At 42.0% G+C, this 57,671-nt stretch carries 59 protein-coding genes (1 of these 59 only partly in view); 19 read left to right on the top strand and 40 right to left on the bottom strand.

The genetic code is table 11. The features are described 5' to 3' along the window. Together aceE and FTV27_RS11460 are read right to left on the bottom strand one after the other, a co-directional pair. Positions 1 to 2,200, bottom strand: the 5' portion of a protein-coding gene (gene aceE, locus FTV27_RS11465) for a pyruvate dehydrogenase (acetyl-transferring), homodimeric type (protein WP_180078575.1). Its footprint begins 503 nt before the window's first position; the window shows 2,200 of its 2,703 coding nt (coding positions 1-2,200); it begins with the start codon at positions 2,198 to 2,200; the stop codon falls past the left edge of the window. Positions 2,201 to 2,481: 281 nt separating this feature from the next. Then, positions 2,482 to 3,177 (bottom strand): M23 family metallopeptidase, encoded by a 696-nt coding sequence (locus FTV27_RS11460; RefSeq protein WP_078193213.1) that lies wholly within the window; start codon positions 3,175 to 3,177, stop codon positions 2,482 to 2,484. Between the two features lie 106 nt (positions 3,178 to 3,283). Between FTV27_RS11460 and FTV27_RS11455 the strand changes: the two genes are divergently transcribed. Beyond that, the gene (locus FTV27_RS11455) at positions 3,284 to 3,724 is read left to right on the top strand and encodes a DciA family protein (RefSeq protein ID WP_078193214.1); all 441 of its coding nucleotides are present in this window, start codon (positions 3,284 to 3,286) and stop codon (positions 3,722 to 3,724) included. A 97-nt stretch (positions 3,725 to 3,821) separates the two neighbouring features. Here FTV27_RS11455 and lpxC read toward each other — a convergent pair whose 3' ends face one another. From lpxC to gshB, 8 genes are all read right to left on the bottom strand, one after another. Continuing rightward, positions 3,822 to 4,724, bottom strand: coding sequence for a UDP-3-O-acyl-N-acetylglucosamine deacetylase (gene lpxC / locus FTV27_RS11450; protein ID WP_180078573.1), 903 nt, complete (start codon positions 4,722 to 4,724; stop codon positions 3,822 to 3,824). Positions 4,725 to 4,849: 125 nt separating this feature from the next. After that, positions 4,850 to 6,037: a cell division protein FtsZ gene (ftsZ, locus tag FTV27_RS11445; RefSeq protein ID WP_180078571.1), complete on the bottom strand. Its 1,188-nt coding sequence runs from the start codon at positions 6,035 to 6,037 to the stop codon at positions 4,850 to 4,852. Positions 6,038 to 6,196: 159 nt separating this feature from the next. Continuing rightward, a complete protein-coding gene (gene ftsA, locus FTV27_RS11440; protein WP_180078569.1) occupies positions 6,197 to 7,459 on the bottom strand; it encodes a cell division protein FtsA in 1,263 nt (420 codons plus the stop codon). A gap of 68 nt (positions 7,460 to 7,527) precedes the next feature. Next, positions 7,528 to 8,382 carry a cell division protein FtsQ/DivIB gene (locus FTV27_RS11435; protein WP_180078567.1) on the bottom strand — a complete coding sequence of 285 codons (855 nt, stop codon included), beginning with the start codon at positions 8,380 to 8,382 and terminating at the stop codon, positions 7,528 to 7,530. 3 nt (positions 8,383 to 8,385) lie between these two features. Then, positions 8,386 to 9,315: a D-alanine--D-alanine ligase gene (locus FTV27_RS11430; protein ID WP_180078565.1), complete on the bottom strand. Its 930-nt coding sequence runs from the start codon at positions 9,313 to 9,315 to the stop codon at positions 8,386 to 8,388. 59 nt (positions 9,316 to 9,374) lie between these two features. After that, on the bottom strand, positions 9,375 to 10,823 hold the full coding sequence (gene murC, locus FTV27_RS11425; protein WP_078190576.1) for a UDP-N-acetylmuramate--L-alanine ligase: 1,449 nt from the start codon (positions 10,821 to 10,823) through the stop codon (positions 9,375 to 9,377). A gap of 14 nt (positions 10,824 to 10,837) precedes the next feature. Further along, positions 10,838 to 11,935 (bottom strand): undecaprenyldiphospho-muramoylpentapeptide beta-N-acetylglucosaminyltransferase, encoded by a 1,098-nt coding sequence (gene murG, locus FTV27_RS11420; protein WP_180078563.1) that lies wholly within the window; start codon positions 11,933 to 11,935, stop codon positions 10,838 to 10,840. A 302-nt stretch (positions 11,936 to 12,237) separates the two neighbouring features. Continuing rightward, on the bottom strand, positions 12,238 to 13,182 hold the full coding sequence (gshB, locus tag FTV27_RS11415; protein WP_180078561.1) for a glutathione synthase: 945 nt from the start codon (positions 13,180 to 13,182) through the stop codon (positions 12,238 to 12,240). A gap of 325 nt (positions 13,183 to 13,507) precedes the next feature. Between gshB and FTV27_RS11410 the strand changes: the two genes are divergently transcribed. The 3 genes from FTV27_RS11410 (at position 13,508) to FTV27_RS11405 (ending at position 14,720) form a co-directional block, all read left to right on the top strand. Continuing rightward, positions 13,508 to 14,113, top strand: coding sequence for a GGDEF domain-containing protein (locus tag FTV27_RS11410; RefSeq protein ID WP_306669974.1), 606 nt, complete (start codon positions 13,508 to 13,510; stop codon positions 14,111 to 14,113). Then, the gene (locus FTV27_RS17320; protein WP_373687153.1) at positions 13,996 to 14,397 is read left to right on the top strand and encodes a GGDEF domain-containing protein; all 402 of its coding nucleotides are present in this window, start codon (positions 13,996 to 13,998) and stop codon (positions 14,395 to 14,397) included. Before FTV27_RS11410 ends, FTV27_RS17320 begins: the two co-directional genes overlap by 118 nt. Before the next feature lie 125 nt (positions 14,398 to 14,522). Then, positions 14,523 to 14,720, top strand: a complete 198-nt coding sequence (locus FTV27_RS11405; RefSeq protein ID WP_180024624.1) for a DUF3565 domain-containing protein — start codon at positions 14,523 to 14,525, stop codon at positions 14,718 to 14,720. Between the two features lie 45 nt (positions 14,721 to 14,765). Here the strand turns inward: FTV27_RS11405 and FTV27_RS11400 are convergent, their stop codons facing one another. The 3 genes from FTV27_RS11400 to FTV27_RS11390 form a co-directional block, all read right to left on the bottom strand. Continuing rightward, positions 14,766 to 15,056 (bottom strand): type II toxin-antitoxin system YafQ family toxin, encoded by a 291-nt coding sequence (locus FTV27_RS11400; protein WP_168370260.1) that lies wholly within the window; start codon positions 15,054 to 15,056, stop codon positions 14,766 to 14,768. Then, positions 15,043 to 15,303 carry a type II toxin-antitoxin system RelB/DinJ family antitoxin gene (locus FTV27_RS11395; protein ID WP_168370261.1) on the bottom strand — a complete coding sequence of 87 codons (261 nt, stop codon included), beginning with the start codon at positions 15,301 to 15,303 and terminating at the stop codon, positions 15,043 to 15,045. The genes FTV27_RS11400 and FTV27_RS11395 overlap by 14 nt, the downstream gene beginning before the upstream one ends. A gap of 142 nt (positions 15,304 to 15,445) precedes the next feature. Next, on the bottom strand, positions 15,446 to 16,054 hold the full coding sequence (locus FTV27_RS11390; RefSeq protein WP_078194113.1) for an FMN-dependent NADH-azoreductase: 609 nt from the start codon (positions 16,052 to 16,054) through the stop codon (positions 15,446 to 15,448). 98 nt (positions 16,055 to 16,152) lie between these two features. Between FTV27_RS11390 and FTV27_RS11385 the strand changes: the two genes are divergently transcribed. Further along, positions 16,153 to 17,064 carry a LysR family transcriptional regulator gene (locus FTV27_RS11385; protein WP_078194112.1) on the top strand — a complete coding sequence of 304 codons (912 nt, stop codon included), beginning with the start codon at positions 16,153 to 16,155 and terminating at the stop codon, positions 17,062 to 17,064. Between the two features lie 316 nt (positions 17,065 to 17,380). Here the strand turns inward: FTV27_RS11385 and pyrE are convergent, their stop codons facing one another. Continuing rightward, positions 17,381 to 18,031, bottom strand: a complete 651-nt coding sequence (pyrE, locus tag FTV27_RS11380; protein WP_180078559.1) for an orotate phosphoribosyltransferase — start codon at positions 18,029 to 18,031, stop codon at positions 17,381 to 17,383. A 40-nt stretch (positions 18,032 to 18,071) separates the two neighbouring features. Between pyrE and FTV27_RS11375 the strand changes: the two genes are divergently transcribed. Then, positions 18,072 to 18,890: an exodeoxyribonuclease III gene (locus FTV27_RS11375; protein WP_078193225.1), complete on the top strand. Its 819-nt coding sequence runs from the start codon at positions 18,072 to 18,074 to the stop codon at positions 18,888 to 18,890. 629 nt (positions 18,891 to 19,519) lie between these two features. Then, complete coding sequence (locus FTV27_RS11370; RefSeq protein WP_180078557.1) at positions 19,520 to 19,867, top strand: Spx/MgsR family RNA polymerase-binding regulatory protein; 348 nt, start codon at positions 19,520 to 19,522, stop codon at positions 19,865 to 19,867. Between the two features lie 102 nt (positions 19,868 to 19,969). Here FTV27_RS11370 and FTV27_RS11365 read toward each other — a convergent pair whose 3' ends face one another. Then, complete coding sequence (locus tag FTV27_RS11365; protein ID WP_078193227.1) at positions 19,970 to 20,407, bottom strand: DUF2147 domain-containing protein; 438 nt, start codon at positions 20,405 to 20,407, stop codon at positions 19,970 to 19,972. Between the two features lie 155 nt (positions 20,408 to 20,562). Here FTV27_RS11365 and FTV27_RS11360 point away from each other — a divergent pair, with 155 nt between their 5' ends. Continuing rightward, positions 20,563 to 21,474: an alpha/beta hydrolase gene (locus FTV27_RS11360; protein ID WP_180078555.1), complete on the top strand. Its 912-nt coding sequence runs from the start codon at positions 20,563 to 20,565 to the stop codon at positions 21,472 to 21,474. Between the two features lie 86 nt (positions 21,475 to 21,560). Here the strand turns inward: FTV27_RS11360 and FTV27_RS11355 are convergent, their stop codons facing one another. Beyond that, the gene (locus tag FTV27_RS11355; protein ID WP_180078552.1) at positions 21,561 to 22,130 is read right to left on the bottom strand and encodes an FMN-dependent NADH-azoreductase; all 570 of its coding nucleotides are present in this window, start codon (positions 22,128 to 22,130) and stop codon (positions 21,561 to 21,563) included. 281 nt (positions 22,131 to 22,411) lie between these two features. On the opposite strand from FTV27_RS11355, the gene FTV27_RS11350 reads away from it, so the two are divergent. After that, complete coding sequence (locus FTV27_RS11350; protein ID WP_257230016.1) at positions 22,412 to 23,578, top strand: GGDEF domain-containing protein; 1,167 nt, start codon at positions 22,412 to 22,414, stop codon at positions 23,576 to 23,578. 34 nt (positions 23,579 to 23,612) lie between these two features. On the opposite strand, the gene FTV27_RS11345 is transcribed toward FTV27_RS11350, so the two are convergent. From FTV27_RS11345 to FTV27_RS11325, 5 genes are all read right to left on the bottom strand, one after another. Further along, complete coding sequence (locus FTV27_RS11345) at positions 23,613 to 24,281, bottom strand: glutathione S-transferase family protein (protein WP_180078548.1); 669 nt, start codon at positions 24,279 to 24,281, stop codon at positions 23,613 to 23,615. Positions 24,282 to 24,283: 2 nt separating this feature from the next. Further along, on the bottom strand, positions 24,284 to 26,080 hold the full coding sequence (gene dsbD / locus FTV27_RS11340; RefSeq protein WP_180078546.1) for a protein-disulfide reductase DsbD: 1,797 nt from the start codon (positions 26,078 to 26,080) through the stop codon (positions 24,284 to 24,286). 54 nt (positions 26,081 to 26,134) lie between these two features. Beyond that, positions 26,135 to 26,905: a transporter gene (locus FTV27_RS11335; protein ID WP_180078544.1), complete on the bottom strand. Its 771-nt coding sequence runs from the start codon at positions 26,903 to 26,905 to the stop codon at positions 26,135 to 26,137. A 14-nt stretch (positions 26,906 to 26,919) separates the two neighbouring features. After that, positions 26,920 to 27,462 (bottom strand): ankyrin repeat domain-containing protein, encoded by a 543-nt coding sequence (locus FTV27_RS11330; RefSeq protein ID WP_111885128.1) that lies wholly within the window; start codon positions 27,460 to 27,462, stop codon positions 26,920 to 26,922. A gap of 128 nt (positions 27,463 to 27,590) precedes the next feature. After that, positions 27,591 to 27,956 carry an HPF/RaiA family ribosome-associated protein gene (locus tag FTV27_RS11325; RefSeq protein ID WP_111885127.1) on the bottom strand — a complete coding sequence of 122 codons (366 nt, stop codon included), beginning with the start codon at positions 27,954 to 27,956 and terminating at the stop codon, positions 27,591 to 27,593. A gap of 482 nt (positions 27,957 to 28,438) precedes the next feature. Between FTV27_RS11325 and FTV27_RS11320 the strand changes: the two genes are divergently transcribed. Continuing rightward, positions 28,439 to 29,200 (top strand): outer membrane protein OmpK, encoded by a 762-nt coding sequence (locus FTV27_RS11320; RefSeq protein WP_168379688.1) that lies wholly within the window; start codon positions 28,439 to 28,441, stop codon positions 29,198 to 29,200. A 100-nt stretch (positions 29,201 to 29,300) separates the two neighbouring features. Continuing rightward, complete coding sequence (locus FTV27_RS11315) at positions 29,301 to 29,801, top strand: GNAT family N-acetyltransferase (RefSeq protein ID WP_111885126.1); 501 nt, start codon at positions 29,301 to 29,303, stop codon at positions 29,799 to 29,801. Positions 29,802 to 29,813: 12 nt separating this feature from the next. Here FTV27_RS11315 and FTV27_RS11310 read toward each other — a convergent pair whose 3' ends face one another. The 8 genes from FTV27_RS11310 to FTV27_RS11275 form a co-directional block, all read right to left on the bottom strand. Continuing rightward, the gene (locus FTV27_RS11310; protein WP_180078542.1) at positions 29,814 to 30,296 is read right to left on the bottom strand and encodes a DUF1877 family protein; all 483 of its coding nucleotides are present in this window, start codon (positions 30,294 to 30,296) and stop codon (positions 29,814 to 29,816) included. A 355-nt stretch (positions 30,297 to 30,651) separates the two neighbouring features. Continuing rightward, on the bottom strand, positions 30,652 to 31,350 hold the full coding sequence (urtE, locus tag FTV27_RS11305) for an urea ABC transporter ATP-binding subunit UrtE (RefSeq protein WP_180078540.1): 699 nt from the start codon (positions 31,348 to 31,350) through the stop codon (positions 30,652 to 30,654). A gap of 10 nt (positions 31,351 to 31,360) precedes the next feature. After that, the gene (urtD, locus tag FTV27_RS11300; RefSeq protein WP_068532837.1) at positions 31,361 to 32,182 is read right to left on the bottom strand and encodes an urea ABC transporter ATP-binding protein UrtD; all 822 of its coding nucleotides are present in this window, start codon (positions 32,180 to 32,182) and stop codon (positions 31,361 to 31,363) included. Further along, entirely contained in the window at positions 32,179 to 33,252 is a 1,074-nt protein-coding gene (urtC, locus tag FTV27_RS11295; RefSeq protein WP_180054174.1) for an urea ABC transporter permease subunit UrtC, read from the bottom strand. The genes urtD and urtC overlap by 4 nt, the downstream gene beginning before the upstream one ends. A 4-nt stretch (positions 33,253 to 33,256) precedes the next feature. After that, a complete protein-coding gene (gene urtB, locus FTV27_RS11290) occupies positions 33,257 to 34,891 on the bottom strand; it encodes an urea ABC transporter permease subunit UrtB (RefSeq protein ID WP_180078539.1) in 1,635 nt (544 codons plus the stop codon). Between the two features lie 95 nt (positions 34,892 to 34,986). Beyond that, positions 34,987 to 36,273, bottom strand: a complete 1,287-nt coding sequence (urtA, locus tag FTV27_RS11285) for an urea ABC transporter substrate-binding protein (RefSeq protein WP_180078537.1) — start codon at positions 36,271 to 36,273, stop codon at positions 34,987 to 34,989. Between the two features lie 373 nt (positions 36,274 to 36,646). Next, entirely contained in the window at positions 36,647 to 38,527 is a 1,881-nt protein-coding gene (gene parE, locus FTV27_RS11280) for a DNA topoisomerase IV subunit B (protein ID WP_180024646.1), read from the bottom strand. A gap of 186 nt (positions 38,528 to 38,713) precedes the next feature. Beyond that, complete coding sequence (locus FTV27_RS11275) at positions 38,714 to 39,313, bottom strand: YqiA/YcfP family alpha/beta fold hydrolase (RefSeq protein ID WP_180024686.1); 600 nt, start codon at positions 39,311 to 39,313, stop codon at positions 38,714 to 38,716. Positions 39,314 to 39,556: 243 nt separating this feature from the next. Between FTV27_RS11275 and FTV27_RS11270 the strand changes: the two genes are divergently transcribed. Continuing rightward, positions 39,557 to 40,888 carry an alpha/beta hydrolase gene (locus FTV27_RS11270; RefSeq protein ID WP_180024647.1) on the top strand — a complete coding sequence of 444 codons (1,332 nt, stop codon included), beginning with the start codon at positions 39,557 to 39,559 and terminating at the stop codon, positions 40,886 to 40,888. A 69-nt stretch (positions 40,889 to 40,957) separates the two neighbouring features. On the opposite strand, the gene FTV27_RS11265 is transcribed toward FTV27_RS11270, so the two are convergent. Together FTV27_RS11265 and gshA are read right to left on the bottom strand one after the other, a co-directional pair. Next, entirely contained in the window at positions 40,958 to 41,485 is a 528-nt protein-coding gene (locus FTV27_RS11265; RefSeq protein ID WP_180073350.1) for a disulfide bond formation protein B, read from the bottom strand. A 21-nt stretch (positions 41,486 to 41,506) separates the two neighbouring features. Next, the gene (gene gshA, locus FTV27_RS11260) at positions 41,507 to 43,084 is read right to left on the bottom strand and encodes a glutamate--cysteine ligase (RefSeq protein WP_180024649.1); all 1,578 of its coding nucleotides are present in this window, start codon (positions 43,082 to 43,084) and stop codon (positions 41,507 to 41,509) included. Positions 43,085 to 43,294: 210 nt separating this feature from the next. Between gshA and FTV27_RS11255 the strand changes: the two genes are divergently transcribed. The 4 genes from FTV27_RS11255 to FTV27_RS11240 all read left to right on the top strand — a co-directional run bounded on the left by FTV27_RS11255 (position 43,295) and on the right by FTV27_RS11240 (position 46,488). After that, positions 43,295 to 43,834: a DUF924 family protein gene (locus FTV27_RS11255; RefSeq protein WP_180078535.1), complete on the top strand. Its 540-nt coding sequence runs from the start codon at positions 43,295 to 43,297 to the stop codon at positions 43,832 to 43,834. Positions 43,835 to 43,893: 59 nt separating this feature from the next. Beyond that, positions 43,894 to 44,451 carry a hypothetical protein gene (locus tag FTV27_RS11250; protein WP_078193246.1) on the top strand — a complete coding sequence of 186 codons (558 nt, stop codon included), beginning with the start codon at positions 43,894 to 43,896 and terminating at the stop codon, positions 44,449 to 44,451. Positions 44,452 to 44,477: 26 nt separating this feature from the next. After that, a complete protein-coding gene (locus FTV27_RS11245) occupies positions 44,478 to 45,788 on the top strand; it encodes a DUF445 domain-containing protein (protein ID WP_180078533.1) in 1,311 nt (436 codons plus the stop codon). A 106-nt stretch (positions 45,789 to 45,894) separates the two neighbouring features. After that, on the top strand, positions 45,895 to 46,488 hold the full coding sequence (locus tag FTV27_RS11240; RefSeq protein WP_111885114.1) for a hypothetical protein: 594 nt from the start codon (positions 45,895 to 45,897) through the stop codon (positions 46,486 to 46,488). 59 nt (positions 46,489 to 46,547) lie between these two features. Here the strand turns inward: FTV27_RS11240 and FTV27_RS11235 are convergent, their stop codons facing one another. Continuing rightward, entirely contained in the window at positions 46,548 to 46,835 is a 288-nt protein-coding gene (locus tag FTV27_RS11235; RefSeq protein WP_372491143.1) for a DUF2798 domain-containing protein, read from the bottom strand. A gap of 177 nt (positions 46,836 to 47,012) precedes the next feature. Here FTV27_RS11235 and argS point away from each other — a divergent pair, with 177 nt between their 5' ends. Then, complete coding sequence (gene argS, locus FTV27_RS11230; protein ID WP_180078531.1) at positions 47,013 to 48,803, top strand: arginine--tRNA ligase; 1,791 nt, start codon at positions 47,013 to 47,015, stop codon at positions 48,801 to 48,803. Positions 48,804 to 49,048: 245 nt separating this feature from the next. Further along, positions 49,049 to 49,648 (top strand): SPOR domain-containing protein, encoded by a 600-nt coding sequence (locus tag FTV27_RS11225; RefSeq protein WP_180078529.1) that lies wholly within the window; start codon positions 49,049 to 49,051, stop codon positions 49,646 to 49,648. A 145-nt stretch (positions 49,649 to 49,793) separates the two neighbouring features. Here FTV27_RS11225 and asd read toward each other — a convergent pair whose 3' ends face one another. From asd to FTV27_RS11200, 5 genes are all read right to left on the bottom strand, one after another. Further along, on the bottom strand, positions 49,794 to 50,645 hold the full coding sequence (asd, locus tag FTV27_RS11220) for an archaetidylserine decarboxylase (protein WP_078193251.1): 852 nt from the start codon (positions 50,643 to 50,645) through the stop codon (positions 49,794 to 49,796). Continuing rightward, positions 50,642 to 51,490, bottom strand: a complete 849-nt coding sequence (locus FTV27_RS11215) for a sulfurtransferase (protein WP_111885136.1) — start codon at positions 51,488 to 51,490, stop codon at positions 50,642 to 50,644. Before FTV27_RS11215 ends, asd begins: the two co-directional genes overlap by 4 nt. Positions 51,491 to 51,643: 153 nt before the next feature. Further along, the gene (gene pncB / locus FTV27_RS11210; RefSeq protein WP_180011649.1) at positions 51,644 to 52,852 is read right to left on the bottom strand and encodes a nicotinate phosphoribosyltransferase; all 1,209 of its coding nucleotides are present in this window, start codon (positions 52,850 to 52,852) and stop codon (positions 51,644 to 51,646) included. 146 nt (positions 52,853 to 52,998) lie between these two features. Further along, on the bottom strand, positions 52,999 to 53,499 hold the full coding sequence (locus FTV27_RS11205) for an ankyrin repeat domain-containing protein (RefSeq protein WP_078190612.1): 501 nt from the start codon (positions 53,497 to 53,499) through the stop codon (positions 52,999 to 53,001). A 184-nt stretch (positions 53,500 to 53,683) separates the two neighbouring features. Continuing rightward, positions 53,684 to 55,201, bottom strand: coding sequence for a catalase (locus FTV27_RS11200; protein ID WP_180078527.1), 1,518 nt, complete (start codon positions 55,199 to 55,201; stop codon positions 53,684 to 53,686). A gap of 229 nt (positions 55,202 to 55,430) precedes the next feature. Between FTV27_RS11200 and dtd the strand changes: the two genes are divergently transcribed. Continuing rightward, the gene (gene dtd, locus FTV27_RS11195) at positions 55,431 to 55,871 is read left to right on the top strand and encodes a D-aminoacyl-tRNA deacylase (RefSeq protein ID WP_180024654.1); all 441 of its coding nucleotides are present in this window, start codon (positions 55,431 to 55,433) and stop codon (positions 55,869 to 55,871) included. 64 nt (positions 55,872 to 55,935) lie between these two features. On the opposite strand, the gene FTV27_RS11190 is transcribed toward dtd, so the two are convergent. The 3 genes from FTV27_RS11190 to aciT form a co-directional block, all read right to left on the bottom strand. Beyond that, on the bottom strand, positions 55,936 to 56,445 hold the full coding sequence (locus FTV27_RS11190) for a hypothetical protein (protein ID WP_180024655.1): 510 nt from the start codon (positions 56,443 to 56,445) through the stop codon (positions 55,936 to 55,938). A gap of 67 nt (positions 56,446 to 56,512) precedes the next feature. Further along, positions 56,513 to 56,992 (bottom strand): SCP2 sterol-binding domain-containing protein, encoded by a 480-nt coding sequence (locus tag FTV27_RS11185; protein WP_078190615.1) that lies wholly within the window; start codon positions 56,990 to 56,992, stop codon positions 56,513 to 56,515. A gap of 156 nt (positions 56,993 to 57,148) precedes the next feature. Continuing rightward, positions 57,149 to 57,481, bottom strand: a complete 333-nt coding sequence (gene aciT / locus FTV27_RS11180; RefSeq protein WP_078190616.1) for an AciT family ciprofloxacin tolerance protein — start codon at positions 57,479 to 57,481, stop codon at positions 57,149 to 57,151. Positions 57,482 to 57,671: the final 190 nt, after the last annotated feature.

Here is a 57,671-nt window from a genome sequence, read left to right as displayed (position 1 = left end):
TAATCACTTCACGCAGAATCACACCTGAACCCATCAACTGAACCGTTGCTTTCTCATCTTCTTCGAAGAGATACATACCACGTTTAATGCCTTCTTCAGCACCTTCAGGAATAGCTGGGTGCTCGTAGTTTTCATTCATTACTGTTAAGTAATAGAACACGCGCTCTTGGTTCACGTACATACGTTTTAAACCATCATGTACGATCACTGCCAGCTCATAACCAAAACATGGGTCATAAGAGATACAGTTTGGAATCGTATTTGCCAAGATATGTGAATGACCATCTTGGTGCTGTAAACCTTCACCGTTCAGTGTTGTACGACCCGCAGTTGCACCGAGCAAGAAACCTTGCGCCTGTGCATCACCTGCAGCCCATGCAATATCGCCAATACGCTGGAAACCGAACATCGAGTAGTACATATACATCGGAATCATTGGCAAGTTATTGGTTGAATAACTGGTTCCTAACGCAGCCCAAGCACTCATCGCACCCGCTTCGTTAATCCCTTCTTGTAACATGTGACCATCTTTAGCTTCACGGTAATGCATCAACTGTTCTTGGTCTTCAGGGGTATATTTTTGACCATGCGCAGCATAGATCCCTAACTGACGGAACATACCTTCCAAACCGAAAGTACGCGCTTCATCCGGTACGATTGGCACAACACGATCTTTAATCGCTTTTTCTTTAAGCAGTGCAGAGATCAAACGCACCATCACCATAGTGGTCGATTGCTCTTTACCATTTGAACCTTTCAATACTGTATCAAACACAGACAATTCAGGAATCGCCAGCTGCTCGCTTTCTTTACGACGTGCAGGTAAATAACCACCCAATGCCTCACGACGTGCTTTCATGTATTTAATTTCAGGTGAATTTTCACTTGGACGGTAGAATGGCACTTCTTCAAGCTGTTCATCGGTAAATGGCAAGTTGAAACGGTTACGCACGTATTTCAACGACTCAAGCTGCATTTTCTTGATTTGATGCGTCTTATTGACTGCTTCAATCTCTTCCGACAAACCATAACCTTTGACTGTTTTTGCCAAGATAACTGTTGGCTGACCCGTTTCCTTCATCGCTTCGGCATAAGCCGCATACACTTTGAATGGGTCATGACCACCACGGTTCAGGTTATCAATATCTTCATCGCTTAAGTTGCGCACCAACTCTTCAGCTTCAGGATACTTACCAAAGAAATGTGCACGCGTATACGCACCACCTTTCACTTGATAACGCTGGAAGTCACCATCGACCGCTTCTTCCATCACCGCTTTTAAGGCACCTGAATCATCTTTTGCTAGTAGCGGATCCCAATGACGACCCCATACCACCTTAATCACGCGCCAGCCTGCACCACGGAACAATGATTCAAGTTCTTGAATAATTTTACCATTACCACGAACTGGGCCATCTAGACGCTGTAAGTTACAGTTCACGACCCAAATCAGATTGTCGAGCTTTTCACGACCTGCAAGTGAAATGGCACCTGTACTTTCAGGTTCATCCATTTCACCATCACCGAGGTAAGCCCAAACTTTACGGTTTTCTTCTTTGATCAGGCCACGGTTCATCAAGTACTTTTGAATGTGTGCTTGATAGATCGACATGATTGGGCCTAGACCCATCGATACGGTTGGGAACTGCCAATAATCTGGCATCAAGTATGGATGTGGGTATGAAGGTAAACCTTTACCGCCAACTTCACGACGGAAATTATTTAAATGTTCTTCAGTCAAACGACCTTCTAAGAACGAACGTGCATAGATACCTGGCGCACAGTGACCTTGATAATAGATCATGTCACCGCCAAAGCTGTCGCTATTGGCACGGAAGAAGTGGTTAAAGCCCACGTCATATAAAGTTGCAGATGATGCAAAACTTGCCAAATGACCACCTAAGTCATCACCTGTTTTATTGGCACGCAGTACCATCGCTAAGGCATTCCAGCGGATCAACGCACGAATACGGCGCTCCATATCCGAATCACCTGGCATAGCTGGCTGTTCTTCAACTGAAATGGTATTTAAGTAAGGAGTATTTAGTCGCTGAATGGGAACGTGCTTAGCAATCGCTTGTTGATAGAGTTTTTCAAGCAAAAATGCAGCGCGGTCAGTTCCCATGTGCTGTAAAACTGAATCAAATGCGTCCTGCCATTCTTGGGTTTCTTGCGCATCTGTATCGCCATAAAACGCCATACTTCACCTATCCTATGTGCTAAATATATGGCTCTATTAGTACCATATTTTGGCTAGGCTCAGTTATCGCCACAAATGAATACGAAATAGCTCTGTTATTTATTTACTAAATACTCATTGATTAACAATTACACAAATTTACATTTTTGGGTCAATTTTCGCCATTTTTCATACAGACAATATTTTTTAAAATGATAATTTTATAGTTATTAGCGATAAATAAAAAAGCCATTGTCTGTAGAGGTTCAGACAATGGCTTCGTATACCGATGTTGTATGTGCTTATGGCAACATCGCTAAATACGTTGATGGATTTTTACGTTGACCATCTTTCACTACTTCGTAATGTAAATGTGGGCCAGTACAACGACCAGTACAACCAACGTTAGCAATATGCTCACCCGCAGCAACACGGTCGCCTACACGTGCAATTAAGCGTGATGCATGTGCATAACGTGTCAGGTAACCATTACCATGGTTAATTTCAACATATTGACCATAACCTGTGCCCCAACCTGATTTTGTTACAATGCCTGGACCCGTTGCATAAATAGGTGTGCCACTAGCCGCAGAAAGATCTAAACCTGAATGATTTTCTGCACGGCCACCCATGGTACGACCACCATAGTTTGAACTTACACGCTTCATGTCTGGAAGTGGGTGGGCAATTAACCATGAATATGGATTATTTGAACTTGCTGAATAGTTTTTAGAGGAATTGCTTGAACCGTATTTTTTTGCGATTGTCGCATTGTTGAGTTCAATTGATTTTTCACGAATTTTAACATTCAACTTTGTTTCTGCTGGAATATCAATATCATTGCTTTCAGAGTAAGCACCTTGAGACAAAGTGCGAGTTAATTGTTCAATACGATCTGATGATGAATCTGCTTGATTTAATTCAACTAAATCTGCAAAAGCGACTGAAGCGGCCGAAGCAGCCAATGAAAACGCCAATAAAATACGTCGTAAATGCATAAAAAACCTCTATAAACTGTTCTCTTTTGTTCCTTGTGTGATTTCGTCCTTGATATCAGCCAAAAGGAGCGCATAAGATTAAGACATAAACATGTAGGAAATATGTATGTCAGAACCTGTCAACGTCTTTCAACCAACAAGAAAACACATAAAAACAGGAAACTTTTCGTTTCTCTCAACGCAAGTTGCTGCATGGCAGAAGCTTACGAAAATTGTCCAACCGCTATTGCCCCAACCGGATCAATGGCAAGTCGTTTGTTATATAAATGGTGTACTTATATTAACTGGAGAAAATCAGGCACTGATAAGTCAGTTAGCCTATTTACAAAAGCAATATATTGCACAGTTATCACAAATATACGAATTCAAGGATTTACACAAGATTCAAGTTCGTCTGAGAACTCCGTCTCCAACGCCCCATTCCCCTGAAAAAATTTCAAGAACCCTCAGTACAGAAACTCAGGATTTACTCCGTAGTGCTGCTGACTTTGTGAGCGACCCTAAGCTTAGCCAAGCAATGCTGCGTTTGGCAAGCAATAAAAAGTAACTACCGAGTTGTAACAGATAAATTTGAATATTCAGAATGTGACAGACTTAACACTTGCAAATGATACAATATAACATCACTATTATAAGACAATGACTTATGTCACATTCACATAACTAATTGGGCAATCTTTAATGTCATCAAATGTTACAATTTCATAGCTGTCTGGATCACTTTTGACATTGCGTAATAACTGATTATTTAATGCATGACCCGACTTATAGGCATCATATTTCGCAATAATTTGATGACCGAGCAAATATAAATCACCCACGGCATCTAATATTTTGTGACGAACAAACTCATCTGAGAAGCGTAAACCTTCTTCATTGACCACACCATTATCATCTACGCCAATGGCATTTTCGAGACTTGCCCCTAAAGCCAAATTATTGGCTTTGAGGTAATCCAAATCTTTCATAAAGCCAAAAGTCCGCGCTTCACTGACTTCATAAACAAAAGTTTCGGTTGAAAAGTCGATAGTTGCCGACTGAAATTCTTTCTTAAATGCAGGATGGTCAAAATCAATCGTAAAATTTAATTGGAAACCGTCATGGGGTTGGAAGGCAGCACGTTTATCATCGATCAGTGCTTCGACAGGTTTACGTATTTTTATGAATTTTTTAGGTGCATTTTGTTCTTGTAGTTCACCTTGCATAAGCAAATAAATGAACGGGCCGGCACTCCCATCCATAATGGGCACTTCAGACGCCGACACTTCCACGATCAGGTTATCAATCCCTAAACCAGCAATCGCACTCATAATGTGCTCAATTGTGCCCACCTTGGCATTTTCTTGCACCAAGTTAGAACACATGAATGCTTCTTGAATCAGCATAGCATCAGCTGGAATATCAATCGGTGGATTTAAGTCGATACGACGAAACATAATCCCCCCATCGGCATGATGTGGCACAAAGTTTATCATCACTTTTTGCCCACTATGCAGTCCGATGCCACTCGCTTTCACGATGCGTTTCAGGGTACGTTGTTTCAACATGTGTCTTCTATCATCAGTTCACAAAACCGCTATACGTTAGCATATTTAGCCATTGATAAAAAACAAAAAGGTAGCTGATCAGCTACCTTTTGTAATCAACAGACATTTAAGTCATTGAATTTATGTTATTTACGCTGCTGATTTTTCAAATAGTCTTGAATACTCATTGGCGTAGGGCGTGAATTGGATGCTGACGCCGCTGCTGCAGCTGGAGCTGCTTCATTGTGCTGACGTTGAATCGCTGGCACATCATCTTCATCTACAGGTACTTGTGCAGAAGCGACTGTACGCGTTGCTTGTGCGACAGGGCGTTTCACTGGCTCAGCAGAATCGGCAGAATTACGAGTTAAACCCGTTGCGATCACCGTTACGCTAATTTCATCACGTGCATCTGGATCAAATACCGTACCGTAGAACACTTGACCTTCATCAAGATCGACAATTTGGTTCACCACATCAGTGATTTCTTCAATTTCACCGAAGGTTACGTCATCGCCACCTGTAACGTTAATCAAAATGCCTTTTGCATTCATGATGGTCACGTTATCTAACAACGGGCTACGGATCGCTTGTTCAGCAGCTTGACGTGCACGGTTTTCACCACGACCAGAACCTGCACCCATCATGGCATAACCACGTGTACTCATCGCAGTTTTCAAATCGGCGAAGTCAAGGTTGATATGACCCGGACGCACGACAAGATCAAAGATACTACGTACAGCATTTAACAGTACGTCGTCTGCTTTTTTGTAAGCATCTTTCATTGAAATATCGCGGAATACTTTAAGTAAACGTTGGTTCGGAATAATAATCAGAGAATCAACATGTTGCTCAAGTGCTTCAATACCTTTCTCAGCAGACTGCTGACGACGTTTACCTTCAAAGTTAAACGGAGTCGTCACCACACCTACAGTTAAGATACCCATTTCTTTGGCAATTTCAGCAACAACCGGCGCAGCACCTGTACCTGTGCCACCGCCCATACCTGCAGTCACGAACACCATGTCCGTACCTTCAAGGTGTTGGCGAATCAACTCACGGCTTTCTTCAGCAGCAGTTTGACCCACTTGTGGATTTGCACCTGCACCCAAACCACGCGTACTTTGCTCGCCGAGTTGGATTTTAAATTGTGCATTCATGCGGTCGAGTGCCTGTTTGTCTGTATTGGCACAAACAAATTTTACACCTTCGATATCTGATTCCAACATGTGTTGCACAGCGTTACCGCCAGCACCACCTACACCGAATACTGTGAAACGGGCTTGACCGTTGCTGTCGCTTTGATCATCTTCTAAAAATTCAAATGAGGCCATGCCTAAAAAATTCCTAATCCATAATTGGCAGACACTTCAGCCCGTATACTGCCTTGATCTTAATAAAAATTGTTTTTTAGAATGCTGTCCAAGTTCCAGCTTGTCAAGTACAAGCAATAATCCGTACAACTTCCCAACAATATTCCCAAATATTTCAACTTAAAAGATCGACTTCAAGGTGTCATTGAAGCCCGACCATGCACGTTTTACCCGATTTAATACTGAAAGTTTTTCCGTATCTTCTGGTTCAACGATCGTATCTTGTGTTTCACTTTGACTGAAAATTAACAGACCTGCGGCAGTCGCGTATTGTGAACGACGTAAAGCGGCTTGCTGTTGATCATCAGCATACACTTGCATAGGTGGATTACCTAAATGTGCAGAAACACCTAACATCCGACGCGCAAATGTCACCATCCCTTCAATTTGGCAGGCATCACCTGTGAGTACAACACCATGGTATAAACCATGAATCGCACCATGATCGACCAACACATTACGCACTTGATTAAAGATTTCTTCATAGCGCGCAATAATGATTTCGGTCAGTTCAATACGGCTAATGGTTTGTGGACCATCAATACCTTGGAACTGAATCATACTTTCAGGTTTAACCACTTTCAGATCAACACAACCATACAACAGCTTAATACGTTCAGCTTCTTCTGTTGTGGTTTGCAATACAGCAGCAATATCACGCGTTACATGCTCACCGCCACGTTGCAAGGTGTGTGTCATCGCCAAGCGACCATCTAAATACACCGCAATGTTGGTCGTACCAGCACCAATATCAACCAAGCACACACCATATTCTTTTTCATCTTTAAGCAAACTGGCTTCAGCTGTTGCTAATGATGAAATGACCATGCGTTCAACACCAATATTGGCACCTTTTAATGCGCGATCCAAATTCTGCATGGTGCTGATGGGCAACATCATCAAATGATAATGTCCTGTCATACTCCGTGCTGACATGCGAATCGGGTTTAACACCCATTCAGGTTCATCATCTAGTTCAAAACCTAAAGGTACAGCACTCACCAAATAATGGTCAGACGTTAAATGACTGGCTTTGGCCAGTTCTAAAGCACGCACCACTTCATTGGTGGTAATCGCATGGTCATTATTTTCAATTGGAGTACGACCAGAGGCATAAAAACTTTTTAGTTCAGCACTTGGAATGGAAATCCACGCAGAATGTACACGACATTCCGCCATATCTTCCGCTTCCTGCACTGCATTTTTAATTGCGGTAACAACTTTATCGAGACTGACAATTTTCCCTTTATTCATGCCGCGGTTACGAGCGGTCGCCATCCCTACCACTTGGATATTGTCTGGCGCGTGTACCTTACCAATCAAAACTGAAACTTTGTGTGTCCCAATGTCAATCGCAACAACCGAGGGAACAGCTTCATTCATTATTTACTACTACCATTCACATGTTTGTTTAATTTATGGCTTAAAGCCTCTACTTATAAAGCCGATCATTATGGCTTTACAGGCGCTGCATTCGCAATGCCTATGTCATCACTGGTTACAACAAACTGACCATTTACCGACTTTGCTGGCACAGAGTTTTTCCATTGAATCGCTAAACCATTTCGGTAGCGCAAATCGATGGCAGAAATTCGTGGCCATACAGGTTTTAAGTCACTGTGTGCGAGATAACTTAAACGCTGCAACTTACTCATGGTCTGATCTTGATCGACAATCACGCGTAAGCCTGAATCAAACTGCATAAACCAAGTCATTCGTTCGGTTAAATATAATTCTTTTAAACGAATGCCAACAGGTATAAATAGTTGATTAATTTCATTATAGCGACGCATCATCATTTTGGACTGACTCGTCGGCCCATGCAATAACGGTAAATTCTGATGATTGGTCGGAATTAATTCAGCAAATACATCACCACTGTCGCTTAACAGTCGCCCAGTTCCCCAACGTGCAATCGCTTGACGCGGCATCACCCGTACACGAATTGCATTTGGCCAAGCACGCGATACCACCACGCGATCGACCCAAGAGATTTCTAAAGTACGGTCACGAATGACACGTAAATCAGAGGTAAAATAGTTTTCAGTCATCATCGGTGAAACGTATGACATGACTTGTTGTTTTTCTTGGGCGCTCCGCACACCCACCACATCAAGTTCAGCCACACGTGCATCCGTCATGACTTTATATAGCCCCCAAATTCCGGCAATCAAAACCACACATGCAATAAACAACAACAGCCATCCACCCACATTGGTAAGCTTTTCCTTACGTGTCGGTGGTTTGTCATGTATCGATGTCGTTGCTGCACGTTTACGGCGCATAGACGCAGGAAGTTGAGCCATAATTTAGTGTGCCGCACCTGTTAAGGTTTGTTCCAAAATTGCAACACAAAGATCTTCAAAACTATAACCTACAGCATTAGCAGCTTTTGGCACTAGAGAATGACTGGTCATCCCCGGAACAGTATTTACCTCAAGTAACCAAAAGTTTCCTTCTGCATCCTGCATCGCGTCAATACGCCCCCAACCACTCGCACCTACCGCTTGGAAAGCGCGTAAAGATAAAGCTTGTAGACGCTTTTCTTCATCTTCAGTTAAGCCACATGGAATACCATATTGCACATCGTTACGGTTATATTTCGCTTCGTAATCGTAAAAAGCCACATCTGCAGGCGGTTCTAAACGAATCACCGGTAAAGCCTGACCATTTAAAATCACAATGGTAAATTCACGTCCGGTAATCCATTTTTCAGCCATCACGACTGCATCATGCTGGGTCGCTTTTGCAATTGCGGTTGCAAAGTCTTCAATTTTTTCAACTTTGCTCATACCAATGCTTGAACCTTCATGCACGGGCTTGATGATAAATGGCAAACCAATTGAATCTACAATTTCTTGTAAATCTGAATCTTTACTGACAATACGATATGGTGCTGTCGGTAGTTCTGAACCTTGCCAAACTTGTTTAGTTTTGACTTTATCCATACCAATCGCCGAGCCTTGAACGCCCGTTCCAGTGTACGGAATGTTTAACCATTCCAAAGTACCCTGAATTTGACCATCTTCACCACCACGGCCATGAAGTACGATAAATGCACGGTCATAAGCCACCAACTCAGTCACACTGCGATGCTGCGGATCGAATGCTTCGGCATTTACACCCGAATGCACCAATGCTTCAAGTACAGCTTTACCACTATCGAGAGAAACCTCACGTTCGGCAGATTTCCCACCTAATAACACGGCAACTTTGCCGAATTTTGAAGCATTTGACACGTTTATATCCTTAAACTTTTATCTACGGTCTAAACAAACTTTGGATCACCAAGCGGTGATCATTTTACATAGAGATTGTTTTGAGCAAGTTCGATTGAGATTGCTCCAACATTACCTGCGCCCTGTGTTAATAACAAGTCATTTGCTTGTAACACTTTTTTCATTACTGCTTGTAAGTTGCCTTCTACTGGATCGATGAGAATCGGTTCAACTTCACCACGTAGACGAATGCTTCGAGCCAATGCACGACTATCTGCACCCACAATTGGTTTTTCACCCGCAGGATAAACTTCTAATAACAACAGTTGATCGACTTGTGACAAGACATCGACGAAGTCATCAAAACAGTCACGCGTACGGCTAAAACGGTGCGGTTGGAACATCATCACTAAACGACGATCTGGATGACTTGCACGTGCCGCTTTAATGGTCGCTTCGACTTCTTTTGGATGGTGACCATAGTCATCGACCAATTTCACCAAGCCATCTTCAACTTCAAATTCGCCTTGTACTTGGAAACGACGACCTACACCACTGAAGCTTTCTAAGGCACGCGCAATCGCAGCATCAGAAACACCTTCATCCGTTGCAATACCAATCGCTGCCAAGGCATTTAAGATATTATGAAGACCCGGCAAATTAATGGTTAAACGTAATGGCTCACGGTCTTTACGCAAAACGGTAAAGTGTGATTGCATGCCTTCTTGAGCCACATCAACAGCACGAATATCGTTGTCTTCATTGAAACCATAAGTCACGACAGGACGACCAATACGCGGCATAATTTCACGGATGTTGGCATCATCACCACACATCACAGCTAAACCGTAAAATGGAAGGCGCTGTAAGAATTGCACAAAGGTATCTTTCAATACATCGAAACTACCGCCATAGGTATCCATATGGTCAGCGTCGATATTGGTGACAATCGTTGCCATCGGCTGTAAATGCAGGAATGACGCATCTGATTCGTCCGCTTCAGCCACGATATAACGGCTTGCACCCAATGCAGCATTCACACCAGTACGATTTAACAAACCACCAATGACATAAGTTGGGTCTAGATTTTCTTCTGCCAACATGCATGTCACAAGGCTGGTTGTCGTGGTTTTACCATGCGTCCCCGCAACGGCAATACCATGACGGTAACGCATTAATTCACCCAACATTTCTGCACGACGCACGACAGGTGTACGGGTTTCAATCGCCGCTTTCACTTCCGGGTTTTCAGAATCAATGGCTGTTGATACCACGATTACATTGGCACCTTGAATATTTTCAGCAGCATGACCGATGAAAACTTGAATGCCGTTTTCTTCAAGCTGAGCCGTGGTTTTCGACGCTTTAATATCTGAACCTGAAACTTTATAGCCTTGGTTTTTCAATACTTCGGCAATACCGCACATGCCCGCACCACCAATTCCAATAAAATGGATGTGTTTAATACGGCGCATTTCTGGCACTTTAATGAGCTTTTTCGCTTGATCGGCAGGCGTTGATGGAGACATAGATTACTCGAATTTTACAAATCTTGAATTAAACCAACCACGTGCTGTGTCGCATCGGGTTGTGCCTGTTGTCGAGCCTTAACCGCCATTTCCATAAGTCGTTGGCGATTCATCAGCGGCTTCAACAACGCTGTTAAACTTTCTGCGGTCATGTCCGCTTGTGGGCAAATTTTTGCAGCATTGATTGTGGCCAAGAACCCTGCATTTGCAGTTTGATGGTCATCCACTGCACTTGGCAGAGGAACAAACACGGCTGCCACACCCGCTGTCGCAATTTCAGTGACGGTTAGCGCACCAGCACGGCAGATAATCAAATCCGCTGCAGAATAGGCTGCTGCCATATCTTCAATAAACGGCTGAACTTCAACTTGTATATGTTCAGGTGCGTTTGCATAACGAGCCAATGTGCTTTCAGCATTATTTTGACCACACTGATGATATACACTCAGGGGCTGTTCTAATTGCTGCAAAGCAGCCGGCACACATTCATTTAAGGCACGTGCCCCCAGTGAGCCCCCTACAATTAAAACCCGTAATGGCAACCCAGCTTTTTCACGCTCTTGGTAACGCCATGACGGATTTAAAATTTCTGTAATTTCCTTACGTACAGGATTACCTGTGGTTACGATTTTATCTTGTGCAGGAAAGGTATTTGGAAATGCCTGACAGACAATTTTAGCCACACGTGACAACTGCGTATTGGTAAAACCTGCTACAGCATTTTGTTCATGGATAATGACTGGTATGCCCAATGCACGAGCTGCCAAGCCACCTGGCCCAGCCACGTAACCCCCAAAGCCTGCAACTGCATCAACTTTGAGTTGTTTCATATAACGCATGGCACTCAAAGTAGCTTTGAGAATTTTAAACGGTGCCATCAGCTTACGCACGACTCCATTGCCGCGCACGCCTTGGATATCAATTTGATAAATTGGAATATTATGATTTTTAAGCAGGCGATTTTCCATGCCTGTTGGCGTTGCGAGCCAAGAAACTTCACAGCCTTGTTGTTGCAACTCTTTGGCAACAGCGAGCGCTGGAAAGACGTGACCACCGGTTCCGGCAGCCATCATCATGACATGTTTCGGCTTTACTTGCGTTACTTCGGTCACTGTCTAATTCTTCAATTCTAAAAAGAGGCTAATGATATTCGATTTTAAGCAAACAATTGTAATCACAAACGCATGACCGTGAAAGGTAATTTACTTTTTTTCAACAGGCGTATGATTGTTTTTTTCTACTATTTTAAAAGTTTAAACTAGTTTTATTATTAATCTATGAGAATTGAAAAAAAATCAGACAATTTTTCACTTTAATTGCATTCACTTACAGTTTTTTGCTTTTTAAGCTCCCCTCCCCTGAGGGCAGGACAAAAAAAGAGCCCGTGGAGGACTCTTTTAAATCTAGTGCAAAATTAAGCTTTTAAACCTGCCTCAAGGACATCGAATAAATCATCGGCAATCGAGGTGCCAAATTGCGCATCAATTTCACGTACGCAGGTTGGACTGGTGACATTAATTTCAGTCACGTAATTACCAATCACATCCAGACCAACAAACACTAACCCTTTTTCACGAAGGAATGGCCCAACTTTGGCTGCAATGGCTTTATCATTTTCGGTCAATGGACGCGCCTCGCCCAAACCACCTGCCGCCAAGTTGCCACGCACTTCGCCATTTTGCGGAATACGCGCCAAACAATACGGTACGGGTTCGCCATTGATCATCAAGATGCGCTTGTCGCCATCCACAATTTCTGGGATGTAACGCTGCGCCATAATCGGCTGTGTGCCGTTATTGGTCAGGATTTCAATGGTTGAACCAATATTAACGCCATCTTGGTATAAACGGAAAATGCCCATACCGCCCATGCCATCTAATGGTTTCACGATCACATCGCCATGTTCTTGTAAAAATTCACGAATCAGACTTTGCTGTGAAGTCACCAAGGTCGGTACTTGGAGTTCAGGGAATTGCGTCGCGAACAATTTTTCATTGCAGTCACGTAGGCTTTGTGGCTTGTTAATAATCCATGCGCCTTCGCGTTCAGCCTGTTCCAAAATATAGGTGGTGTAGACAAAGTTCATATCAAACGGCGGATCTTTACGCATCAAAACCACGTCATAAGCTGCAATTGATTCTTTTTGTTTTTCGCCGAGTTCGTAATAGTGGTTGTAGTCTTCAAAAACTTTTAGCGGTGAAATCAAACCAAAGGCTTTGCCGTGATCGATATATAAATCTTGCTGTAATGCATAGCCTAGCTCATGTCCACGACGTGCTGCTGCCCATAGCATCGCCATTGAGGTATCTTTTTTTAGGTTTACATTTTCGATGGGATCCATCACAACAAGTACACGCATTATTCAGTGCTCTGTTCATTATCAATTTATGAACGAGTATAGCCGAGATTTTTCTTTTGTTTATTCTGATTTTGCATGTGTATGTATGGATTCGTGTGATGCAGGCGATAATTCAAAACATTTCTATCATCGGCTTTATCTCAATAATGGAAATAAGCCATGAAAGCATTATGGCGTTAGGCCTGTGTAAATCGACGCCAAGCAATTGAGACAGATATTCATCACATCTACATCTCGCCCATCACTATTTTTGGTGAAAAAACACGTGCTTTTTATTTTTTTAGCTATTGTGTTAATTATTGTAAATAAAAAATAGAATTCATTGATGATCAACATTGAGCAGATGGCTATCATTCTTGATGCTTTACCAGACCCTGCATTTGTCATATCACGTAGTGGAAAATACGTTGCAGTTTTTGGCGGGCGCGATAATCTTTATTACCACGATGGTTCCGGTCTTGTTGGTACCTATATTTCAGATGTGATCAAGCCAGATAAAGCCAACTTTTTTATGCAATTGATCGACCAAGCTCTAGTGTCAGGAAATCTACTCATCGAAGAGTACGAATTGAGCAATATGGATGTAAAAGGTCTGCCCGATTATGGTCCTGAAGAGTCCATTTGGTTTGAGGTGCGCATCCAAGCTCTCAGTTTTTCGGTAGATGAAGAAGACGTTGTACTTTGGGTCGCAAGTAATATTTCAGCGCGTCACAACCTGGAAATCAAGCTGAAAGAACTCAGCCATACAGATCAGTTAACCGGTCTTTTCAACCGAAGAAAATTAGAGCATGACTTAGCATTACATTATGAATCATACCTACGGCATTCCATACAGACCTCGATCTTGATAACCTCAAAAAGATCAACGACAGCAAAGGCCATCATGTTGGTGATGAGGCAATCCGAGCAGTCGCAGATATTCTTCGTTTAACACTGCGTAAAACCGATTGCGCCTGCCGCTTAGGTGGAGATGAGTTTGTGGTCGCCTTGCCCAACACGGGCTGCGAGCAGGCCATCCAGTTTGCCAAACGGATTCATGAACATTCCAGAAAAGAATTAAGTCGGTTTTCAATAGATAACGCGCATGTCACCGTGAGCATAGGAGTGACAACCATCATGCCTGAAGATTGCACCTACGAAGATACAATTCAACGTGCTGATCTAGCGCTGTATAAAGCTAAACATGGCGGGAAAAATAGAATTGTCGCGGCCTAAGTGTGCGCCAGAAATAAACCAAATTTCACAGTCTATTTTGCAATTCGATATTCAAGCCGTTGTGATTGCTCAACATGAACTCTTTTCCCTTTTCAGCATCATTTTAATTTAGATAGGTGTTTAATATGCAGCAAGCCATTGTTGATTTTGCCTTGGATGATGAAAATCATTGGTATGCCATTTTAGCTTGTGGTCATACACAGCATGTCCGCCATGATCCTCCATGGCAAAACCGTCCTTGGGTTATCACTGAGCAAGGACGGAAAGAAAAGTTAGGGGTAATGTTGGAATGTAAGAAGTGTGATGAAGAGAGTTTCGTATAAGAGATTTTATGTTAAACAGCCCTCAATTAAGGACTGTTTTTTAGGTCAAATTGCTAATTCGCTATGACTGCCTAATCTGACTAATTTTAAAATTAGCAGTTCACCTTCTTCTGTTTTCTTATAGATTAAAACAAGATCAGGCTTGATATGGCAATCACGATGACCCACCCAATTGCTGACCAAAGCATGGTCACGATACTTTTCAGGTAGAGGTTCATCGGCTTGTAGTAACTCTAAAACTGTTTGTAGTTCAGCATCTACTGTATTTCGATGTTGCCCTTTTTTCTCACGTTTATAGTCTTTTTTAAATGCAGAGGTGTACTTAATCGTCCGCATTAAGATCAGCCATCAGATCTTTTACAGAAGTGAAGCTCTTTGCTTTGCTTAGATCTTCTTCCATCGCTGCAATAGTTTCAGCACTGGGTTGCCAAATTTCAAAAGGTAGAGCCTTTTCTTTCGCTACTTTGGTCAACAACAAACGGACTGCATCTGAGACAGTTAAGCCCATTGATGCGAGAACTTCCGTTGCTTCATGCTTAATATTTTCATTAATACGAGTAGTCACTAAGGCATTTGAAGCCATGTTAAGCTCCTATGATTAACATTGTTAATCATACTATATTCTTAGATGAAAAAAAATTCAATTCGTATAACAGCCATTATGTTAAATAGGAACCTTAGAACAATAGAAAATTATAATTTCATTGCCATAAGGAAGAATATACTTACAATCCTACGTTCGTTTGTAAAGCAATTTGCTGTGAAGCTAATTCAAGTGCTTTAGATTTCCCTAATGGTTTAATATCAGTGCCTTCAGCATATATAAAATCTACCTTATCAATACCAATTAATCCTAATACTGCTATTAAATATGCTGTAACAGCATCTGTTGGAAGATCTTGATGAAAACCACCACGTGAACTAAAGATAATTGATTTAACACCTTTAATTAATCCTACGGGTGCGGTTTCTGTATATTGAAAAGTTACTCGTGCTCGTGCAATTAAGTCGAACCAGTTTTTTAATTGGGTTGGTACATTTAAGTTATACATTGGTGCTGCAATCAATAATAGATCACAATCTTTCAGCTCTTGAATAAATTGATCAGAGAGAGCTACTGCTGCTTTTACCTCAGGTTTTTCATTCGCCTCTCCACGTAAGGCATTAAATATCTCTAAGTTTAATACTGGTAAGTTCATAGCTCCTAGATCATGTTCAATTATTTGGTCAACATAACCACTTTGCTTACGTCTATATAAATATTTATTAATGAGCTGATTACTTAGAGATTTTTCCTGCATAAAACTAGATTTGATAACTAAAATTCTGTTCATAGTAAGGTTCCTAATATGAATTTTAATTAGATTATCATTGATAAATTGGATACAAAAGTGATAATAAATCAACTCATTGATTCCCAATTGGAACTAATATGCGTGTTAATGATCTGAAAAGTTTGATGGCATTTATTAGTGTTGTTGAACAAGGAAGTTTTACTAAAGCATCAGAAAAATTACATCTGACTCGTTCCGCTGTCAGTAAGATGATTTCAAAGCTTGAGGTACAGCTCGGAGTAGTACTTTTTAACAGAGATACACGTCATTTAGCTCTCACAGAAGAAGGTAGTATTTTCTATGAACATAGCCAGCGGGCTGTACAAGAATTATTAATAGCTGAGACATTATTTGAAAGTAATAATCAAAATATTCAGGGAATGATACGTATCTCTATGCCTGTATTATTTGGACAAAAGTTCATAGTTCCGATATTAAGAGACTTAGCAGATGAACATCAAAATTTGAATATGGTTCTTTCTTTTAATGATCGTTATATTGATTTAATTGAAGATAATTATGACCTAGTGATAAGAATTGGTAATTTAGAAGATAATAGTCAATTAATGGTTAAAAAGATTTCTGAGCATGCAATGTGGCTCTGTGCCACACCTGAATATTTAAAAAGATACCAGGTTCCTGAGAGCATCAAAGATTTAGATAACCATCAGACTATTGGATATTTGAAAAATGGGCAGCTTGAAAAGTGGATATTTCAAAGTTCTCATCATAAAACTATGAAATATTTGCCAAAAAATAAAGTTCAAATGGATGACATAAAAAGCATATTAGATTATGTACTAATGCATGGAGGAATTGGTTGGTTACCTTCCTGGTTGATTCAAGAATATATACAAAGTGGTCAATTAATACACCTACTTACTAACTATTCAAGTACTAACTATCCTATTCAAATTGTATGGAAAAGATCAAATTTCTTACCAATACGTGTTCGTACTACCATTGATAAAATAGCTTCATCAATACAAAAAGATAGCGTCATTAAATAAGATTTATAAGAGAGGAATTCTAAATTGATAGTAATACAAAATCTTTCTAGTTTAATTTTTAAACACGGATTTATTAAGCTTTCCTAAAATTAACATAATACACGCTATACGAAATTCTTTAAATTTTCTATAAGTATCAATACCTTAACCAAAGCCGTTTCAGTAAATAGCGCACTGAGACGGCTTTTTATTGATTCTTCACGTTTAACGCCTACTTTTTAAGCAATATTTCACGTTTTTTGTTAGTTAGATGCAACAATCATCATTTAAAGACGTAAAAAAGGCAGCTTCAGCTGCCTTTTGAAATCCCGAAAAATTAGATGCCGTATTTAACACGGTACGCTTCCATTTTCGCCAAGGCTTCAGTTTCGCCTTTTGCATCTAAGAAAGTCATTAAATCTTTCATAGTGATTAAAGCATGTACAGGAATTTCTAACTCTTTTTGCACTTCTTGAATCGCAGACAAATCGCCCTGACCTTTTTCTTGACGGTCTAGCGCCACCAATACGCCCGCAATTTGTGCACCGGCATTTTTCAGAATAGTCACTACTTCACGAATCGCTGTACCCGCAGTGATCACATCATCAATAATCCAGACTTTTTTACCTTCAACAGACGCACCAACCAATACACCGCCTTCGCCATGGTCTTTCGCTTCTTTACGGTTAAAGCCCCAAGGTACGCTCACACCATGGTTCTGTGACAGTGCGACAGCCGTTGCTGCTACAAATGGAATACCTTTGTAAGCTGGGCCAAAGACCACTTCCACATTATCGCATTGTATTAATTTAGCTGCATAGCCAGAAGCCAATAATGATAAGGCTTCACCATCGTTCAGTAGACCCGCATTAAAAAAATAAGGACTCACACGACCCGATTTTAAAGTAAACTCACCAAATTTAAGCACACCACGTGATAATGCGAGTTCGATAAAAGCTTGTGGATTAAATGCCGCTTGCGCTGTCATGAGGTGCTCCATTTTTTTAAGTTTGAGGTTAAACCTGAGCATGATACCAAAGAGTAGCTATCCAAGTGATCAAAAAATTTTACGTGTCGTTTCAATTAATGTGAATGGTCTGCGTTCCGCTGAAAAAAAAGGTATTTTTGACTGGATGGCAACTTCAGATGCCGATGTCATCTGCATGCAAGAAAGCCGCATTACCCATGAACAATGGACCGATAAATTTAAACCCGAAGGTTGGTTTACACACCTTTTCCCTGCAGAACGCCCAGGCTATGCCGGTACTGCGATTTATAGCCGCCTACCTTTTGTTTCAGTGACAGATGGTTTAGGTTTTGAATTGGCAGACACTCAAGGCCGCTTTATTTCTGCTGAGTTCGATTTAGGACTTGGACAAACTGCACATATTTGCTCGCTCTACCTGCCTTCTGGTTCATCGGGTGAAGAAGCTCAGGCGCGCAAAGACCTATTTTTAGGCGAATATCAACAAATTTTGAAGCAATGGCGTGCTGAAAATAAGTCAGTGATTGTTTGCGGTGACTACAACATCGTGCATAAACGTATTGATATTAAAAATTGGTCTGGGAACCAAAAGGCTTCAGGCTGCTTACCACATGAACGTGCATGGCTCGATCATATTTATGATGAGCTTGGCTATGTCGACACCTTCCGTGAGGTACGTAAAGAAGCCGAGCTTTACTCTTGGTGGTCTAACCGAGGACAAGCGCGTGCCAAAAATGTGGGTTGGCGTATCGACTACCATGCATGTTCACCAGACTGGAAAGAACGTACAGTCAATGCTTGGATATTTAAAGATGAATGGTTTAGCGACCACGCCCCTGTCATTATTGATTATAAAATTTAAGCTTCCAACAATTAATTGAGTGAACGATTGTTTACTCAATTAGAGCTTATTTCTCACATTACATGACGAATTTGTGGATTTATCTCATAACTTGAACATAGCATTATGGTCGCACGGCAAAGGGACATGTCAGGATGACATAAAAGGATTGGACGCCGAAGGAAGTATAAAAACAAACTAAATGATTTAGCTTGTTTTCAAGGATGTGACAATGGACGTTGGATTGAGACCCGCATGATCAGGATGATTAAATGCGGGTTTTCTCTTATCTAGTCCCCACATCTATAGACTCAAACATCCCCCAAATAAAACAACTAAAAATTCGATCTGCACAGCATTTTCTTATTCTCGCTTTCTTTCTACTTTTGACTGTGCAACCTTAAGCTGAATTTTCTTGTTATTGCATCGCTTTCTTTTCTGAGCATCGTTTTGTTCTGTAGGCTATTCTAAAAGACCAAAATGTCGTTTTGATGACAATACCCAATATTTATTACATGCGACTTTTACAGCAAAACATTTATTTCTCAATCCACATCCAGATCGAGCTTTGAGCATTGATGAATTAGCCTGTAGGATAATGCTGAATTGTATTTTTATCTTATTGTTTGAATAATTGAGGACACCTGTTCATGCTTAAAATTTATGGCATCAAAAACTGTAATACCATGAAAAAAGCTTTCGACTTGCTCAACGAATTAGGCCTAAGCTACGAATTTCATGACTATAAAAAACAAGCGATTGATGCTGAAACCGTAAAAAAATGGCTTAATGCCAAAGGCGCTGATGTGATTCTTAACAAAAAAGGCACAACATGGAAAAAACTCAGTGAAGAAGAGCAACAGACAGCGTTAGCCAGTGAAGAAAATTTGATTCAATGTTTAATAGCGCATAGCAGCATGATTAAACGTCCTGTACTCGATACAGGTAGCGATTTATTGATTGGCTTTGATGAAAGCGCTTACCGTGCATTGAAATAAATTTTTTTATCACACTCATGCACGGCTCTAGTTCAATTATGGCTGAAAATAGGCTATAAAAAAGCCTGACATTGTCAGGCTTTTTGTTTGAATCATGTCAAATTAGTTGGCACGAATCCATGTTTGATTACGACCTAAAGCAGCAACGCCAATAAAGCCGCGAAGCTCTAGTTTTTTGCCACCATCAGCCAATTGACCTTTTAACTTGTAAGTTTTACCTGATTGAGGATCCAAAATTGAACCATCTTCATAGCTTGTACCACCTACATTTTTAAGACCTGTCACAATACGTAAGCCTTTTAATGATTTATTGTGATATGGGCCTTCACATTTTTTACAAGCGTTCTCTTCACCTGGTGTCAAAACTGACTGAATGCTCGCAGAAAGCGTACCATTTTTTTGCTCAGTGAATTTTACAATCGCTTTTGGCTGCTTGGTTTTATCATCAATGGTTTTCCAAGTTGTACCATTTAGCGGATCTGCAGCATTTGCAAATGCGGCTAAACTCATCAATCCTAATGCTAGTGCAATTTTTTTCATTTTTGTTTATTTCCCTGGTCTGATATAGACGACATTAGTATCCAAAAGTCACAACAATTTATCAATTTTTGTATGTGACCGTTTAGTGTAACCTTGTAATTTGTGTTGGTAAATATGCTCACACGATTCCAAAAATAGAAAAAGATGGAAAGACAATGAAGATATCGCCACTGACGAAACAACTGATTACAGAAAGCATTTTAAAAACCACAATTCGTGGGCCGAGCCAATTCAATTTACCGCCCAATACTTTAAGGTTTGCTTTGGAACAAATGTGTCGTGCATTTCCCCAAAACCCGGATGTACAAATTCGTCCAATTCGCTTAGCTGGCTTAAAAGCCGAAGAAATCAAGCCGCAACAGGCATCGACCCAACTCATTTTTCATATTCATGGGGGCGCATTTTTCTTGGGTTCGATGAACACGCATCGGGCGTTTCTGACCCAAGTTGCCGCACGCACGCAAATGCAAGTGTTACATTTGGATTATCCTTTATCCCCAGAAGCGCAGTTTCCTGAAGCACTCGATGCCCTTTTTGATGTGTATGCGGTGTTATTAGATCAAGGGGTTCAAGCCAAAGATATTATTTTGTCAGGCGACTCTTGTGGTGCAAACTTGGCGCTCGCCTTAGCCCTTAAAATTCAACAGGACCAACTTCCACAAGTCAGTGGTTTGGTGTTAATGTCACCGTTTTTAGACTTGACGCTGAGCAGTGAATCCCTACGCTATAACCGTAAGCATGATGCGCTGTTAAGCATAGAAGCCCTCGAAACAGGTATTGATTATTATGTACCACGCTCGGTCGATCGAGCTGATCCATTGGTTTCGCCTTTTTTTGCAGAGCTCAAAGGACTACCTCCGATTCATATTCAAGTGGGTTCTAAAGAAATTTTATTGGATGATGCACAGCGTTTTAAAGTCAAAGCAGAAGAAGCCGGCCTAGATGTCGAATTCAAGTTGTACACTGGCATGTGGCATAACTTCCAAATGTTTAGCCCATGGTTTGAAGAAGGACAGCATGCGCTGAGTGATTTAGCCGATTTTGCACATCGACTGGATCAGGATTAATCGCTGAAAAATAATCCCTGAAATGGATCAAAGTCACCATAAAAAAAGGTCAGCAGATGCTGACCTAAGAGGGAAATGTCAATCTGTTAAATGGCTTGAATTTGAGCCTGAGCTGTTGCCATTGCTTGTGCTTTCATATCTGGTCCCATATTGACACCTTCGGCACGAATCACATCAATATCGCTGACACCTGTGAAATTAAACACGGCTTTTAATAAACCTTCTTGATAATCTACAGGGCTGTTATCGCCATACACACCGCCACGACTGCTGGCAATATAGACTTTTTTGTCACCTGCCAAACCCACTGGACCTTGTTCTGTATATTTAAAGGTACGACCTGCAACACTGATACGGTCAATCCATGCTTTCAAAGTTGATGGCAAACCGAAGTTATACATAGCAGCACCAACCACAACCACATCGGCATCTAAATACTGTTGTAACAACTGCTCGCCTAAAGCCGATTGTTCTGCATTTTGACCCATCAAAATTTCACTGCTGAGATGTGGAATCTGCTGTACTGCTAAATCGAGATATTGAACCTGTGCCGCATCACCATGTTTTTGCTGTAGCTGTTGTACAATTTCAGCGCTGAGTTGACGTGAAACTGAAGCGTCGCCCATGATGCTTGAATCAATATGCAAAATTTTCATGACTAAAACCTAAAGCTGTTGTTATTAACTTGAGCCTAGTGTAATCACTTTTCATAAATAGAATAATCCCGACCCTTATGACACTATGTTTTATTTTTAGAACAATCTTTTTGAACTCGTAAAAAATTTTAAATTACTAAGCGGTTCTTGACCGTTATCAAGTGTAAATTTTCATGCTAATGTAAGCCTATAAAATGATATCTATATAAACTTTAAGAAAAAAACTGATAACTCAAACAGGGCAATGACACAGGATGACGGTTAAATCAAGCATACGTGACATGATCCTTCGCAATAGAATCGCCCAGTATTTACTGGAAGATGAAGTGGTCATGAATTGGAGCATCCTGAAAAAGTGTATGCTCATGCTGATGCTTGGCTCAGCCATTCATCTGCTTTGGATCATTTGGAAATTTTATGTTTATGTCACGCCAGAACTTTGGCAGTGGGTTAACCTTGATCTAATCCATTCTCAATTATGGACCAACATCGTCTTTTTTAGCTTAATGGTGCTATTGATTTGGCCTTGCTATGCTGGAAAAGAAAACCCAAAAATTCAGCTTGTTTTACCTTATCTTTCAGTCGGTTTATTCGTCATTTCTTTATGTCGTGATGGTTATTTAATTGGTGTCATGAGCCCAGCCACCATGATCTCCTGTGTGAGCCTGGTGACCGTTGGATTAGTGCTATTTACACGAAAAATCGTCTATAGCATGCTGATTCCAGCCACGATTTTTTTATCTATTTGCATGTATTTAAGTATTCGCGGCATTATTCCCTATGCCCCGATTTTTCAACCTCATGCCTATGGCTATCAAAATAGTTTTTGGCTCTTCTCAATGATCTTTTTCATTGTTCCTATTTTATTAACCTGTCTGGCTTTATTTGAAATCTTACTGACCCAATGGCGTCACCGTGAGCATTTGATTCAAAAACTCAGTCAAGTCGACCCACTGACCAATTTATTTAATCGACGCAGTATCAATCAGTGTTTGGAACAGCTCGATAGTGCTAAAACAGATACATATGCACTGGTCTTATTGGACTTAGACCATTTCAAACGTATCAATGATGAATACGGACATGATAAAGGCGATGAAACCTTGATTCTCGTCAGCCAAGTATTAAACCAACATTTACGTGGTAGTGATGTGGTTGGACGTTTTGGCGGTGAAGAGTTTATTTTGGTGTTAAAAAACTCTAACTTAGAACAAGCAATTTTCATTGCAGAGCGCTGTCGAAAAGCCATTGAACAGCTTGAAATTTGGGGGCATGACGGTCAGTCGATTCATGTGACAGCTAGTTTTGGCATTGCAATTTCTACGCCTGAATTGGTACCGCAACAATTACTGACCCATGCAGATCAAGCGCTATATGCAGCTAAAGCTGGTGGTCGTAACATGGTCATGGCGTACACCGAACAACAAAACTTTAGCCATTTGGTTTAAAACTTTTATCGAGGTCAGACGTGGCGTTGAGCTTTTAACGTGGATACTGTTCCATACGACGGACTGGCTGTTCCAGTTGAGCAGCCTCGATCCATGCCACCACAGAAGGATGCTGCAAAATCTTTTGCATATAACGCTGTGTGTTGTCACTCACAGGTAGCTGGAAGGTCTGTAAACGTGTCACTACGGGTGCAAAAAATGCATCGGCAATACTAAATTCACCGCATAGAAAGCCATCCACCGCAGGACGACTCGACCAAATCTGCTCGATTCGAGTCACTTCAGCACGCAATTCGGCATGTTCAGACCATAATCTCTGACCATGACGACCATAACCCACCTGCAGATTCATACTGCATAAGCTACGCAATTGCATAAAACTACTGTGCATTTCCGCGCAAATACTCCGTGCCCATGCACGTTGTGTAGCATCTTTTGGCCACAGTGGAAGCTCTTGAAACTGCTCTGCCAAATATTCACAAATCGCCAATGAGTCCCAAATCATCACACCGTCATGTTGCAGTAGGGGCACTTTGCCATTGGCATGTAGGGCTAACATTTGCTGCTTGAACGCTCCGCCATCTGCTTCTTCAGAAAAAGGAATCAAGATCTCTTGAAAGGGTAAATTAAACGCATGTAACACCAACCACGGTCGCATAGACCACGTCGAATAGTTTTTATTGGCAATATATAATTGCATCATTTTTATTCTCCACGCGATTTAAATTTTTCCAATTGCGCTAGCAATTCTTTCTCGCTAAAAGCGCCCGTCAAGCGTAGTCCACGTATCTCTTGATGCGCTGTATCTAAAAATAAATAGGTCGGTGGCCCTAAAATATCCCATTGATTGAGCAGAACTTGATGGGTTGCATCATACTGACTCAAATCCAACTTAATTAAGTAATACGGTGCCAAAGCCTGTTGCACTGCTGCCGATTTTAAAACTTTATGTTCAATCGGCTGGCAGGCCACACACCAATCGGCATAGACATCAATAATTGCGGATTGACCTTGGGGAATTTCACTTAATAAACGTTGAAACTCTTCCGCTGTATGTGCCACATGCCAAGCACTTTGTTTTTGATTTTCTTCGACTAAAAAACGTTGGCTGTGTTGATATTGACTGTACACAATATAAGGTACAGCTGCACAGAACACCAAGATATACAACCATTTGAGCTGAGTACTGCGCCATAAAATGCGCCAAAGCACATAAGCGCTAAACACCAGCCCCAGAGCAAGCGATAACCACTGTAACCAAGCTTCACTGATCAATGGTCGAATAAAATACAAAGCCAATGCCAACATGATGAAAGCAAAGAGCACCTTGATTTGATTCATCCACAAACCCGCTTTAGGCAATACCCGTGAGCCAAGGACACTGGCCAACAATAGCGGGGTCCCCATGCCAAAGCCGAGGGTGAATAACAATAATGCACCTTGCCACTGACTTTGGGTTTGGGAAATGAATAATAATGCACCTGCCAACGGTGCTGTCATACAAGGACCGACTAGCAATGCTGAAATCATCCCCATGACTCCAGCGCCAACGAGACTGCCGCCCTTTTGCATCGACTGCGCTTGGTCTAAGCGATTAACCCAACTGCGTGGCAATTTCAGTTCAAATAAACCAAATAAATTCAGGGCAAAAACCACAAAGAGCACGCTAAAGGCAATTAAAGTCGAGGGTTGTTGCAACCAACGCTGGAAATTCAAACCTGCAGACGACGCCACCAAGCCGAGAATGGCATACACCATCGCCATACTGGTGACAAAAGTCAGTGCAATCATCCATGCTTTTAAACCTCGGCTGTCGCGGACAATCAGTGAGGTTAAAATCGGCAGCATTGGCAATGAACAAGGGGTAAAAGCCAGCAAAAAACCCAGTCCAAAAAACAGCAAAAGTCCATAAAATATGGAGCTTTGCGCTAATTTTTCTGACCACATTTGGTCACTTGCGGTATAGCGATCAGAAGCCAGTGCAGCATTCTCTGCCCGCTGCTGATCTAAACGATTCGCCGTAGGCTGTTCGGCATTATTTTCTGCTGCAAAGTCGAGTAAGCGTTTACTTGGAGTGGCTAGATTTTGCTGTGTGACCAAGCCAGAAGCATCCGTTTCAAAGCTGATGCTCTGTGGTGGATAACACACCCGATCCTTGGCACAGCCTTGCCAACTGACTTGATAGGTCTGCAGTTTTTGAGTCGGAATTTTAAAACTCAACTGTTGGTAATACACCTGCGTATGACCATAGTTATCATCTTTTAAATCCTCAGCAGCAGGCAAATCCAAAGCTAAAACTTGATTGCCCTGCTTCACCTCTATTTTGTGCTGATACAGATAATAATGCGCTGGAATATCCCAACTCAGCTCCGCCTGATCTGCACGATCAGAGACAACCGAGAAAGGAAAAGCATCTTCAGCTGAAAGTAATGCATCCTGAGCAGAGACGCCCATACTGAACGACAGCACAGCCGCTGCCGCAACATAAGTCCATTGTTTCATTCAGCTGAATTCATCCTCAGTCTGTATTTATACGTTTTAAAATTTAGGGTTCTTTTAGAACAGGTAAGATACACCTAAACCTGACTGATAATTTTTATGATCGCCAGTGAGTTCTAGTCCGACGCTCGCATCCAACTGCATACGATCCGAAACGGCATATGTCAGACCTGATGCCAAAGACACTTCCTGATCGGTACTCTCTGCTTTGCGATAAACCAGCTCAGAAAAACCCGATAAATTACCCGCAATTTGATATTCCAATCCAGGAATAGCACTCACAGCCCAATCACCATCTTGAACTTCATAACGCATGGTTATTGACGTACCAATCATATCGCTATAATCATAAGCCACGGCTGAAGTCAGACTATAAATGTCATCTTCAGCACTAAAGCCTTGATTGCCTGTTGCAATAATGGCTTCTGCAAGAATAGCCATCGACAACTTCTCATCATTCAAATCAATGGCTTTTTTCAGGCCAATGCTGACATCACCCAAACCATCTTCTTCAACTGAGCGACCCGCAACTTTGGTTTTAGACCATGCAGGACCTTGCCAACCCAATTGCAATTCCAAATCTTTTGCCAAACCAGTACGGAATAACATGTCTGCATTTAAAGTGGTGTTTTTTACTTTTTCACCATTGTCATCACGACTTTCACTATAGCTCGCTGCTGGCAAACTTTGTTCCCATGCCAAACGACCTACAGGGGTAATGCCTGTGCCCATACCCGCGCCCGGACGGTCAAATGAAAAATCCGCCGCAAATGCAGACAGGCTCAAACTGGATAATGTTGCAATGCTTAAAACTTTAAATACAGTCATGTTTTTACTCACAATTATGCTAATTCTTTGCTCATTTTTGCGCCATGGCTACGCAAAAGCTCCAAGGTTTGTTTTTCTTCTTCCAATGCTTCCGACCAATTTACCGCGTCAAAATCACAGTCAAAAAATAATTCACTAATCGACGATAAAATGGTTAAACCATCGCTATCAATCATATTTGGATTCACTTTTTCATCCAATAAGCGCTGTACCGCTGGGACACATGCTGCACTCGCGGCGTCCCATAATGGACCATAAATTTCTTCAGCATCCCATAAATGCACATTGGCTTTGGCTTGAATCAGCGCTTCCAAGATTTGCATATGTACGTCTAAATGTTGTGTTTTCTGTTCAGCTGTTAAGGGTTGACCTGCTTCATACGCTTCGCAAACCATTTCCCACCATTTAAACAAACCATCAGACCATACAGAAACCGCAGGTCCTTTTTCAAAATCTATAAAATTTGGATTAAGACCATCTGCCAACAGGCGTTGCACCTGTGCAAGATCTTGTTCTTCTAACGCTTGCACAAAAAGCTGTTGTTGCGCTGTTAACATCAGGAAAGCTCACTTCAATTTATTTTGATCTATTATGCCGAATAAAGCTGCGTTTGTTTGAATTTCATGTAAAACAAAATACAAAACACACAAAAAAAGCCCCGCAGGGCTTTTTTAAATTTTGAGACTTATTCGTCATCTACGCTGTCATCTGCTTCAGCAAAAGCAGGTTGTGTACTGCGTGGGTTCTCTTTCTTTTCGAACACATGTTCAAGACTACGTTTAAGTCGATCAATTGCACCGTGAATAGCTGTATCTACATTATGACCACGATGGTTGACCACGACAGGCTTCAAACCAGCAGGACGCGCTTCAATCATACATTTAATGTCGTCGCTACCGCCCTTGTCCCCATTTTCATCACTTAAATGCACCGAAAAGTGAGTAATGCGTTCACTATGGCGCTGAAATTCTTCATTAAGTTCTGCACGAACGTATGTAATTAATCGATCACTATTAGGAATGTTTTTATCTGTACGGATTTCTATGTTCATAATATCATCCTCATATCTATAAATATTTGTGCAAAACTTATTATCTTGGCACGTTACATTTGCTGTAAATGTTACAGCAATGACCATCTTCAACTTTGTATGGAACGTCGTCCTCCACATTGAATGATGAACACTTTAGAGTCTGCAGATCCGTGTCCTTATACTTCGAATATCGGTCTTAAGTTAGAATTTTGCAAGTGCTATTTTGATATTTTTTTAATATCCATACAAAAAGTAAGACTTTATTGTAGATTTGCATTGTTTTAATTGATTTGGGTCATATTTTTGTGCATTTCCTCGACGCCCACCTTCTATTTGTACAATTCCACTCCAACTCAAAATCTCGCTTTTACCGTCATTGATCATTCACGGCATATTTCCCCTTCAAATTACAAAACAATTTTGCCGTTGAGTAAAATTTGGCTTTATTTTTGCTTAATAATCTGTATGCTTTCAGTGCTTCTCGGGGGAGATATTTTTTAATGAAACTTACACAAATCGTTGCATCATGTGCATTAGCATCTGCTGCTGCTTTCACTCAAGCTTCACCTATCGTATGGCAAGATTTCAGCTTAACTGGCCTATATGGTGAAAATTATGTTGTGCCTTTTGATGGTGACAACAATGAACAGAAAACGATCACAGCTGAATATGCCGCTAAACTGAAATATTCAGATGTATTCTTCTTCGTTGACCAAGCTTGGGACAAAGATGATGAAGCATCGACTTACCTTGAGCTAGCACCGCGCCTTAGCTTAGGTGAAGTTTCTGGTAAAGACCTTTCTATGGGTCCGATCAAAGACGTTCTTATTGCAACGACTTGGGAACATAATGCCGGCTACGACAAAAATTCTGAGTTTAATAACTTCTTGTATGGTATTGGCTTTGCTTTAGACATTCCATATACACAGTATGCAAACATCAACTTCTATAAAGCTGATAACGATTCTAAATCAGCCGGTACTAAAGATGATTATCAAATGACGATCACTTATGCTGTGCCATTTAAAATCGGCTCTGAAGATTTTCTAGTAGATGCCTTCCTTGATTGGTCAACAGCTGAAAAAGGGGCGCAAGCTAGTGAATTAAACTGGACAAGCCAATATAAATGGAATATCGGTAAGCATATCTCTCCTAAGACTAAGCTCTACGTAGGTGTTGAACACTCGGTTTGGAACAACAAATATGGTCTGAAAGGTCAGGACCAAAACGATGTCAGCGCGTTGGTGAAATACCATTTCTAAGTTCAACTCAGAACGCGATGAAGAAAAAGCAAGGTTCATCACCTTGCTTTTTTTATGCCTAAGTTTTTAAATTGACTTTATTTTTATCAGAAATTTGCGCATGTCTTTTCTCATTCGACCTGCAATTCCACAAGACTTAGCGGCCATTCTCGCAATCTATAATCATGAAGTTCTCAACGGCTTTGCGACATGGAATGATCAAGCCTACAGCCTCGACTCTTTTCAACAGAAATTGCTGGAATTCCAAAAGCAAAATTTTCCATTTGTGGTGATTGAAGATCAGGATCAACAGCAAATCGCCGGTTATGCTGACTATGGTTCTTTCCGTCATTTTGCTGGCTATCGACATACTGTTGAGCATTCTGTCTATATTGACCCAAACTATGCTCGACTTGGTCTCGGTCAGCAATTATTAGAGCACCTAATTCAGCATGCCAAAAGCCAAAATATGCATGTCATGATCGCTGGCATTGATCACGGCAATAGCGCCTCGATTGCCCTGCACAAAAAATTAGGCTTTAAGCAAACAGGTTATATGCCTGAAGTGGGACAAAAGTTTGGTGAATGGCGTGATCTCGTCCTGATGCAACTTCAGTTATAGCCCGTGTTGAGTTTATGGTAGTTTATCCAAACGAATACCATCTTGTATCACACTCAGCACCGATAAGTTATGACGCACCGCATCACGATAAAGATCTTGTAACTGTAAAAAAAGCAGTTTTAATTCGGCCAATTTGAGCTCTTGCTCAGGTGCGTTTTCTGCAATCGTGACCAAATAACGTTTTTTGATTTCATCCACGCTTAACTGTTGTAATGCCTGATGGATTTCTGCAACGCGAACTACACTATTGTAATGCACTGCAAGGCTCAGTCCCGGGCGTCGCTCTGACAATGGATGTTCTGCCTGAATGGCATAACTCAGTGCCGCAACTGAATCACTGTTCACGCTTAATAATGGATTCAACTCTTGCCACGCTTCCCCTAAAAATAAGGAGTGTTGTACAAAGGGTGAATCCAAGACATCTTGAGGGATGTCAGCTTCTAAAATCAGTGTTTCCAAATCATTCGGTGGGATCAAATATAATATCGCATCCATATTCTTATCTTCTTGTTATGTCGTACATTTAGATTAATGTAATCCACACAAAAATAAAGCAGATATTTTGTATATTCGGCCGCATTTGATCGAATACTGATGGATTCCAATTCGCCTTTTACCCAAGTTTCAGTACTGCGCTTAGCATCATTTAAGCACTAGATGCTGAAGCTTCAAATGACAATGCTGAGAACAACTTAAGCTTATGGCTTAAAACAAATTTTTTTTTTGAAGCCCCTCGTTTTTTGATGCCACTGCCATGACCAGCAACGATTTTTTGATCTTAGTAAATTGAATTAAAAGAGTAACGAGCTTGATTCATACAAGCCCGCCACACATCGTAGTCAACTAAATGTTAAATCGCCACCAGTTCCCGAATGCCTTTTTCAGGCATTTCACTACCGACACCTTGTGCAATCACTTGCCCCCGCGCCATCACGGTATATTCATCTGCCAGTTCTTCTGCAAAATCATAAAACTGTTCAACCAAAACAATCGCCATTTCTCCGCCATCGGCTAACTGACGAATCACACGGCCAATATCTTTAATAATCGAGGGCTGAATGCCTTCGGTCGGTTCATCTAAAATCAATACCCGTGGTTCAGAAGCAAGCGCACGGGCAATCGCCAATTGTTGCTGCTGACCACCAGATAAATCTCCACCTCGACGATGTTTCATTTCATCCAATACAGGGAAAATTTCGTAGAGATGTTCTGGCACTTTTCGGGTCTTAGCGCCCTTAAATTTTGCCATCCCAATCAAAATATTTTCTTCAACGGTCAAGGTCGAGAAAATATCCCGTCCTTGCGGTACATAAGCCAATCCTTCGCGTACACGTTGCTCTGGACTCAGTTTAGAAATATCTTTGCCATCCAGTAAGATCTGCCCAGACTTGATCGGTAAAATACCCATTAAACATTTTAAGAGGGTGGTTTTACCCACACCATTTCGCCCGAGCAGCACGGAACACGCCCCCACGGGAGCGGCAAATGTCACATTTCTTAAAATATGACTGCCACCATAAAACTGATTGACATTTTTGACTTCTAACATGGTCTGCTCCTTAACGTCCAAGATATTTTTCAATGACATCTTCATTGGCTTGGACTTCGGCCAATGTACCCTCGGCCAAAATCGCACCTTGCGCCAACACGGTGACTTTTTCACTGATGGTGTCAATAAAGCTCATGTCATGTTCAACCACGATAAGGGTATGGTTCTTTTTCAACTCTAAACACAGCTCTGCGGTACGCTCTGTTTCAGCATCGGTCATCCCTGCTACAGGTTCATCTAGCAGAATCAACTTTGGACGCTGCATCAGTAGCATGCCTATTTCTAACCACTGCTTTTGACCATGTGACAACAGCCCTGCCGGTTTATGAATCAATTCTTCTAAGCGGATTTGTGCTAAAGATTCGTCCAAGGCGTTTTGCGCATCTGGATCGAGTTTGCTGAAGAAACTCTTTTTCACCCGTTTATCTTTAGGTGCAGCCAATAACAGGTTTTCCATGACGGTAAAATTTTCAAATACAGTAGGCTTTTGAAACTTACGACCGATCCCAGCTTCTGCTATTTGCTCTGTACTCATTTTTGCCAAATCATAGGTTTGCCCAAAAAAAGCCGAACCTTCTGTTGGGCGAGTTTTACCGGTAATCACATCCATCAGCGTGGTTTTTCCTGCACCATTGGGACCAATGATGCAGCGCAGCTCACCTTCTTTGATATATAACGACAAATCATTTAATGCACGGAAAGAATCAAACCAGACACTGACTTTTTCTAAATACAAGGCAATCCCGTGACTGAAATCCGCACCCTGCTCCTTTGGTCGTCCATAACCTTCAGCAGCATGACCGCCATGCGGTTGAACCCATTGATCATTCATTCGCTGCGCTCCTTTTTAAACCGCTCTAATAACCCAATCACACCTTTTGGCAGAAATATCGTTACCACAATAAACAGCGCACCTAAAATCAATAGCCATGCCTCTGGATAAGCCACCGTGAAATAGGTCTTCACCCCATTGATTAAACCTGCACCCAAAATTGGGCCAATCAGCGTACCGCGTCCCCCTGCAGCCACCCACACCGCCATTTCAATCGAATTGACAGGGTTCATTTCACTCGGGTTAATAATGCCGACTTGAGGGACATACAGAGCACCAGCAATCCCTGCGATCACTGCTGACAACACCCATGCAGAGAGCTTGTACCATAAGGTGCGGTAACCTAAATATTGCAAACGGTTTTCACTGTCACGAATTGCACCAAGTACGCGACCATAGGGTTTATTCATCAGGTGACGTAAACCGACAAAACAGATAAGCAAAGTCAGTGCCGTGAGGAAACACAAGGTTGCACGCATTGGTGCAGAGGTAATATCCATACCTAAGATGGTTTTAAAACCGGTAAAGCCGTTGTTACCGCCAAAGCCTGTTTCATTGCGGAAAAACAGTAGTGCCGCCGCAAAGGTCATGGCTTGAGTGATAATTGAAAAATACACGCCTTTAATTTTGGAGCGGAAGGCAAAGAAGCCAAAAATGAAGGCAATCAATCCCGGAACTAAAACCACCAAAGCCAATGCCCACACGATATGTTCAGTACCCATCCAGTACCACGGTAGCTCAGTCCAACTCAAAAAGCGCATAAAGTCGGGTAAGCCATCGCCTGCCGCCTCACGCATGAGATACATGCCAAAGGCATAGCCGCCCAAGGCAAAGTACAGACCATGTCCCAAACTTAAAATGCCGGCATAGCCCCAAACCAAATCTAAGGCCAATGCCACCAAGGCGAGACACATAATCTTGCCAATGAGCGTGACCCAATACGCTGATAAATGCAGTGCTGAATCGGCTGGCAATACATGTAACCAAGGCAAAATCAGCAAAATGGCAAAGCACACGGCAATCGCCATACCGCTATAGGGTTTATCCGATAATAACGAAGTGATTTTCATGCGCTTACTCCACAAAACGGCCTTTGATAGCAAACAAACCTTGTGGACGTTTTTGAATAAACAAAATCACAAGAACCAGTAGAATAATTTTCGCTAAGACCGCACCCATGCCGATTTCCAGTACTGTGCCACTGACACCTAGACCTAAGGCCGCCAGTACTGCACCCCATACTTGACCAACACCACCCACCACAACCACCAAGAACGCATCGATAATATAGTTTTGTCCTAGGTCAGGACCGACATTGCCGACTTGTGCTAAGGCACAGCCTGCTAGACCTGCAAGCCCCGAACCTAAACCAAAAGCCATCATGTCAATGCGGCTAGAACGGATACCTACGGCCTGTGCCATTTGACGGTTTTGCGTCACGGCACGAACAAATAAACCAAAACGGGTTTTATTTAGTAAATAAACCAGCAACAACAGTACCGCAACGGTAAAGCCAATAATGGCAATGCGGTTATAAGGCAGCATCAGACTCGGTGTCACAGCGATCCCTCCTGACAGCCATGAAATATTCGACACCTCGACATTCTGCGCACCAAAAACCATGCGCACCAATTGCATCAAAATTAAGCTCACACCAAAGGTGGCTAATAGTGTTTCCAATTGACGGCCATACAAGGGACGAATAACGGTACGTTCAATCAACATGCCGATCAAAGCACTTACAATAAATGCGGCAGGAATCGCGGCAATCAAGTACCAGTCGACATAGTTACTGAGATAACTCTTAAACAGGCTTTGCACCACATACGTGGTATAGGCCCCGATCATGATCAGTTCACCATGCGCCATATTAATCACGCCTAGCAGGCCATAAGTGATGGCTAAGCCCAACGCCGCCAGCAGTAAAATACTGGCCGTGCTAAGTCCGGAAAAGACATGTCCAGTCCATTCACTCGCCTGAATCCGAGTTTTAATATTGCTCTTGGCTTCTGTCAGTGCAGCTTTTAACTCGGGATGCAGATTGGCTTGTTGTAATTCCTGTTCCACCATCGCCAATACATCGGGACGGTTAGAATCTTGCAGCACTTTAGCCGCCTGTATTTTTTGTAATACATCAGGGTTTTGATAGTCTAAACGTGCTTTGAGCTGCGCTAAACGGGCTTTAACTTTGTTATTTTTTTCATTTAAATACAATTGATTAATATTTTTAACATCCAACTCAGCCAAGTTGTTTTCTAAAATATCAATTGCATCCAAACGTTGGTTTAAATCATTCGATTGCAGCTTTTCTTTCGCTTGAGCAAACGTTAAGGCTTTACGAAGGGTATTCACCAAGGTGACTTGAGATAAATCGGCAGGCCAATCCGTCACAGTTTGCAAATCTGGATAGCTCAATAATTTTTCGTCAGTTTCTAAAATATAGGTTTGACCGCTTTGACCACTATATAACTGATCTTTTTCAACCAATGCGGCCAACTGATCTAAGGATTCAATATCGCCCGGCCATTGATTGAGTAAGCTGCGTCGCTCGGTAAAACTCCCGCGAACAAATTGCTGAATGGCGTCACCTTGCTGCACAGATTGCACCGTAGGCACCACATCCGCTGCTGTTTCTGCATGCACGATTTGCAGACAGAATAATTGGCTCAGGAATAGAAAAAAGATCGGGAAATTGCGTAATTTTTTCATCTTATAAGCATCCCTATTGAGTAATAGAACAACCCCTTCTAGGGATCACATCAAAAAATGCCTGTTACACAATGGCAGTAGGCATTCGGATTGAATTATTTAGGGATGTACGGGCTCCATGGCTCTGCAGCAATGGTTTTTGCGGTTTTGTGTACCACATCAAACTGACCATCGGCACGGATCTGACCAATCATGACTGGTTTATGCAAATGATGGTTCGACGCATCCATTTGCAAGGTATAGCCCGATGGCGCTTTAAATTCTTGGCCGGCCATAGCTTCACGCACTTTATCGACATCTGTGCTTCCTGCTTTTTCTACCGCTTGTTTCCACATATTGATGCCGACATAGGTAGCTTCCATCGGGTCATTGGTCACAAATTTATCGGCATTTGGCAGTTTGTATTCCACGGCATACTGCTTCATTTTGTTGGTGAATTCAGTATTCACTGGATTTTTCACCGACATGAAGTAGTTCCACGATGCCAAGTGTCCAACCAGCGGCTTGGTGTCGATACCGCGTAATTCCTCTTCACCTACAGAGAACGCCATCACAGGAATATCCGCAGCTTTGATGCCTTGGTTGCCCAATTCACGATAGAACGGCACATTTGAATCGCCGTTAATGGTCGAGATCACAGCCGTCTTTTTCCCTGCCGCAAACTTCTTCACATTGCCCACAATGGTTTGATAGTTGCTATGACCAAATGGGGTATATTCTTCCATGATGTCTGCATCGGCAATGCCTTTCGACTTCAAGAATGCACGTAAGATTTTGTTGGTAGTGCGTGGGTAAACATAGTCTGTGCCCAACAGTACAAAGCGTTCTGCCTTACCACCCTCTTCACTCATCAGGTACTCAACAGCAGGAATCGCTTGCTGATTCGGTGCTGCACCTGTGTAGAAAATATTTTTAGACTGTTCCTGACCTTCATACTGAACAGGGTAGAACAATAAGCCATTTAATTCTTCAACCACGGGTAAAACCGACTTACGAGATACCGACGTCCAGCAACCAAAAATCACGGCTACTTTGTCTTGGGTAATCAACTGACGGGTTTTTTCCGCAAATAGTGGCCAGTCCGATGCCGGATCAACCACCACAGGTTCTAGTTTTTTACCCAATACCCCGCCATTGGCATTAATTTCATTAATCGCCATTAAGGCCGTATCTTTAAGAGAAGTTTCTGAAATCGCCATCGTGCCTGACAGCGAATGTAAGATCCCAACTTTAATGGTGTCACCACTTGCTGCAGCGGCTTTTGGTTCAGATGCAGCGCTTTCTGTTTTTTCTTCTGCAGGTTTTGAACAGCCCGTTAAAGCAATCGCCCCAGTCATCGTTGCCGCTAAAATACTTTTAGCAAATACATTGCGTTGAAACATTATTCACACTCCCAACCTAAGCTTGTAAGTCACATTTTTAAAATGCATTTGTTGTCTTTCATCACAACAGAGCAATTCAATAACTGTGCCAAGCCTTATTTTTTATTTTGATTGAGTGCTTTTATTTATTTTTAGATATTATTTTTCATATATTTACGCTAAAAAAACTTACTTGTAATTTTTTATGGGTATATTCAAACACCGTAAAATCACCGCAAAGATGCATACAAACTTGTATCCAACACTTGACCTATAATTGAACAATTTTGCGACGTTTTTCAAAAAATACGGTGTATTAGCACACAAATCATGCAGCTTTTCCTAAATTTAAAGCAAAAAAAACCACTTGCGTGGTTTTTTTCTTATTGCAATTTTAAACCGCCAAATCGGCCAAATTACCCTTCTGCTCTAACCAATGTTTACGGTCTGAAGAGCGCTTCTTCGCCAATAATTTGTCGAGTAAACCTGAAGTAAACTGTACGTCATCCAAGTCCAGTTGCACTAAACGACGTGTATCGGGATCCATAGTCGTTTCACGCAACTGACTCGCGTTCATCTCACCCAATCCTTTAAATCGTGTGATTTGAGGATTTTTGGTTTTACATTTCTTTAAGATGCTTTCTAGTTCATCTTCATCCAGCGCGTAATGAACGTCTTTATTATCATCAATACGGAACAGTGGTGGCATTGCCACAAACAAATGCCCTTCTTCCACCAAAGTTGGGAAGTGTTTAACGAACAAAGCACAAAGCAACGTCGCAATATGTAGACCGTCTGAATCGGCATCGGCCAAAATACAAATTTTGCCATAACGTAATTCAGATAAGTCATCACTACCCGGATCTACACCAATCGCAATCGCAATATCATGTACTTCTTGCGATGCCAAAACTTCGTCTGAAGACACTTCCCAAGTATTTAAAATCTTACCACGGATCGGCATGATCGCTTGGAAGTTCTTATCACGTGCTTGTTTGGCAGAACCGCCCGCTGAATCCCCTTCCACAATAAACAGTTCTGATTCTTCGAGGGTATGGCCCACACAGTCAGCCAGTTTACCCGGCAAAGCTGGGCCGGAAACGATCTTTTTACGTTCAACTTTTTTCGCAGCTTTTAAACGGCGACCGGCCTTGGCAATCACCATTTCTGCCAGTTGCATAGCAATATCGGAGTTTTGATTCAGCCACAGTGCAAAGGCATCTTTGGCAATATTTAACACCACACTAGAGGCTTCACGGCTTGAAAGTCGTTCTTTAGTTTGACCCGAAAATTGTGGCTCTTGGAATTTTAAAGACAGAATAAAGTTGACACCATCCCACACATCTTCGGCAGACAGCTTCATATTACGCGGCAACAAGTTACGTAATTCACAGAACTCACGAATCGCATCTGTCACACCCGAACGTAAACCGTTGACATGTGTACCGCCTTGCGCAGTTGGAATCAAATTGACATAACTTTCTTGAATCTGTTCGCCGCCTTCAACGTTCCAGCAAATGGCAAATTCAGCACTGGCACGTTCAGCTTCACCAGTCGCCACAAATGCAGGAACAGGAACGATGTCACGGTCTTGTAGCTCATCCATCAAATAGTCGACCAGACCATTTTCAAATTGCCATTCGATCTTTTCGTTGTTGATTTGATCGATATAAATAATCTGCAAGCCTGCCGCCAAAACAGCCTTGGCTTTTAAGTTGTGTTTTAAGGCTTTCAGCGCAAATTTAGGCGAATCAAAATATTTGGCTTCAGGCCAAAAATGCACGGTAGTACCCGTTGCACGTTTAGCGCATTTACCTTCCAACACCTCAAGCGGTGCCACAGGAACGCCATGTTCAAAGGCCATTTTATATAGATTGCCTTGACGCTGAACTTCCACTTCAACACGATCTGACAGTGCGTTCACCACCGAAATACCCACACCGTGTAAACCACCTGAAAATTGGTAGTTATCGGTACTGAACTTACCACCGGCATGTAATTTGGTCAGAATAATTTCAATCCCGCTTTGACCATACTCAGGATGAATATCAACAGGCATACCGCGTCCATTGTCTTCTACCGACAAAGAACCATCTTTATAAACCGTCACAGTAATTTTGTTGGCATGACCTGCAAGCGCTTCATCGACGGAGTTATCTATCACTTCCTGCGCCAAATGGTTTGGTCGTGTAGTGTCTGTATACATACCCGGACGGCGACGTACCGGATCTAGGCCAGATAAAACTTCAAGTGATTGAGCCGTATATTGCGTCACGTTGCAAAATTCCCTGCTTTTTGGTTAAAACATTTCTTCAAGCGCTACAGTATATGCTTTTTTATTAAAATGCATATCTCTTGCGATCAGCCGCCATTTTCTTAAACAATTTAAACGTCAAATGATGTCGTAACTGCCTATTTGTGTATGTTGAATCTAGCTGGTCAGCATTTGTATTGGATCATTTTATTTAGGCATATTTTTGACAGCATCGGATAAAAACTGCAAGAGCATCGGTATTTTTTCTGCAAAGTTATCCATGCCATGCGTTCCACCCACCTCAGTGATCAGCATAGCCGTGCCGGCTTGAACCGCACTATAAAACCTAGTGGCATCACGATAATCCAAGGTTTCATCACCTTGTTGGAGCAAGACCAACAGTTGATCTGCATTTTCAACCTTAGATACAGCCAAAGCCTGCATTTGATTGAGCTGTGCATCATCCAAGCACCACGTTTCAGTCACCTGATAAGGCAATGCCGTCTCACCAAATAAATCACGAAATAATTGCCATGGATAGACCGCAGGATTGATGAGCACCGCAGGAATGTGATGGCGTGCCATCAACTGCGTCGCATAAAAGCCACCTAAACTGCTACCGACCAAAACCACATTATCCAAACCTTCAATCAGCTCTGACATCTGCTGCATTACCTGTAGTGGTGGCATATTCAAATCTGGCAAATGCACGTGCACACCATTTAAGTCTGCGCAATAGTGCCGCAATATCTGCCCTTTCACCGAATTTGAGTTACTTTGAAAACCATGCAAATACACAATATTCATCATTTTGATTCCAAATTGATCTTTAAATTGCTTTAAAAGTGGCATATAAGTGCTAACTGCGTCACATTTTCTAAATTTGAATTTTTAGTAAAATTGTCAGACAAAAGGCATTCACCGACAGGTCTGTTATCGGTATTGTAAAAGCTGTTCGTGAGAATTTTATAAAATAAACAATGAAACTTCAGGCTATTCCAGTAATAAATACAATCGAGGGATAGCATTGAATGTAAGGATAGGAACATTATGCCTAGCTTAACACCATTGCATGAAACCTATTGTAAATGGGACCGCACGCCACCCAGTCAAGCAGATGTGCTGGAAGGTTTGGCACAACTCGTGACAATGCGTTTTAGTGATGTCGTGCATGACTTGATCAAAAACATTCAACGTGAAATTTTAATCAGTATTTTTGGAATGAGCGAACAAGGCTCGAAAGCCTTTCATAAGCAGCCGACCATTGCACGGATTTATGAATTTTCTTACAACACCTTTTTCAATTATGGCAATTATTTACTCGCACCGACGCTGCGTAGCATTATTGAAAAATTCCCACGCTTACACGACAAACCCCTTACCCCGTCTTTACATTTTCTAGTAGGTGCGCTGAATGGGGTCCTGGGTGACTATTTACTGAAATATCACAACCCGATGGCCTTACCGATGGTGGTTTACGACCATTATGGTGCGGTACAAAAAGGCGAATTAAACGGTCGTATTACCCTGTTAATTCATGGGCTGTGCATGAATCATCTGTCATGGTCGACAGCCAAATATGGCGGCATTGGTGAAAAATTACTTTCTCAACGTGACCATAACACCATGCTGTATTTAAATTACAACACGGGTCGTCGTATCTCGACCAATGGTCGCAGCCTTGCCAATACATTAGAAGATTTGGTCCGTCGCAACCCGGGTATTACCAGTATCGACTTAATTGGTCATAGTATGGGGGGCTTAGTGTCCCGTAGTGCCATTTTTTATGGCAAACAAAATATGTATCAATGGATTCATCAAGTCGAAAATCTAGTCTGCTTGGGCTCACCACATCATGGTGCTGTGCTTGAACGTATCGGATTTCATCTGCAAGATCAATTGGGGCGTTTCCCTTTGGTCAAAATCGTGGGCCACGTGGTGAATATTCGCAGTAACGGCATTTTAGATTTGCGCTATGGCAGCGTGCGTGATGATGATTGGGAACATAATGATGTCCGTATTGGACTCATGGACGACAACCGTAAACCAGCCCCGATTCCATCGCATATCAATACCTACCTCGTGGCAGGGACCATCGAATATGAACATCGTCGCAATAAAACGCGACATGTGATTGGAGATTACTTGGTCAGTGTGAAAAGTGCGTTAGGAGAACACCCAAACCCACGCTACCAATTAAAAGTACCTGACTCACATAAAGCAATATTTTATGGCCTGAACCATTTTGAAATTCAGCATCATCCACAAGTGGCCGAGCAAATCGTGCATTGGTTCTATCCAAATAATGACGATAAAGCTTGTGACCACATTTATGAATTTATGATGGACTTGGAAAGTATGGAAGGCATTGCCCTGACCTAAGGTAAACTTCCCCCATGCAGACTCATAAAAAAAAGCCCTCAACTGAGGGCTTTTTTATGTATCACTAAATTAAAATTTATCACGTAAACGTGGCACTGGTCTGCTTGGGTATTTACGTAATAACTGCCAAAGGCTAAGCAAAGTTAAGACCGCAAAAAACACCAATGACCAAACCGGTAAAGATTGTCCCAAGAAGGTCCAATCCACTTTGGCACATTCACCAGAGCCGGTCAGTACTTGCTCAAAGACTGATTTTAACGGCAGCGTTTCTACCCAATAATCCAGTCCTGGGCCACAGCTCGGTACTTTGTCTGGCGGTAAATTTTGCAGCCAAATATGACGCGCAGCCACCCCAGCAGACCAAAGAATTGATAGTGTCCCCAACAATGCGTAAATGCGTTTACCCCAATTCGATGCTGGATTGTGAATCAATGCAATCAATGAAATGATGCCAAGTCCAATCAAACCAATACGTTGGAATACGCACAACGGACAAGGTTCTAAGCCTTGTACATGTTCTAAAAACAGCGCAAAAGACATACCGATCACGCTGGCTAAAAACAACAAACCACTCACGAAGCGGAAACTCCATTTCATGGTAAATCCTCTTAAAATTTTTTATCTGAAGTTTTTCAAATATTCTTCAAAACTCAAGGTACAGTCTTGCTCAAGTTCAGCCTGTTTTTCTAAAGACTGCTCAGCAGCTTGTGCAAAGTATGCAGCAGTTTCAGGGCTCAAGACATGCTGCTCATACACTTCAGCATGTTGTAAGGCCATAAAGCTACCAAAGCCCCAAGTTCCACCTTGTTCTAAAGTATCGCTAATCATACGTGCCGACAATGTTTCATCGACTTCATCGATGCGTGATTGCATCACAGCCATTGCCTGAGTGTAAATATCTGTATTGTAAGAATCATCCAGCAATTCAGCCAACGGTTGCATCGCAGCAACATGTGTACGACACCATGTTTCAATTGGAACCGCTTGACCTTGCTGTAAAATCACTGCGTTTGGCGCACGACCACGGTTTACCACTTCCGCCTGATTTTTCTCAATTTCATTTTGTTCGGCATCTAACAACGCTGGACTGTCTTGCAATAAACAGTACAAAGCCACCACTTCGAGCAAGCCTGCCGTGTCTTCATTGATCCCAATCGGGCTATAAGGATTGACATCTACCGCGCGTAATTCAACATAACCTACGCCACGATTTTGCAGGGCTTCAGACGGTGTTTCACCATCCTGTGGCACTTGTTTCGGACGAACCAAACTGTAGTATTCATTTTCAATTTGCAACACATGGTCATTAATTTGAATCGGTTCACCCTGTTCATCATTTAAACCTAAATGACTAAATGCAGCATACGGGGTATGCACCGCTTTTTGCAAACCTTCCAAATACGCCTGAATGTCGTTGTAGTGAATCCCTAACTGTTTTTGTGCTGAATTTTGATAGCCAAAATTTCCCATACGCAGCGCCGTTGCATAGGGTAAAAATAGCGTGCCTTTTAAGAGCGGTAACAGCTGATGTTCACGTCCAGTCATAAAACATTTACACACCGACGGACTCGCCCCAACCAAAAACATCACCAATGGCGTTAAACGAATAAAATTACGGATCAGGCCGAAATAACGATGACTGCGATAATCCTGTAAGCTCAATGCCTTGAGGGCGTCGTCAGTTTCATGCTGTTGAAGTGCTTCAAAGAAATGATCTGGGAAGGATAAATTATAATGCACCCCTGAAATGGTCTGCATCCGGCGACCATAACGCACCCCTAAACCACGACGGTACAAGGTTTTAAAGCGCCCAATATTCGAGCTGCCATATTGCGCTAAACGAATACTGTCTTCGTCTTTATCCAACATGCATGGCATCGACAACGGCCAAAGTTTTTCACCATGTTCCAAATGCGTATGCGCAACAGCATGAATATCTTGCAGATAGTTCAACGCCTCTGTAATGGTTTCTTTTGGCGGCGTGATAAATTCCATTAAAGCTTCAGAATAGTCTGTCGTGATATGCGGATGAGTCAAAGCCGCACCCAAAGCTTGGGGATGGTCGGCCTGAGACAAGAAACCGTTGCTTTGCATACGCAAGCTTTCACGCTCAATACCGCGCAACATTCCTTTAATCAGCGAAGAATCTACCCAAGTCGGTAAAATGTCTTGAGAGGTCGATTCGGGTTGACTCATTGCTATCTCGCTTAAATGGAAGAAACTACTAAAATAAAATCATCAGTTTATATCAGTATAACGCGATTTGAAGTGGGCAAATGACCCACTGTATAGTTTTGAGACAAACCGTGATTTTATTTTGGCAATTTTTTATCACAAACTTACTCTATATGACATTTGAAATTTGTGATTTTATAAACAAATATATGCTAATAATGCTTAAAACTTATGAATTATCAAGATATTCTCGAATTTTGGTTTAACCCAGAAAATCAGCCCAATTGGTTCGCTAAAAGCAATAATTTTGATGTTTTAATCGAAAAAAAGTTTAAAGACATCCATCAAGCGGCCAGTCAAGCAGAACTGTGGCAATGGCGTACTACTGCCGAAGGTCGATTGGCTGAAATTATTGTTTTAGATCAATTTTCTCGAAATTTATTCCGTGACTCTGGCTTGGCTTTTGCCCAAGATGCACTGGCTTTGGCGCTTGCACAAGAAGCCATCGCGCAGGGTTTAGATCTACAATTAAGCCTTGAACAGCGCTCATTTTTATATATGCCCTTTATGCATAGCGAATCGACAAAAATCCATCAAAGCGCGTTAAAATTATTTGAGCAACTGGGCAATCCGATCAACTTAGAATTTGAAAAAAAGCATAAAGTGATTATCGATCGATTTGGACGTTACCCGCATCGCAATGCGGTATTGGGCAGAACATCTACAGCAGAGGAATTGGAATTTTTAACCCAGCCCAATTCTAGCTTTTAATTGACGGCTTTTGGCCAGTATCTCCCCTTGCCATGAACCGATTAAACAGGAGTATGCGCATGAACAAACTCATTATCGCAGCAGCCATAACCGCAGCACTCGGTTTAACTGGCTGTGCCACAACCCCATCAAAACCTTTGACCTTTGAACAACTCGGTCAATATTCTGCGACACCATTAAATGCTCAAAGCTATCGGATTAGCTTCCAAGCTAGACCCAATATGAGCTATGGTACTGCCGAAGAAATCACCTTGGTTAAAGCCGCTCAAACCACCCTACACAATGGCTTTCAATATTTTAAAGTCATGGATGACCCGAGTAATCGGAGTCAAAAACCGCCGCGCCAAGCGGTGATTTACCCAGACCCAATGCCTTATCCATATGGCTATTACCGTCGCCATCCTGGTTTTTGGCCAGGCCCGTTTTATGACGTTCCACAGGTGGTCACACTCGATCCAACTCAAGTTTCCTACAGTATTACTTGCTATAAAGATCGTGCCAAAGCCCCTCAGGATGCCTTTGATGCTCGCTTGATTTTGCAGTCACTCGGAGCTAAATATGGTTTAGACAGCCAAGGAAATCCTTTGCCTGTAGCCGCTGAGCCCACCTCTAAATAAGTCAACCCATAGAGACCCGATCATTGATGAGCCCAACTGAACAGCCCGCTGTTTCACCTAGTCTGCAACGCAGTAAACGCTTCGCCACCATTGCTTTGGTGGTGGCGGTGCTGGCGTGGATTGCATTGATGATCGCAGCTAAATTACTGCCCGAATATGTTTGGCTCATTCATATTTTGATGCTTTCAGCAGAAGCTGGCGTGGTTGGTGGTTTGGCAGACTGGTATGCGATAACCGTTTTATTTCGCAATCCCTTTGGTCGTATTCCGATTCCTAAATTTTTACGTGACCACACAGAAATTATTCCTCGTAATAAAGCACGCATTGCCGAGTCGATGGGCCGCTTTGTTCAGGAGAATTTTCTTTCACCACAAGTGGTTGAAAAAAGCTTAGCGGAGACGGATCTCTCTCTTGCCGTCGGGAAATGGTTGGCCAATCCGCACAATAATGCGCAAGTGACCCAAGTCATTCAGCAAACGGTACCGAAAATTTTCGAATTTGTCGGTCAGGAACAAATTGGACAATTTATCCAAAATAACAGCGTGCAATGGGTACGCAATACGCAAGTCAACCATCTTGCCAGTGAAATGCTACGGGCAGTTTTAGAAAATGACTTCCATCAAGATGTGTTACAGCGCGGGCTCGATTTAGCCCATGATTGGGTCACACAGCATCCAGAACAAACCCGCGACCTTTCACGCCAGTTGTTTAAAGAACTTGGGGTATGGAAGTTAGCTAAAGGCGCCAGCTGGATCGGCATTGATGTACAACAACGCACCATTGATTCACTGGTCAGTCGTGTCGAGTCGATGCTTGCCGACCATGAACATCCTTGGCGTCGAAAAATTGAAGAAATGGCACAGCAACTCATGCATGAGTTAGCAGACAATCAAAGTGTAGCCAGCCAACGTTTGAATAGCACCAAGGACGCTTTATTAGACAGCCCACAAATGCTTAACTTTTTAAGCGGCGCTGTTGTGATTTTATGTGATGCGATTAAATCTGATCTACAAAAGCCGGACTCAGGTATTGCACAAAACCTACGCGTCGCCATTCAACAAGTGGGCGAAAATATTGTCTCTAACGTTGCTGTACGCCAATTGCTGAATGAAAAAATGAGTGATATTGCCATCAATCTCTCCGATCAATATAGCGAAAAAGTCATTCGGTTTATCAGTGAACGTATACATGAATGGGATTCACGTGAAATGATCGATAAGATCGAAAACGAAGTCGGTGGCGACTTGCATATGATTCGAGTCAATGGTGTCGTGGTCGGTGGTTTTATTGGCCTCGCACTGGGGATTATTCGTGCCTGTGTAGAATGGCTGCTTTAGCCGCCTGCAGCAGTCCTCCTCAAAGGAGATTGGCCGCAGGTTTGAGCTTTATGCGTAGAACCGTTAAACTTTGCCCATCCGAAAATTTAATAGAACAATAAAATCTATGCATTTACCTGCCATCTATACACTACCATTCATTCTAATCATCAGTAGCTTAAGCGCTTGCCAGACCATTTCCAAAACCAGTAGCACAGTCAGCGACAAAGTGATGGGCATGCTCGGTAAAGAAAAAGCCCCTGAAATCGATAAAAAAGGCACTGTCGATATCAGCAAAAGTACCCAACAACAGTTAGAAACTCTGCTGACCAATATGCCGAAAAATCAGTGGGTCTATATTGAAAATGATCAACAAGGCACATCTACCCTCAAAAATAAATCGGCAGACAATTTCACCTTGAGCCTCAAATTGAATTGCAAAATCAGCACTCAGCGCCCAACTTTCAGTATAAGCAACGCGGATGGCCAAGAGATCCTAAAAGCACATGATACAAATGTGGGGCAAATTCAAATTCTGCTCGACAATAAAAACTTTGGAAATCCGTTTGAGACAGCCCATCAGCAAAAGTTCCAAAGCTTTAAAACCGCTGTCGCTCAGGCCAAAGTCATTAAAGTGTTTAATGCCTCAAAACTCTATACCTTCCAAAACAACAAAGCCGAATTACTCTCTAAAGCAGTAAGTTGTCGCGATAGCCTATAAATATTTAAAGCGAAATGCAGTAAGTCACCGTTTTACTCAACTGTGACTTACATGCAGGCTTATTTTGCAGGTGGCTGTGGCCCTGACATATCAACCAGCAGGCCTGTAAACTTTCGAACAAATGGCAATAAAATCAGTACAATGGGAAAAGCAATTGCCCATGAAATCATCCAATTATGCAGCCATAGAGTCAGAAATCCCTCAAACCACCCTAAATTTCTGAGCATATTAATAAACGAAATAATGCCGCTCATGAGACAAGACAAAATAAACGGCACGATAATCAGCGCCCAGCGTGCAGCTAACTTCGGCACATTGCCAAAAATTTTAGGGGTGGGTTGTGACATGTCCATATACTCAAGCAATGATCCTGAATCTCTAAATCACTTATATCGTTTTACTTCGATATAAGCAATGCTTCACTTTTATCGAATATTTTTTATTCGCAACAAATGGGTTCACCTAAAGAGCCTGAAATTTGCTATATTTACCGTTTTTCTGCGACATTTATTTTTCGACTGATTATGAATACGGCAATACAAGCAGCGCTCGATCATGCAGTGCAATCCCTTCAAGCTGAAGGTGTACTCCCAACTGACTGGAACAATACTAGCAATTTGACCCGAACCAAAGACCGAAGCCACGGTGACTTTGCGTCAAACATTGCCATGATTGCCTCTAAAGCTGCAGGTATGAAGCCGCGTGATTTAGCCGAAAAAATTCTGGCAAATCTTCCAGAAGTCGCAGATATCAGCAAAGCAGAAATTGCAGGTCCTGGCTTTATTAACTTCTTTTTAAATGCTGACCAACGTTTTGCTGTCTTAGACCAAATTCAAGCTCAGAAAGATCAGTTCGGTCGCACTCAGGCCAATGCTGAAAAACGTGTTCAAGTGGAATTCGTTTCAGCCAACCCAACGTCTAGCCTACACGTTGGTCATGGTCGTGGCGCAGCTTACGGTATGACCGTTGCCAATCTTCTTGAAGCAACAGGTGCTAAAGTTGACCGTGAATACTATGTCAACGATGCTGGCCGTCAAATGGATATCTTGGCGACATCGACTTACTTGCGTTATTTAGAATTGACCGGTCAACAACTGGTCTTCCCTAAAAATGCATATCAAGGCGACTACGTTAAAGAAATCGCACAAAGCATTATCGACAAAGATGGCGATGCTTATGTACGCCCTGTTGCCGACATCTACAAAGATGTTCCTGAAGATGTGCAATATGCCGCTGAACTCGATAGCGAAGGCAATAAAGTCGTTGTTTCAGGTGATAAAGAAAAACACATTGATGGTTTGATTCATAATTCACAAAACCATTTGGCTGCGGGTTACCGTGTGTTCCATCAAGCTGCGCTGAAAGCCATTCTTGATGACATTAAAGATGACCTCGGTGAATTTGGCGTGACTTTCAATCAATGGTTCAGCGAAGCAACCTTGACTGAAAAAATTGATGAAGCATTACAAATGCTCGATCAACGTGGTTTCTTATACGAAAAAGATGGCAACATCTGGTTCAAATCAACTGAATTTGGTGATGAAAAAGACCGTGTTGTGAAACGTCGTAATGGTCAGACTACATACTTCGCATCCGACATTGCTTATCACTTAAATAAACTACAACGCGGCTATACCGATATCATTGATATCTGGGGTTCAGACCACCACGGTTATATCGCACGTGTGAAAGCAGCGATTGATGCGCTTGGCTATGATTCTAAAAAATTGACGGTGCTTTTGGTTCAATTTGTGAGCCTATGGCGTGGCGGCGAGATGGTTCAAATGTCATCTCGTTCAGGTCAATTCGTGACTTTACGCGACTTACGTAAAGAAGTAGGCAACGATGCTGCTCGTTTCTACTATGTCATGCGTAAATCAGAACAACACATTGACTTCGACTTAGACCTTGCTGTGTCTCAAAGCAAAGACAATGCGGTGTACTACATCCAATACGCACACGCACGTATCTGCCGTATGCTCGAAAAAGCTGCTGCGACAGACGTTCAATTCTCTGCTGAAGCTGCACGTCAATTTGCAGCTAAACTTGAGTTAGAAGCTGAAACTGAAGTTCTTGCTAAACTTGCGGCTTACCCTGAAATTGTGATTCGTGCAGCAAACAGCTATGAACCACACCAAGTGGGTAACTACTTGAAAGAATTAGCGGCGTTGTTCCATGGTTGGTACAATGAAAATAAAGTCTTGGGTGATGATGCAGAACTGACTCAAGCGCGCTTATTACTGTCTGTAAACGTACAGCAAGTTTTACGCAATGGTCTTGAATTATTGGGTGTGAGTGCGCCTGAATCAATGTAAGCCATTCTTAGTATACGTTAGAATCCGTCCATGTATGAACCATATACATTGACGCCTATACAGGCTCTTTATGAGCCTGTATTTTCATGGATATTCAGTCATCTTTTAATGAAAACTTGAAGATGTTGAAATTGTGAAAATTAAACATAAACAGCATGACAGTCATGTAATATATAATAATCAGAACTTGGTTTTGGGTCAGTTCCTACTAGGTTCGTAACAATTACAATTAAAGAGGTTTCCTCGTGTTTGGAAAAACGCAACGCGGTGTATCAGAGCGGCCAAATCAGCCTAAAAAACCATTGATTCCTGCATGGTTAGGTACACTTGTGATCATTTTAATCGTGTTGAGTTTCTTGGTGGCCTTGATGTTATGGAAACCATGGGAGCCGGTAAAACCGAAAGGTCAAATTACCTCTGAACACTACCAAGAAGAAACCAATAAAGATTACCGTTTTTATGATCTGTTGCCTCAGCAACAAGTCACCCCGATTCCAGATCAAGCTGTGCCTGAAACAGATACCAAAGAAACCGTGGTGATCGTTGAAGCACCTGAAACGGCTACCACTACACCGACTGAGCCGGGTATTGAAGCCACAGAAACAACACCTGCCCCTGCAAGCTATATTTTGCAAGTGCGTAGCTATGATGACCCTGACCAAGCCGATGCCCGTCGTGCAGAAATTATTTTAAATGGCTTATCTGCCGATGTGATCCAAAGTAATGAAAATGGCAAAGTTTGGTATCGCGTCGTGTCTGGCCCCTATGATTCACAAGAAGCTGCTGTGATTGCACAGCAAACTTTACGTCATAGCAGTATCGACTCGATTGTCGTAAAACGCTAAATTTTGCAATTAAAAAAAGCGCCTGATGGCGCTTTTTTTTATTCATTCCTTCAATAAAGGGAGGTTAGAAGGGATTCTTTTTTGAATACATCAGCTTAGCTCAAAAACCTCTCCCTAACCCTCTCCTAAAAGGACAGGGAATTCATTAAATGGTATGCCCTAAAGCTTCGCCCATCACCACAGTCGAGTTGGCTTTAAAGGTCGCATCCCATTGCATTTTGTTTTCTTCAAACAACACTACCGCTGTTGAACCTAAATAGAAACGGCCCAATTCTGCACCTTTTTCTAAGAATAAATCGTGTTGATTGAGTTCCAAACGCCCTGTCGGTTTAACTTTACCTGTAGCCACGGTTTCAATACCTGCCACGATCATTGCGCCCACTAATACAACCGCCATACGTCCGACTTCTGTATCAAATAAGCAGACCATACGTTCATTACGGGCAAATAAACCCGGAATATTTTCAGCAGTGGTCTGGTTTACTGAAAACAATTCACCCGGTACATACAGGGTTTCTGTCAATGTTCCTGCAAATGGCATATGTACACGGTGGTAGTCTTTTGGTGACAAATAAACCGTAGCAAACTGACCATTTTTAAACGGCTCTGCCAATTGTGGATCGGCAATCAGGTTTTCAACGGTGAACTTCTGCCCTTTGGCCTGAAATACGTCACCATTTTCAATTTTACCCAGTTGTGAAATCGCACCATCTGCGGGTGAAACAACACTGTTGGCATTTGCATCAACTACACGTACGCCTTCTTTTAAAGAACGAGTGAAAAATTCATTGAATGATTTAAATTTCAGGGCATTACTTTGCTCAGCAATCGACATGTCGATGCCATACTGTGCTTTAAATGCGGTAATCACAGCATTTTTCACCACAGGGTTTTCGCTTGCAGCCAATTTACCGACGATACGTGATAATTTGTGCTGTGGAACAACACGCTGAGCTTGAATAAAAATTTGTTTTTTTAACTGAGATGTAAGGCTCAAGACGGCAACTCTCCGGTGATCACAGGACTATCGAGTCGGTTGCCCCACTCGCTCCACGCACCATCGTAAGCTCGAATATTCCAACCGAGTAAACGTCCTAGTATATAAGCTAGGCCAGACCGATGATGGGACTGACAATATACCACCACAGGTTCGTTTAAATTGAATCCCAATTGTTCTAAGCGTTGTTGTGTGCGTTCTAAAGGATGCAATTTTAAATGATTTTCTCGGTTAAGGGCAGTACTCCATTCGAAATGTCGTGCCCCCGGAATGTGACCGCCGCGTCGCGCTGCTAAACGTAAGCCTGTATATTCATCTTCGGTACGGCAGTCCCATACTTGGATCTGCTCCTGCTGTACACGAGCCAATAGCTCATCATAATTTGTTTGATACTGAGCACGCGCCTCTGCACTTACTTCAACCAATGGGCTCACGGGTTCAAATTGCTCAATTTCAGACGAGGTCGGTAAGCCTGCCCCAAGCCAAGCATGGATGCCACCATTGAGGAGACTGGTATTTTCAAAACCGAGGCAATGTAAGTTCCAAATCAGTCGACCAGCCCATGCCCCACCTTCATCGTCATACACTACTACATGATGTTCTGGACTGATATTCAGATAGCTGATGAGCTGTTCTAAACCGGCTTGGTCAGGTAAAAGCCCCATCGCTTGTTCTTCTTGGCGCACTAACAGTTTCGGCTGCACATGCAGTGCATGTGGAATATGCAATTGGTCATAAACCGAACGACGACTCAAATCGACGATCCGTAGTTTTTCATTACCAAGATGTGGAACCAATTCTTCCGCTTCAATCAGCAGACCAAAATTCAGTGTAGATGCTGTCATCGTTGTTCGTGTTGTATTTTGTGCGATTAAATTCGATCTTAGCATAAGTCATTTTCACTATTATTCTGAATTTTTGCATTCCTTTAGCAATATTTTAGATATAAAAAAGCCGAATCATTGATTCGGCTTTTTTAGTTTTATCTAATGCTGTGTTTAAGCGCTAACTTCAGAGATGTCAAACACCTGACGTAGATACGCTAAGAAAGTATCATTATCCGTCATGGTTTTACCCGGACTATCTGAAATTTTTGCCACAGATTGACCATTACATTCAACCAGTTTCAGTACGATATTCAGCGCAGTTTGTCCCATATCATTGGTCAAGTTGGTGCCAATACCAAAGCTAACTTGGAAACGGTCTTTAAAGTAATTGTGTAAATCCCAAGCTTTTTCAATGTTCAAGCCATCACTGAAAGTCAGCATTTTGGTTTTACTGTCAATTTTAAGCTTTTTGTAATGTGCATAGGCTTTATCGCCCCATTCATACGGGTCGCCACTGTCATGACGTAAACCGTCGAATAGTTTGGCAAAGTACAAATCGAAGTCACGTAGGAACGCATCCATACCGACAACGTCCGTTAAGGCTATTCCTAAGTCACCACGGTATTCCTGCACCCATGTTTCTAGCGCAGACTTCTGGAAGTTACGTAGACGAACATCAAGCGCTTGGAATGCTTGTAGGAACTCATGCGCCATCGTACCAATTGGAGTAATGTTCAAGTCTTTGGCAATCAGAACATTACTTGTACCGCGGAAAATATACGGTGAAGCCTGATTTAATTCTTCAATTACATGCTTTTGCCATGCATAACTATAACGACGACGCGTGCCAAAATCAGAGACCAAGAATGGTGGATCATTTGGATTTTGCCGTGCTTCATACTGCTTCAGCAAGGCAATCTTATGTTGCAAACGGCGCTCACCTTCGGCTAAAACTTCGGGTGTACGAATACGTTGGAAATATAATTCATTGACGATGGCTAAAACAAAGATTTCAAACATCATCGCTTGAACCATTGGGCCTTCTACCCAAATGTCGAGTCGACCTTCATCATCAATACCCGCTTTAATAAAACGGCGTTTAAGCTGAAATAATTCAAGATAATCAACAAAATCGCTTTTAATAAAACGTAAACTGCGTAAATACTGCAATTCATCTTCTTTAAACTTCAACTGACAAAGCATGTCGAGCTGCATGTTTAAATCATCCAAAATTTCAACCAGTGGATAGGCCGTATCGTCCAAGTTACGGCAGCGAAAGTGATACACACTATGGGTTTGCGGAAATTTGTGTAACACCACCTGAAGCATGGTGAATTTATACAGATCTGTGTCTAATAAGGATTGGATGATTGGGGACATAAAGACTTTCAGTTTTTATCAACTCTTTGCATTAAAGCATACTTTATTGATAAAAAGCCGATTGATTTAGTGGAATAACTTATAAATCACTGCGATTTATCGACTTTTTTCAATTTTTTTGCTGAAGCAGAGCGCGATCAAGCTCATTATTTTTTGAGTAACTGTCGATATTTTTCTTCTTGACCAAATTCACGTGCAAACTGTTCTGCAGTCTTTTGCCCCGTTTTTTTGGCATTTGCATCGCAATCCACTTGGCGTAATTGCTTTGCAATCGCCCATTCTAATTTAAACATGGCACCCATCAATGCAGTGTTGCCTTTATTGTCACGTGCGCAGCGGTCTGCACCATGTTCCAACAAGCGAGTTACAATATTTTGATGACCATAATAGGTCGCCATCATCAGCGGTGTAAAACCCGAGGCATTGCGTACATCGACTGGAAAACCATGCTTGAGAAACTCATTAATCACTTCTTCATTGCCAGTTTTGGCTGCGGCAAAAAATATTGCAATCAATTCCTGTTGTGAGGTCATCTGATCGCTTGCAGACGCTTTAGCGGGGGAGATATCTTCCGCGATTGCCACGTTTGCGAATGCGGAACCAAACGCAAGAAGACTGGCTAAAGTCAAATGCTGCATAACTTTCATGATGAACTCCAACAGAAATCGAATGTAGAATTGAATTGGAAACAATTCATTTCATTAAAAAAATGAATATTTAAGGAGTGCCTATGAAACTCCCCCTAGGGTGCAGGAAAGGTATGGAGCTTCATAGGACTTTTTTGAGGTAACGTTCTAGACCCTAGTTACCAATCCTTCAGACTGATCGAAATTAGTCTTTCAGTTGTGCTGCTTTAGCTTTTACTGTTGCAAGGTTGCCGTTTACTGCTTTAGTCATACGCATACCGTAGTCTGCATCTGCTTTGTAGAAGTAAGACAACATGATGTGCTTGGTTTCAGAATCTTTTACGTTGCCAAGATCCGCAGCCAAGTTCATGATTAAATCGTCTTTTTCTTTAGCAGAGTATGAACGGTAAAGCTCACCCGCTTGCTTGAAGTTTTGCTCATTGGTACCGATCTGTTGAACTGTGCCTGTCAGCGGAGTTTGAACAGCGCGTGCTTTCTCAGTGGCAGCTTTAGGCACTTTACGGCTTGGCTCGTAGTTCACGTCAGAATCACGCTCGCTAACATTCATGTAGCCATCTTGGTTGTTGTTGTTAACAGCAACAAGCGGACGGTTGACTGGAATTTGCTGGTGGTTCGCGCCTAAACGGTACATTTGAGTATCTGAGTAAGAGAAGATACGACCTTGTAATAGACGGTCTTCTGAAGGCTCGATACCTGGAACTAAGTTACCTGGAGCCAATGCCACTTGTTCAGTTTCATTGAAGAAGTTTTTCGGCATACGGTTCAGCGTCAATGTACCCACTTTAGTTTCTGGAACTAAGTTCGTTGGCCAGATTTTAGTTGGATCTAGCGGATCAAAATCAAAGCTGTTGAGATCTTTAGGATCTAACACTTGGATGTAAAGATCCCATTTCGGGAAGTTGCCCGCGTTGATGTTTTTGTAAAGATCGTTGGTTAAGTGGTTGAAGTCTTTACCTTGCAGCTCCATCGCTTCTTTAACGTTCAGACCTTTCACGCCTTGTTTAGAGCGGAAGTTGAACTTCACGTATTTATATTCGCCTTTGTCGTTGTACAGTTTGAATGCGTGTACACCGAAACCATCTTGCTCACGGTAGCTAGTTGGAACACCTTGGTTACCATACACATAAGTCAACATGTTGGTTGCCCATGGTTGGCTAGACAAGAAGTCAAATACGCGGTTCGCGTCTTGAACGTTGTCAATTGGGCTTGGCTTCATTGCGTGAATGAAGTCAGGGAATTTAATTGCATCACGAATGAAGAAGACTGGAGTTTGGTTACCCACTAAATCCCAGTTGCCTTCTTGCGTATAGAACTTGATCGCGAAACCGTGCGGGTCACGTAGAGTTTCTGGAGAATGTTTACCGTGAATTACAGTCGAGAAACGTAAGAAAACTGGAGTCTTAGTACCTGCTTTGAACAATGAAGCAATGGTGAGATCAGATAAATCTTTAGTTGCAACGAATTCACCATACGCACCTGTACCACGGGCATGTACCACACGCTCAGGAATACGCTCACGACCAAAACGTTGTAATTTTTGAACCAATTGTACGTCTTGAAGTAGAACTGAACCATTTGGACCCGCAGTAATCGAGTTTTGGTTATCGCCTACTGGTGCACCATTGTCTTTTGTTAATGGCGCTGCTTGAGTCGCCACTGTTGCTGTTGCTAACATCGCAACCAATAAAGAACGCTTAAACATCGTCTTAATCTCTCTGTTAAATACCTTTCCTGCCCCGCAAAGATACTGATACTTAATAAATAGATAAAACAGATTATTTTTATAAATTCAATCGTATTATTAGATTTATAAAAAATATACAGTTCATTTTCAAATGTTTGAGCCCAAAATTTTCTAAACATCGCTTCGAAAGAATGCTGTCTTTGCTAAAATCCCTGCCCTATGTTCAATTTTCTACTCGGAAGAAGTTATGCGGGCCTTGTTACAACGTGTTTTGGAAGCCAAAGTGGTGGTCGATGGTGAGATCACGGGTGAAATCAATCACGGTATTTTAGTGTTTTTAGGACTTGGTAAAGCTGACGATTTAGAAAAGGGCAAAAAACTGATCGATAAGATATTGAAATACCGTTTTTTTGATGATGAACAAGGCAAGATGGGCTGGAATGTCAGTCAAGCTGGCGGTGGTATCCTCTTGGTGTCTCAATTTACTCTGATGGCACAAACGCAAAAAGGCCTGCGCCCTGATTTTGGCCCTGCCATGCCGCCAAGCGATGCCAAAGCACTGTATGAACAGCTGGTCGATTACACCAAGAGCCAATATGACCATGTACAAACAGGCATCTTTGCTGCCGACATGAAAGTGCATTTGGTCAATGATGGGCCGGTCACTTTTAATTTAGAAATTGAATAAAAACGAAGTAATAAAAAAGCCCTCAGTTGAGGGCTTTTTTATTACTTAAATTAAATCTCAGCTTTTACAGCGTTGTAATTAATTTTGCGCGTTGCATCATATCTACTGGAATATCTTTCACAAGCATAACTGTTAATGATTGCTCATTTTTCTTTGACGTTGTTGTTTGATTTGCGTCTAAAACAGCATTTACATCAGCGGGATTCAATGTATACATTGCACCAGTAGCTGGATCAACAATTAATAAACCAATTAATCCACCAAAAATAATATTGGCTACATACCAACCATTTACTGTCCCTGTTACCTGCACAGTTTTTGTTTGAAAACCATCTTTTTTGAACGTTACTTCATAAGCTGCTGGTTTAAAATATCCTGTACCGCGTTTTAAAGTTACAGTTGCAGGTGTGATGCCAGTATGTACTTTTTCTCCAGCTTTATTTGTAATCGAAATCGATGCTTCATCTGGCACTGACTTAAAGGTTAAAGTTTGAGTTGACCCCGAAATAATGCTTGCACAACCTGTCATTGTTAATGATGCGGCAATTAAACCCGATGTAATTAATTTTTTCATAAAAATACCCCCTAAAAAGCGGAGGTATTGTTACCAAAAAAGCGTTAAATTTCAATTAAAATTAAATTTATTTACCGGTTTTCTCTTTAATAAACGCACGTGCGATTTTGATTTTTTCTTTAACCGGTTTTGGAAGTTTAGGTGGAATTAACTTCGCCACTTGGTTAAACCAAACCAGTAGACCAAAATCACCTTCCATTTTAATACTGCCATTTTGCATACCCGTCATAAATGCTGTTGGGTCACCTTTCATTAGGGTTTTCACGCCCTGTTCGCTGTCCGCAAATTGCAAAATAAAGTCTGCTTTTTCAGCATCGCCTGAAACAGTATCAATCTGTCCGTTATTTACAATAATTTGACGTGCAACACCTAAATCCGTGCCGATTTGAATGCGGAATTGACGTTCATGAACCAATTCAATGAATTTAGGGCTAGTACGTGCAAGCTGTTTCATACGAAGCGCTAAACCTGCCACGAGTAAATCAAGTGGATCCGTGCTGACATCAACTAAAGGTAGTTTTACGACAGGAATTGATGATAGTTTCATGACTTAAAGCCTATTGTAATTGTTGGAAAATTGACTGGCTTCATCCTACCATAACTTGGCTTTTGAGAAGTAAGGCTTTGTATCTCAAATCGGACTAATGCGTTCATAAAAAAATGCGCCCTTAGGCGCATTTTCATTGAAATTTTGTTCTGGCACTTATCGGCTCGAACATTGCTGTTCTTCATCATATACAGGCGTGTGCTCTATACATTGGCGCTTTGCCATCGCACGCTCTGCACGGCGGTCTTCACGTAACAATACTAAAGTGAATACCACCATTGCGGCCATTAATGCCGTTAAATAACTATAAGTCACTGATAATTCAAACATGGTTTGTGTGCCAAATCGAATCACTTCAATGAGTCCCCACACCAGCATCCCCGCCAGCATAAAACTTAACCAGCGACGATAAGGCGAGAAGAAAACAGCAATCACAGCCGCCGATACCAAGCTCAGGCCAACGATTGTTGCTAAATTCGCTGTTAACATAAAAACCTCCGTCATTTGACAACTGACATCTCTTGTCTTACAGGATGCTGAGCCGTCTCACTACTGTATCTTCAGTAAATAGATTTGGTCGATCTCAATCTCTTGCAAGCATTATGCTGAGTTTTTTGCATAAAAAAAGTCTCGTTTTTTGTTAATGCGACACACCTTGTCGCAACATTATTTTGTCATT

It is taken from the genome of Acinetobacter sp. YH12251, assembly GCF_013417465.1.
Classification (GTDB): domain Bacteria; phylum Pseudomonadota; class Gammaproteobacteria; order Pseudomonadales; family Moraxellaceae; genus Acinetobacter; species Acinetobacter amyesii.
This window is presented reverse-complemented; position numbering and strand designations above follow the sequence as displayed.

Excerpts from the sequence above, each read along its gene's own strand:
- FTV27_RS11460 (WP_078193213.1), bottom strand. The coding sequence starts at position 3,177 with ATGCATTTACGACGTATTTTATTGGCGTTTTCATTGGCTGCTTCGGCC.
- FTV27_RS11455 (WP_078193214.1), top strand. The coding sequence starts at position 3,284 with ATGTCAGAACCTGTCAACGTCTTTCAACCAACAAGAAAACACATAAAA.
- lpxC (WP_180078573.1), bottom strand. The coding sequence starts at position 4,724 with ATGTTGAAACAACGTACCCTGAAACGCATCGTGAAAGCGAGTGGCATC.
- ftsZ (WP_180078571.1), bottom strand. The coding sequence starts at position 6,037 with ATGGCCTCATTTGAATTTTTAGAAGATGATCAAAGCGACAGCAACGGT.
- ftsA (WP_180078569.1), bottom strand. The coding sequence starts at position 7,459 with ATGAATGAAGCTGTTCCCTCGGTTGTTGCGATTGACATTGGGACACAC.
- FTV27_RS11435 (WP_180078567.1), bottom strand. The coding sequence starts at position 8,382 with ATGGCTCAACTTCCTGCGTCTATGCGCCGTAAACGTGCAGCAACGACA.
- murC (WP_078190576.1), bottom strand. The coding sequence starts at position 10,823 with ATGTCTCCATCAACGCCTGCCGATCAAGCGAAAAAGCTCATTAAAGTG.
- gshB (WP_180078561.1), bottom strand. The coding sequence starts at position 13,182 with ATGCGTGTACTTGTTGTGATGGATCCCATCGAAAATGTAAACCTAAAA.
- FTV27_RS11410 (WP_306669974.1), top strand. The coding sequence starts at position 13,508 with ATGATCAACATTGAGCAGATGGCTATCATTCTTGATGCTTTACCAGAC.
- FTV27_RS11405 (WP_180024624.1), top strand. The coding sequence starts at position 14,523 with ATGCAGCAAGCCATTGTTGATTTTGCCTTGGATGATGAAAATCATTGG.
- FTV27_RS11400 (WP_168370260.1), bottom strand. The coding sequence starts at position 15,056 with ATGCGGACGATTAAGTACACCTCTGCATTTAAAAAAGACTATAAACGT.
- FTV27_RS11395 (WP_168370261.1), bottom strand. The coding sequence starts at position 15,303 with ATGGCTTCAAATGCCTTAGTGACTACTCGTATTAATGAAAATATTAAG.
- FTV27_RS11390 (WP_078194113.1), bottom strand. The coding sequence starts at position 16,054 with ATGAACAGAATTTTAGTTATCAAATCTAGTTTTATGCAGGAAAAATCT.
- FTV27_RS11385 (WP_078194112.1), top strand. The coding sequence starts at position 16,153 with ATGCGTGTTAATGATCTGAAAAGTTTGATGGCATTTATTAGTGTTGTT.
- pyrE (WP_180078559.1), bottom strand. The coding sequence starts at position 18,031 with ATGACAGCGCAAGCGGCATTTAATCCACAAGCTTTTATCGAACTCGCA.
- FTV27_RS11375 (WP_078193225.1), top strand. The coding sequence starts at position 18,072 with ATGATACCAAAGAGTAGCTATCCAAGTGATCAAAAAATTTTACGTGTC.
- FTV27_RS11370 (WP_180078557.1), top strand. The coding sequence starts at position 19,520 with ATGCTTAAAATTTATGGCATCAAAAACTGTAATACCATGAAAAAAGCT.
- FTV27_RS11365 (WP_078193227.1), bottom strand. The coding sequence starts at position 20,407 with ATGAAAAAAATTGCACTAGCATTAGGATTGATGAGTTTAGCCGCATTT.
- FTV27_RS11360 (WP_180078555.1), top strand. The coding sequence starts at position 20,563 with ATGAAGATATCGCCACTGACGAAACAACTGATTACAGAAAGCATTTTA.
- FTV27_RS11355 (WP_180078552.1), bottom strand. The coding sequence starts at position 22,130 with ATGAAAATTTTGCATATTGATTCAAGCATCATGGGCGACGCTTCAGTT.
- FTV27_RS11350 (WP_257230016.1), top strand. The coding sequence starts at position 22,412 with ATGATCCTTCGCAATAGAATCGCCCAGTATTTACTGGAAGATGAAGTG.
- FTV27_RS11345 (WP_180078548.1), bottom strand. The coding sequence starts at position 24,281 with ATGATGCAATTATATATTGCCAATAAAAACTATTCGACGTGGTCTATG.
- dsbD (WP_180078546.1), bottom strand. The coding sequence starts at position 26,080 with ATGAAACAATGGACTTATGTTGCGGCAGCGGCTGTGCTGTCGTTCAGT.
- FTV27_RS11335 (WP_180078544.1), bottom strand. The coding sequence starts at position 26,905 with ATGACTGTATTTAAAGTTTTAAGCATTGCAACATTATCCAGTTTGAGC.
- FTV27_RS11330 (WP_111885128.1), bottom strand. The coding sequence starts at position 27,462 with ATGTTAACAGCGCAACAACAGCTTTTTGTGCAAGCGTTAGAAGAACAA.
- FTV27_RS11325 (WP_111885127.1), bottom strand. The coding sequence starts at position 27,956 with ATGAACATAGAAATCCGTACAGATAAAAACATTCCTAATAGTGATCGA.
- FTV27_RS11320 (WP_168379688.1), top strand. The coding sequence starts at position 28,439 with ATGAAACTTACACAAATCGTTGCATCATGTGCATTAGCATCTGCTGCT.
- FTV27_RS11315 (WP_111885126.1), top strand. The coding sequence starts at position 29,301 with ATGTCTTTTCTCATTCGACCTGCAATTCCACAAGACTTAGCGGCCATT.
- FTV27_RS11310 (WP_180078542.1), bottom strand. The coding sequence starts at position 30,296 with ATGGATGCGATATTATATTTGATCCCACCGAATGATTTGGAAACACTG.
- urtE (WP_180078540.1), bottom strand. The coding sequence starts at position 31,350 with ATGTTAGAAGTCAAAAATGTCAATCAGTTTTATGGTGGCAGTCATATT.
- urtD (WP_068532837.1), bottom strand. The coding sequence starts at position 32,182 with ATGAATGATCAATGGGTTCAACCGCATGGCGGTCATGCTGCTGAAGGT.
- urtC (WP_180054174.1), bottom strand. The coding sequence starts at position 33,252 with ATGAAAATCACTTCGTTATTATCGGATAAACCCTATAGCGGTATGGCG.
- urtB (WP_180078539.1), bottom strand. The coding sequence starts at position 34,891 with ATGAAAAAATTACGCAATTTCCCGATCTTTTTTCTATTCCTGAGCCAA.
- urtA (WP_180078537.1), bottom strand. The coding sequence starts at position 36,273 with ATGTTTCAACGCAATGTATTTGCTAAAAGTATTTTAGCGGCAACGATG.
- FTV27_RS11275 (WP_180024686.1), bottom strand. The coding sequence starts at position 39,313 with ATGAATATTGTGTATTTGCATGGTTTTCAAAGTAACTCAAATTCGGTG.
- FTV27_RS11270 (WP_180024647.1), top strand. The coding sequence starts at position 39,557 with ATGCCTAGCTTAACACCATTGCATGAAACCTATTGTAAATGGGACCGC.
- FTV27_RS11265 (WP_180073350.1), bottom strand. The coding sequence starts at position 41,485 with ATGAAATGGAGTTTCCGCTTCGTGAGTGGTTTGTTGTTTTTAGCCAGC.
- gshA (WP_180024649.1), bottom strand. The coding sequence starts at position 43,084 with ATGAGTCAACCCGAATCGACCTCTCAAGACATTTTACCGACTTGGGTA.
- FTV27_RS11255 (WP_180078535.1), top strand. The coding sequence starts at position 43,295 with ATGAATTATCAAGATATTCTCGAATTTTGGTTTAACCCAGAAAATCAG.
- FTV27_RS11250 (WP_078193246.1), top strand. The coding sequence starts at position 43,894 with ATGAACAAACTCATTATCGCAGCAGCCATAACCGCAGCACTCGGTTTA.
- FTV27_RS11245 (WP_180078533.1), top strand. The coding sequence starts at position 44,478 with ATGAGCCCAACTGAACAGCCCGCTGTTTCACCTAGTCTGCAACGCAGT.
- FTV27_RS11240 (WP_111885114.1), top strand. The coding sequence starts at position 45,895 with ATGCATTTACCTGCCATCTATACACTACCATTCATTCTAATCATCAGT.
- FTV27_RS11235 (WP_372491143.1), bottom strand. The coding sequence starts at position 46,835 with ATGTCACAACCCACCCCTAAAATTTTTGGCAATGTGCCGAAGTTAGCT.
- argS (WP_180078531.1), top strand. The coding sequence starts at position 47,013 with ATGAATACGGCAATACAAGCAGCGCTCGATCATGCAGTGCAATCCCTT.
- FTV27_RS11215 (WP_111885136.1), bottom strand. The coding sequence starts at position 51,490 with ATGACAGCATCTACACTGAATTTTGGTCTGCTGATTGAAGCGGAAGAA.
- pncB (WP_180011649.1), bottom strand. The coding sequence starts at position 52,852 with ATGTCCCCAATCATCCAATCCTTATTAGACACAGATCTGTATAAATTC.
- FTV27_RS11205 (WP_078190612.1), bottom strand. The coding sequence starts at position 53,499 with ATGAAAGTTATGCAGCATTTGACTTTAGCCAGTCTTCTTGCGTTTGGT.
- FTV27_RS11200 (WP_180078527.1), bottom strand. The coding sequence starts at position 55,201 with ATGTTTAAGCGTTCTTTATTGGTTGCGATGTTAGCAACAGCAACAGTG.
- dtd (WP_180024654.1), top strand. The coding sequence starts at position 55,431 with ATGCGGGCCTTGTTACAACGTGTTTTGGAAGCCAAAGTGGTGGTCGAT.
- FTV27_RS11190 (WP_180024655.1), bottom strand. The coding sequence starts at position 56,445 with ATGAAAAAATTAATTACATCGGGTTTAATTGCCGCATCATTAACAATG.
- FTV27_RS11185 (WP_078190615.1), bottom strand. The coding sequence starts at position 56,992 with ATGAAACTATCATCAATTCCTGTCGTAAAACTACCTTTAGTTGATGTC.
- aciT (WP_078190616.1), bottom strand. The coding sequence starts at position 57,481 with ATGTTAACAGCGAATTTAGCAACAATCGTTGGCCTGAGCTTGGTATCG.